This window comes from Streptomyces sp. NPDC018947 (assembly GCF_044390505.1).
Classification (GTDB): Bacteria; Actinomycetota; Actinomycetes; order Streptomycetales; family Streptomycetaceae; genus Streptomyces.
Genome location: NZ_JBIRZD010000001.1, coordinates 930,677 through 987,907 on the forward strand (window position 1 = coordinate 930,677; position 57,231 = coordinate 987,907).

Here is a 57,231-nt window from a genome sequence, read left to right on the forward strand (position 1 = left end):
CCCCCCCACGGCGGAGCCCTAGCGCGGGGAGGCGGCCCGGCCGCGCCGGTACAGCAGGACACCGCTCGTCATCAGCAGCGCGGCGACGCCCGACGCCGTGATCAACTCTTCCCCCGCGCCCGTCTGGGCCAGGGACGGCGGCTGCTCCACCGTCGTCCTGGTCGGCGGGTTCGACGCGGGAGGCGTCGCGGGCGGCTCGGACGGCTTCTCGGGCGTGGTCGTGGGGGGCGTCACCGGCGTCGTCGGTGTGTCGCCGTAGCCTCCGCACGTGTCGACGTCGTCACCGTAGCCGCCTCCCTCCTCGCACGGGGCGGTGTGTCCGCCGAAGCGGCCGTCGGTGAAGTGCCGGATCACTTCCTCGCTCACACGGTTGCCGAACTCCCGGACGCCGCCCTGGTCCAGGTGCTCGTCGACGCTCCGTACGACGTCACGGCCGTCCAGGTACGTGGGGAGACCGCGCACGACGTTCTCGCCCGGCCGTCCGTCGGCCGCGGGACGGGACGCCTCCCCACCCTGCCGGGACGCCTCCTCGGCGGAGCCGCCGTCATCGCCGTAACCGGCCGAGGCGGCCCGGTCGCGGGATGCGGCGCGTTCGCCCTGCCGGACGTCGTCGCCCTGGGCCGAGCCGTGGGACTCGGCGCCGTCCGCCGAAAGGTCGTGGGCGCTGTGGGACAGGGCGCCGAGCATGCCTCGGGCGGTCTCCTGGGCGTCCGAGGCCGCGAACGCCGGGGTGGCGTACAGCGACAGGATGCTCGTCGCGGCGCCGGCCACGACCATTCCCTTGCTCAGATTCCGTCGCATCTAGTCGTCTTTCTGATCGAAGAAGGGTGGGAAAATTCGGCCGGAAGTCCGGACCGGCCGGATCCCCCCGAACCTGTCCGAACCGCTTCCTTCATGCTGGGACATCGCTCCGACCTGGAGCGCAGGGAATCGAATGGGCCGGCTCATCACTTCTTCCGACGCTTCCCACCGTTGCGTCGAGAGGCGACTTCACGTCTGCCGTAATTCCTTTTCCACTTGATTCGCCGGCTCGTCCAGTAATGGGATCCGGTGAAATGCCAGTAACAACAATCCGGGCATCGATAGATCCGGTCCGGGATCTTCTCCAGCATCGGCTGTTTGACCAGCCAGACCCTTGCCTCGGATTCGGTGCGAAAGGATGCCTTGCCCGTTTGGGGACACCGTGGAAAGTTGATCGCACTGTGCATGTTCCGCCCCGAGATCCGATGCGACTCACATCTTCAGCAGAAGGATGGAATAGATGCTGCACCACCGGGGAAGTCATCATCAAGCGGGTGACACTCATTCGGGGGCGGCCGTCCCGAACTTCCCCCGAACGGCCCCACCATTTAATGCCTATATGAATTCAGAAAATCTGATCTACCGTGGAGTGAAATGAGCCCGAAAAAGCAGTCAGCGGCCATCGGGGCGATGACCGCTGACCATGTTCGCTTCCCTGCGGCACGAGGGGGCCTGCCGGCCCCCGAGGCACGAAGGGCGCACCTTCCGCTAGTTGCTCGGCGCGGCCTGGGTGCAGAAGTTGCCGATGTTGGTGACACTGTCCCCGAGGACCGAGATCGGCGCGTTGACGGTGATCAGGGAGGCTTCGAACTCCTGCTCGCAGTTCAGGAACTGCGCGTTGTCGACGGAGGCACGGGGCGGGGGCGGCGGGTCACCCGCACAGTCCTTGGCGTGTGCGGACCCGGCGGCCGCGAGACCGACACCGCTGAGAACACTGGTCACCAGCATGACCTTCTTGAACCTGCGCACGCACATCTCCAATTGACTCTTGGCCTTAAAGGCATTGCGGTATTCACTAGCACGGAACGGGGAACGTCGCGATTCCGACGCGCCCCGTTCGGCGAGCTGCCGATTGTCTCCCCCTGCGACCCGAGCACCGAATACCCGATCAGGCGCCGACGCAGAAGAACTGGGGGCGGGTCCCGCACCGGGCGCACGGGACCCAGCCACACCCGAATCAGTCCTCGACGGCAACCTGCGAGCAGAAGTTGCCGATGTTCTGCGTGTTGTCGCCGCCGATCGGGCCCACGGTGACCGGGGCGAAGGCAGTGCCGGCATCGAAGGACTGCTCGCACGACGCGACCTGGATGTTGTCGATGAAGAACGGGTTGTCGTTGGCGGTGGCAACCCCGCTGCCGACAATGCCGACTCCGCCGACCATGACAGCCACGGCCGCGATCTTCTTGAGCTTCTGCATCGGGTCTCCGATCTTCGCGGACACGGCCATCCTTACAGTCCGTGTCTGACTCGTCACAGACGCTAGCATGCGCCCACCTTGTCACGCCATTTCCGACACACCCGATTGAGTGGTGCTAATCAATTCATGTCACGACATTGTTCGATACCCGCATAAAGTGGTTCCGCCCATAAACAAAGGGCCCCGCACCCAAGATGCGAGACCCTCTGCTGATGACGTACGGCAAATCAGTCCTGCAGGCTGGCCTGCGTGCAGAAGTTGCCGATGTTCTGGGTGTTGTCGCCGGTGACCGCGCCGGTCACGGGAGCGAAGGCGGCGCCACCGTCGAACTCCTGCTCGCACTGAAGCACCTGCAGGTTGTCGATGGAGATGCCCGGGAACGGCTCCCCGAAGGAGTGACCGCCGTTGGCGCTGGCCGCTCCGGCGCCGGCGAGGCCGATACCGCCGACCATGACGGCCACGGCCGCAACCTTCTTGAACTTGTGCATCGTGTCTCCGATTTCGTTCACGCACACGATCCTCCTTACGGACCGTGCCCGACTCGTCACAGAACATAACACACGACTCCCTAAACCCTGCATTTCCGACACACCCGATTGAACCCATCTAATCGGGTAATTCATACATTTGCGCCGCCCGGGATACCGAATGCACCACAGCGTTTGACGCGACCGGGAACACAGCAAAGAGCCGGCGAGCGGACCGGGGTCCGACTCGCCGGCGGGTGGTCGCGCCGAGGCTCCGTCAGGGGGTGCAGAGGGTGGTCGTCTCCCCGCCGCTCTGCAGCGTCGCGCAAGCCTGCTCGACCCGGGGGCTGGCGACCGTGATCGTCTGCTGGACACCGGCCTGAACGGCCTGCTGGAAGTTCGCGATCTCCGCGCCGTCCGCGGTGATGCGCACATCGACGACCCGGCTCGCGCCGCACAGGAGGAAGACGCTGATCGCGGTGCTCTCGGGGCTGCTGATCTTCTGCACTCCGGTGGCGCAGGGGAAGCTCTGCCCGGGGGCGGCCTGCGCGGGAGCGGCGGCGAAGAGCGGTACGGAAGCCAGCAGCGCGACGGCCGCCGAACTGAGCGTGCGGTGGAGCATTGATCCTCCCAGGTGTCACCCGGGCAGGCGGCCGCAGACTGCCTGCCTCGACGATGGCGCCCGAGACCGTTCGGGCACCTTTCGTGACGAGGTGATCACGGAGAGTTCCCTCCCGCAATACACGCCGCCCGGATGGCCGCCCCGCGCCCTGCCTAGGACACCACGTCCTTGCGGGCGAATCCCCGGAAGGCCAGGGCGAACAGCACGACGGCGTAGGTGACGGAGACGGCGGTGCCCTGGATCATGCCGGACCACTCGGGGCTCGGCTGGACGGCGTCCGCCCAGGCGAACTGCCAGTGCGCGGGCAGGAAGTCGCGCCAGTGGCCGAGGGCGGTCACCGCGTCCAGGACGTTGCCGACGATGGTGAGGCCGACGGCGCCGCCGACCGCGCCGAGCGGTGCGTCGGTCCTGGTCGACAGCCAGAACGCGAGCCCGGCGGTGACCAGTTGGGACACGAAGATGTACGCCACGGCCACCACCAGCCGCTGGGCCGCCGTGCCCGGCGCGAGCGAGCCGCCCGTCGGGATCGCCAGCGGTCCCCAGCCGTAGGCCACCGTGCCCACGGCGAGGGCGACCAGCGGCAGCAGGATCATCGCGGCGAGGCTGAGCCCCAGCCCGACGGTGAGCTTGGATGCGAGCAGCCGGGCGCGCGGCACGGGGGCGGCGAGCAGGTAGCGCAGGGAGGACCAGCTCGCCTCGGAGGCCACCGTGTCCCCGCAGAACAGGGCGACGGGGACGACCAGCAGGAAGCCCGCCGAGACGAAGAGGTTGACCGCGGCGAAGTTGGCGCCGGACGCGGTGGCCGTGTCCATCAGGGTGATGCGGTCGCCCCGGCCGTCGGGTTCGCCGCCGATGGCGAAGGCGGCGACCAGGACGAACGGCAGCGCGGCGAGGATCGCGCCCATGACCAGCGTGCGGCGCCTGCCGAGCTGACGTGCCAGCTCCACGTGCAGGGGCAGCGTGCGGCCCGGCCGGTAACCGTACGCGGTCTCCGCGGGCCGCGGGGTCTGCGCGGGCGCACTCATGCGGAACCTCCGATCAGGGTGAGGAAGGCGTCCTCCAGACGGCGGTGCGGGCCGACGGAGGCCACGGGCACTTCCAGCCGGACCAGTTCGGCGACCAGGCGGGGCGCGGTGCCGTCGGGGTCCAGTCGGATCAGGAGCCCGTCGTCGGTGTGCACGACCGAGGCCACGCCCGGCAGGGCGGCGACCTTCTCCACGACCGGTTCCTCCACGGGGACGCCGGTACCGACCAGGAGGGTGTCCCCGGAGCCGATGATCTCGGCGACCGGGCCCGCCTGGACCAGGCGTCCGCGGTCCATGACCACCAGGTGGGTGCAGGACTGCTCGACCTCGGCCAGCAGATGGCTGGAGACGATCACGGTGCGGCCGGCCGCCGCGTAACGGATCATCACCTGGCGCATCTCGCGGATCTGTGGCGGGTCGAGGCCGTTCGTCGGCTCGTCCAGGATGAGCAGGTCGGGCAGGCCGAGCATGGCCTGGGCAATGGCGAGGCGCTGGCGCATGCCCTGCGAGTAGGTGCGCACCGCGCGGGCCAGGGCGTCGCCGAGGCCGGCGATCTCCAGGGCCTCGTCCAGATGGGCGTCCTCGGGCGGGCGGCCGGTGGCCCGCCAGTACAGCTCCAGGTTCTCCCGGCCGGACAGGTGCGGCAGGAAGCCGGCGCCCTCGACGAACGCGCCGACCCGGGAGAGCACGGGGGCGCCGGGCCGGACGGCGTGCCCGAAGACGCGGATCTCGCCGGCGTCCGGTGTGATCAGGCCCATCAGCATCCGGAGGGTGGTCGTCTTGCCGGCGCCGTTGGGGCCGAGCAGGCCGAGGACCTGGCCCTTCTCGACGCGGAAGGACACCTCGCGCACCGCGTAGCGCTCGGCGGACCCCGCGTAGCGCTTGCTCAGGCCGGTGATCCGCAGCGGGACCTCGGCGAGCGCGGGGTCGGGGGCGGGCGCGGCGGTGCGGCGGCGGCCGGTCAGCAGCAGGGCCAGCGCGGCGGCGAGACCGGCGAGCGGCAGCCACCACACCCAGGCGGGCAGCGGTGCGGCGGCGGCGGTGACGCCGGGTGCCGTCGGCACCTTCAGGTCGCCCTTCAGGGAGACCGTGTACGTGGCGGGTGCGGCCGGGGAGGCGTAGCCGAGGTCGGTGGAGGCGAGGACGAGGCGCAGGCGGTGGCCCTTCCGGACCTCGTGGTCGATCGCCGGGAGGGTGAGGGTCACGTCCCTGCCGGCGCGGGCGTCGCCGACGCGGACGGGGGTCACGAGCTGGGAGGGCAGCACGGGTGCGGTGCCGCCGGGGCCGACGTCGTAGACCTTGGCGAAGAGGACGGCGTCGTCGGTAGTGGAGCGGACGTGGACGGTGGCCGTCGGGGAGCCGGTGATCCGCAGGTCCTCGCGCACGGGGGCGGACTCGAAGGCGGCGTGCTGCCCCGGGAAGTCGAGGGAGAGACCGACGCCGAGCGAGGAGAGCTGGGCCAGACCGCCCGCGGCGCCGCCGATGCCGGGGAGGCCGGAGACGGCGGGCGGGTTCGCGCCCGCGGGGTTGTCGACGCGCTGCTCGCGTCCGCGCAGCGGCACGGTGACCCGCCCGCTGTCCAGACCCGGGTAGCGGTCCGCGCTCGCGCCCCGCAGTTGCGCCTGTCCGTCGGTGGAGTCCACGCCGCCGGTGCGGGTGACCCGGAAGGCGGGGCCGGTGCCGGTGCCCTCGTCGTCCTTCAGGTAGCGGTCGAACCAGGAGCGCACGCGTGCGGAGACGCGGTCGCCCTCCATGTCGCCGCCGTCGTGTCCGCCGGCGATCCAGTCGACGGCCACCGGCGCGCCGTTGGCGCTGATCGCCCGCGCGGCGGCGTCGGCGTGGCCGAGCGGGAAGAGGGAGTCGGTCTGTCCCTGCGTCAGGAGGGTGGGGACCCGGATGCGGTCGCCGACGGCCTGCGGGCTGCGCTCGTCCAGGAGGGCATCGGCCCGCTGGTCGGGCGTCCCGGACTCGGCGACCCGCTGGTACATCCGGCACAGCTCCGCCTCGAAGCGGTCGCAGCCGCCGCCGGAGTTGACGAACATGCCGGCCCACAGCTTCTTGAAGACGCCGTTCGGGAAGAGCGCGTCCTTGAGGTTCCAGTAGGTGATGGCGGGGGCGACGGCGTCCACCCGGCGGTCGTGCCCGGCGGCCAGCAGGGCGACCGCGCCGCCGTAGGAGCCGCCGGCCACGCCCACGCGGGGGTCGCCGGCGCCGTCCAGCCGGACCTGCGGCTGCTGCGCCAGCCAGTCGATCAGGCGGGAGACGTCGGCGACCTCGCCGTCCGGTGCGTTGAGCCCGATCTTGCCCGTGGACTTCCCGAAGCCGCGTGCCGACCAGGTCAGCACCGCGTATCCGTCCCTGGCGAGGGACTCCGCCTGCCGGCGCGCGTCGGCCTTGCTTCCGCCGAAGCCGTGCGCGAGCAGGACGGCGGGGCGGCGGCCCTCGTCGCCGGCCGTGAAGTAGGAGGTGTCCAGGCGCACCCCGTCCCCCATGGACATGACCCGGTCGCTGCGGTGCACCGGGGGCGGGTCGTCGGAGGCGACGGCCGTCCACGTCCCCGCACCGGCGAGCACGACGACGGCGGCCGCGGCGGAGAGCGTCCGTCGCGGCCGCCGCAGCAGCCCTCGTACACGGGGCAGTCGAAGATCCATGGGTCAACGGTACGGGCCGCCCCCGGCATCGGGGGCGGCCCGAGGGGTGAACCGGGGCCCCTCCCGGGGGCGTACGGTCCCCCGCGGTGTACCGCGGACGCGGTACGTCCGGCGGGGTCAGGACCGGGCGGGTTCCTGGGCGTCCTCGGGGACGGTCACCAGCCAGCGGGTGTCGCGGCGCGGGCGCAGGTACAGGAGCCAGTACAGGGTGGCGGCCGCGGTGATGCCGCCGGTCCACAGCAGGTAGGCGGTCTCCTGCTGGGTCAGGACGTAGGCGAGGACCACGATCAGCACGACGGGCACGGCGGGCCACAGCGGCATGCGCCACGCCCGCGTGTGCCGGTGGGAACCGCGGCGGGAGAGCAGGGCGGCGACCGCGACCAGCAGGTACATGCCGGTGACCGAGACGCCCGTGACGCCGTACAGGGTGTCGAGGTTGACGAAGCAGAGCACCGCGCCGGGCACGCCGACGGCGAGCGTGGAGACCCACGGGGAGCCGAAGCGGCCGAGCTTGGCGAAGAGGTTGTTCACCGGCTCGGGCCACGCCTTGTCGCGGGCGGAGGCGAACAGGACGCGGGAGTTCTGGATGACCATCACGATGCCGGCGTTGATGATGGCGAGGGCCACGCAGAGGCTGACGAAGGTGCCGACGGCGGAGTTGGACCAGGCGGTGACCATGGAGCCGATGTCGCCGCCGGTCAGCTCGGCGATGTCCGAGGCGCCCAGGGTGATGGCGACGACCGGCACCAGGATGATCACCGTGGAGATGGCGAGGGTGGCGAGCACCGTGCGGGCGACGTTGCGGCGCGGGTTCTCCAGTTCCTCGGAGAGGTAGACGGCGGTGGAGAAGCCCTGGGTGATGAAGAGGGCGATGGCGAGGCCGGAGACGACCAGCATGGCCGTGACGGTGTCCGTGTGGCCGTCGGCGCCGGCCACCTCCATGGAGGCGAGGCTGCCGAGACCGCGCTCGCCGTGGGCGAAGCCGAGCACCGCGACGACGGCGGCGGCGATGACCTCGAGGACCAGGAAGACGCCGGTGATCCAGGCGTTGGCGCGCAGGTCGAGCAGGCCGGCCAGGGTGGCGAGCACCATGACGCCGGCTCCGGTCATCGACGGGTCGAGGTGCACGATCGGCGCGAGGTAGTCGGCGGTGCCCATCGCGATGACCGGGGGGACGATCATGACGACCAGCAGGGACAGCACGAAGACCAGCCAGCCCGCCAGCCGCCCGGCCATGGTCGACACCATGGCGTACTCGCCGCCCGCGCTGGGGATGAGGGTGCCCAGCTCCGAGTAGCAGAACGCCACGGCGATACAGAGGAGGGAGCCGATGGCGATGGTGAGGGCGGTGGCCGTGCCGAGCGAGCCGAACAGGTCCGGCACGACCACGAAGAGCGTGGAGGCGGGGGTCACGCACGAGAGCGTCAGAAGTGTGCCGCCGACGACCCCGATGGAGCGCTTGAGCGTCCGGGAATCCGGGTGGTCCGGCTGTTCCGGGGGCGCTGCGGGGTCGGTCAGGGCGGGGCGGAGCGTGTCGGTCATGGAGCGGTTCCGATCGACTCGTGCTGTGCGGTTCGGGCGGGAGCGCTATCGCCTCCGGCGGCTGGTCGTTCGTTTTTCTCGTCCGCTCCCGGCGCAAGATAGAACCCCGACGAAAACCAGCACGTCAATGGGTGTTTACCTACGGATTCCGTTGATCGGAGTCGGCGGAACGAGTGGAAAGCGCATCACGGGCCGTCGGTTGGCGGCCGTTGAGGCATACGGGAACCGTAGCGGCGGCGTCAAAAAAACGTCAGGACGTCCGGTATCCGGACGCTGTCGGAGGGGCCCGGTAGAGTCCTCGGCACAGATGCATCACCGGATCACGGCAACGGGTGGGGACTCATGAAGCTGAGGTACACGGCGGCCTGGGTGGGGCTGACGGCGGCGGCGATCGTGGCGACGTCCGCGTGCGGTTCGGAGGGCGCGAAGAGCGCCGCCGAGACGGCGGACAAGGCGGCGACCGACGCCGTGGACAAGGCCGACACGATCATGGCGGCCCTGACGCGGGCCACCGACCGCACCGAGGAACTCGGGTCCGCCGAGGTCCGGACGACGACCGACCTGGGCACGGGCGAGCCGATCGCCATGGACGGCACGTACTCCTGGGGCGACGGCTACGCGCTCGACGTCGAGATGGACGCCGAGGCCGCGCAGATGCAGGAGCTGACGGACTCCCCGACGGTGCGCACGCTGTTCGTCGACGGCGCCTACTACTACGACATCGACCCGCAGCCCGCCGGTCCGCTCCAGGGCAAGGAGTGGATGAAGATCGACGGGACGGCGGTGTTCGGCGAGGAGGGCGCCGCCGCGTTCAACGGGGCCGGCGGCGGGGGCAGCCCGGCGGACTCCATGAAGGGCCTCAAGTACGCGAGCGACGTCGACGACCTCGGCGAGGAGACCGTCAACGGCAAGCCCACGACGCACTACCGGGCCGTCCTCGACCAGGACGACATGGGCAAGTTCAAGGAGGCCCTCGGCGGCGAGGACAGCCTCCTCAACTCGGGCGTGGGCGACGGCACGATCACCATGGAGATCTGGGTCGGGCCCAAGGACCTGCCGGTGCGCCTGAAGCAGGAGTTCGGCACCATGACGGTCACCATGGACTTCGACAAGTTCGGCGCCACCAAGAAGATCGTGGCCCCGCCCGCCGACCAGACCGGCGACCTCACCGACGAGGTGAAGGCGCAGCAGCAGGGCTGAGGCCGCGCACGGGCACGACGGTGCCCCGTCCCGCACGGGCGGGACGGGGCACCGTCGTCTTCCGGGGGCTCAGTGGTTGCGCGGGAAGCCCAGGTCCACGCCCGCCGGGGCGTCGGCCGGGTCCGGCCAGCGGGTGGTGACGACCTTGCCGCGGGTGTAGAAGTGCGTGCCGTCGTTGCCGTAGATGTGGTGGTCGCCGAAGAGGGAGTCCTTCCAGCCACCGAACGAGTGGTAGCCGACGGGGACCGGGATCGGGACGTTCACGCCGACCATGCCGGCCTCGATCTCGAGCTGGAAGCGGCGGGCCGCGCCGCCGTCCCGGGTGAAGATCGCGGTGCCGTTGCCGAACGGCGAGGCGTTGATGAGCGCCACGCCCTCCTCGTACGTCTCGGCGCGCAGCACGCACAGGACCGGGCCGAAGATCTCGTCCTCGTAGGCCTTCGCCGTGGTCGGCACCCGGTCCAGCAGGGACAGGCCGATCCAGTGGCCGTCCTCGTAGCCGTCGACGGTGTAGCCGGTGCCGTCGAGGACGACCTCGCAGCCCTCGGCCGCCGCGCCCTCGACGTAGGAGGCGACCTTGTCGCGGTGCGCCTTGGTGATCAGCGGGCCCATCTCGGAGGCCGGGTCGTCGCCCGGGCCGATCTTGATCTTCTCGGCACGCTCGCGGATCTTCTCCACCAGCTCGTCGCCGATGGCGCCGACCGCGACGACTGCGGAGATCGCCATGCAGCGCTCGCCGGCCGAGCCGTAGGCGGCGGAGACGGCCGCGTCCGCCGCCGCGTCCAGGTCGGCGTCCGGCAGCACCAGCATGTGGTTCTTGGCGCCGCCGAGCGCCTGGACGCGCTTGCCGTGCGCGGAGGCGGTGGTGTGGATGTAGCGGGCGATCGGGGTCGAGCCGACGAAGGAGACGGCCTTGACGTCCGGGTGCTCCAGGAGACGGTCCACGGCCACCTTGTCGCCGTGCACGACGTTGAACACGCCGTCCGGCAGACCGGCTTCCGAGAGCAGCTCGGCGAGCTTCACGGCCGCCGACGGGTCCTTCTCGCTCGGCTTGAGCACGAAGGTGTTGCCGCACGCGATGGCGAGGGGGAACATCCACAGCGGCACCATCGCCGGGAAGTTGAACGGCGTGATGCCGGCGACCACGCCCAGCGGCTGCCGGATGGAGGCCACGTCGACGCGCGTGGCGACCTGCGTGGACAGCTCGCCCTTGAGCTGCACGGTGATGCCGCACGCCAGGTCGACGATCTCCAGACCGCGCGCGACCTCGCCGAGCGCGTCGGAGTGGACCTTGCCGTGCTCGGCGGTGATCAGCGCGGCGATCTCGTCGCGGTGCTCGTCCAGCAGGGCGCGGAACTTGAACAGGATCGAGGTGCGCTGCGCCAGCGAGGACTGGCCCCAGCTCAGGTACGCCTCCTTGGCGGCGGCGACCGCGGCGTCCACCTCGTCGGCCGTGGCGAAGGCGACCTTGGTGGTGACCTCGCCGGTCGCCGGGTTCGTCACCGGCCCGTACGTGCCCGAGACGCCTTCGGCGGACTTGCCGCCGATCCAGTGGTTGACGATGTTCGTCATGACCGAGAACTCCTTCACAGATGGCGGCGACGGGTCGTGGCGTGCCGTTCGTCCAGCTCACGGGCCGCTGCCCGCGACGCCCGGGTCACGGTTGCGGCCACGGGTCCATCTCAGCAGCCGCGCGCCCGGCGCGCGCCCGACACTGTGTATGCGGTTTGGGCGAGTGCGTAGACACGTGGGGCAGTGACGGCGGCCCGCACCCCGGCGGGCCTCGGGAAACCTCCGGCGCGGAGCCGAGGCGGACCGGGAGTCGACGCCCGCCCTTCGCTCCTGCCAGGGCGAAGCGGCCTTCCGCGCCGGAGGCGACTCGTGGGGGGACCGGCGGCGCGGGGCGCGGACCGCCGCCCGCGGCGATCAGGTCCGTACGCCATCGTGTCCCCTCCCTGCCCGTCCTTGGGTCTCCCCGGTTTCTAGCCCCGTGCGTGCGGGCTGTCAATGCTTTGTCCGGACATTCGGACGACTTACTCCCGGTGGCGGTGCGTCCGCGTGCGTACGGCCTGTCGCGCCGTCGGAGTCAACCCACCGCGCATGGTCTTCGGCGTACGGCTTTGCGGCACTTCTGTCACAAAGGCCACCTCTTTGTCACGGGCGTCACGCCGACGCCGTTCTTCCGTCACACCCGGGAAACGGGGCCTGACCACCTGTCACTTGGCGTCGTTCACCCGTGACAGGCGTGGTGATCGCCAGCGCGCGCCCGGCTCCCACCGGCGGCCGTCCCCGGCCGCCGCCGCGGTGCGCGCGGGGAGGTGCGTTCCGTGACCGATCGAAAGCTCTGGACCTACAAGGACATCGCGGCCCACATCCGGGTACAGCCGGACACCGTGCGGTCGTACCGCAAACACGGGCTGTTGCCCCCGCCCGACCATGTGGAGGGCGGCAAGCCCTACTGGTACGCCGACACGGTGCGGGCCTGGGTGGCGTCCCGGCCCCGCAACCGGGGGCGACGGGAGTGACGCCCGGGGAAAACGGGTTCGCGCCGTACGGCCGAACGGGGCACAGTGCGGCCCATGGACTTCTCCGTGAAACCCGTCCTCACCGGCGCGAGGACCGTCCTGCGTCCCTTCACGGCGCGGGACGCGGACGTGATGTGGGAGATCATCGGCGATCCCGAGGTCGTCCGCTTCACGTACCCGCCCGCCCTCGATCTGACCCGGGAACGGGTGCGCGACTGGTACGGCTCGCGCGGTGAGCAGCCCGACCGGCTCGACCTCGCCGTCACCGACCCCGCCGACGGCGGGGTCCTCGGCGAGGTCGTGCTCTACGAGTGGGACCCCGCGGCCCGCTCCTGCACCTTCCGCACCCTCATCGGTCCCCGGGGGCGCGGCCGGGGCATCGGCACGGAGGCCACCCGGCTGATCGTCGGCCACGGCTTCGAACAGCTCGGGCTGCACCGCGTCCAGTTGGAGGTGTACGGCGACAACCACCGGGCCCGGCGCGTCTACGAGAAGGCCGGCTTCGTGGTGGAGGGGGTGCGCCGGGAGGCGGAGCGGCGGGACGGGGTGTGGGTGGACGAGGTGCTCATGGCCGTCCTCGACCACGAGTGGGCCGTCCATCGGGGCCACCCGGAGACGGTGGGTGCCGGGGACGGGTGAACGCCCCCGGATGCCGTGAGGCCGGGCCCGCCGCCCGCGCGCCCGCGGGCGGGTCCTCGGGCAGTTCCGGCCGCACGGCCGGGCGCCCCCTCCGAGGCCGGGCGCCACCGCAGACGGCCTGCTCCGTCCCGCTGACGCCGGCCCGCCGGACGACCGGTCCCGGCCGGGTACCGCTCGCCGGCGGGTGGGCGTGGGGCGTGGAGGTCAGGGCTCGATGACCGTGACGCCCGCTCCCGCCGCCGTGCCCATCGCCTCCAGGGCGGCCGGTACGGCGTCCAGGCCGATGGTGGAGGTCACCAGCCGGTCGGGGCGGAGCACGCCCGTGCGGACCAGCTCCATCATGGGCGGGTAGGTGTGCGCGGCCATGCCGTGGCTCCCCAGCAGTTCCAGCTCGAGGGCGACGGCGCGGGCCATCGGGACCGGGGTGGTGCCGTCCGCCGAGGGCAGCAGGCCGACCTGGACGTGCCGGCCGCGACGGCGCAGGCCGTTCACGGAGGCCCCACAGGTGACGGGCGAGCCGAGGGCGTCGAGGGAGAGGTGGGCGCCGCCGCCGGTGAGGTCGCGGACGGCGGCCGCCGTGTCCTCGGTCCGTCCGGCGTCCAGGCACTCTGCCGCGCCGAACGCCCGCGCCAGCTCCAGGGCCCGCGGCGACACGTCGACGGCGACGACCCGCGCGCCCGAGGCGGCGGCGATCATCACGGCGGACAGGCCGACCCCGCCGCAGCCGTGCACGGCGACCCACTCCCCCGGCGCGACCCGGCCCTGCTGGACCACGGCCCGGAACGCGGTGGCGAACCGGCAGCCGAGGGAGGCGGCCGTCGCGAAGGACATGTCCTCGGGGACGGCGACGAGGTTGACGTCGGCGTGGTCCAGGGCCACGTACTCGGCGAAGGAGCCCCAATGGGTGAAGCCGGGCTGGGTCTGCCGTTCGCACACCTGCTGGTCGCCCGCCGCGCACGCCGCGCAGCTCCCGCAGGCGCAGACGAAGGGCACGGTCACCCGGTCGCCGGGCCGCCATCCGGTCACCCGGTCGCCGACCGCCTCGACGACTCCGGCGAGCTCGTGTCCCGGTACGTGCGGCAGCGCGATGTCGGGGTCGTGCCCCTGCCAGCCGTGCCAGTCGCTGCGGCACAGCCCCGTGGCCTCCACGCGGACCACCACTCCGTGCTCCGCGGGCTTCGGGTCCGCGACCTCTCGTACCTCGGCCGGTTCCCCGTACCGCTCGAACACCACCGCCCGCATGGCCGGTCCCTTCCTTGCACCTGCTGCTTTCGGGGGAACGCTATCCCCGGGTCTCTACCGTGTCACGGGCGGCCAGGTCGGGGGCTCGCTCCCCGGCCGGGGCTTCGGCGCCGGTCCCGCCCGCGCCGACGAGCAGGCCGCCGCCCGCCGCGAAGCTCCCCGCCGCGCTCGCCTCCGTGCCGCCGGCCTCGCGCGCGGGCCTCGCCTCGCTCTCGCCCTCGCTCAGTCCGAAGCGCTCGTGCAGGCGCCGGAGCGGGCCCGGCGCCCACCAGGTCGCACGGCCGGTGAGGCGCATGACCGAGGGGACCAGGAGGCTGCGGACGACCATCGCGTCCATCAGCACCGCCAGCGCGATGCCGAGGCCCAGCATCTTGGTGTTGGTGACGCGGGAGGTGCCTATGGCGACCATGACCACCCCGAGGATGACCGCCGCCGCGGTGATCAGCCCGCCCGTGCGCCGCACTCCGTGCCGAACCGCCTGCTCGTGGTCGCCGCCGCGGTCGTACTCCTCCTTCATCCGGGACAGCAGGAACACCCCGTAGTCCATGGAGAGGCCGAACGCCACGCAGAACATCAGCACCGGGAGGGTCGTCTCGATGGAGCCGGTGCTGGTGAAACCGAGCAGGCCGGCGAGGTGGCCGTCCTGGAAGCCCCAGACGATCGCGCCGAACATCGCGGTCAGGCTGAGGGCGTTGAGCACCACCGCCTGAAGCGGCACCAGCACGCTGCCGGTGAGCAGGAACACCAGGATCAGGGTGACGATCACGATGAAGGCGGCCGCCGCGGGGAGGCGCTCGCCGATGGCCGCCTTGGAGTCGACCAGCACGGCCGCCGCGCCCGTCACCCGGGTGTCGAAGGGGGCGTCCACCGCGCGCAGGCCGTCCACCAGGCGCTGAGCGGGTTCGTCGACCGCCTCGCCCCGGGGCAGCACCGTGAAGTAGGCCAGGTCGCCCTTGACCAGCGGCCCGTCGACCCGCACCACCTCGGGCAGGCCCGCGACGCGCTCCTTGTAGGCGGCGTACTGCTCCCGGGTCGCGGGTCCCTCGGCGAGGATTTCGAGGCCGCCGCCGGGGCTGCCCGGGAAGGCGTCGCGGATGTGCTGCTGGACCACGCGCGACTCGGCGGTGGAGGGCAGCTCGCGGTCGTCCCCCGTGCCGAGCTTCACGCCCAGGAAGGGGAGTCCGAGCAGCACCAGGACGGCCGTGGTGCCCAGGGCGAAGAACGGGGCGCGACGCATCACGAAGGTCGCCAGGCGCCCCCAGGCGGCGCCCTCCTCGCCGGCGGGCCGCGCGGGCCGTCCGCGGCGCAGCGGGCGCCGCAGGTCGAGGGAGTCGACCCGGTGGCCGAGGAGCACCAGGGCGGCGGGGAGCAGGATCAGCGCGGCGGCCGCGGCCAGGACGACCACGGCGATCCCCGCGTAGGCGAAGGACCGCAGGAAGTACTGGGGGAAGAGCAGCATCGCCGCCAGGGAGACCGCGACCGTGAGAGCGGAGAACAGCACGGTCCGCCCGGCCGTGCGCAGGGTGGTGCCGACGGCCGTGCGGGGATCGGCGCCGCTGGACAGCTCCTCGCGGAAGCGGCGGACGATGAAGAGCGCGTAGTCGATCGCCAGGCCGAGGCCGAGGGCGGTGGTGAGGTTCATCGCGAAGACCGAGACGTCGGTGATCTCGGTGAGTCCGCGCAGGACGGCGTTGGTGCCGAGGATCGCGACGATGCCGATGCCGAGCGGCAGCAGGGCCGCGACGGCGCTGCCGAAGACCATCACCAGCAGGACGAGGGTGATCGGCAGGGCGATCAGCTCGGCCCGCAGCAGGTCCTCCTGGATGATCGTCTCCATCTCGTGCCGTACGGCGACCGGGCCGCCGACCCGGACCTCCACCGGTCCGTGCTCGCCGCGGAACGAGGGCGCGAGGCGCTCCAGGGTCTTGTACATGGCCGTCTCGTCGCCCGTGACGCGGGCGGCGATCAGCGCCTCGTGCCCGTCCTCGGCGCGCAGGGCCGGCGAGCCGGACTGCCAGTAGGAGCCGACGCCGGTGACACCCCGCTCGGCGGCCAGGCGTTCAGCGAGCCGGCCGGCCTCGGCGGCGACGGCCGGGTCGTCGACCGAGGCGTCCCCGGCGTCCACCAGCAGCAGGAGGTTGGGCTGGGAGGCGGGGAACTCGCGCTCCAGCGCCGTCGTCGCGTACGAGGACTCGGCGTCCGGGTCCTGCCAGCCGCCGCTGCCCATGCGGTCGGCGACCCCGCTGCCGGCCAGCACGGCGAGCACGGTGACCACGAGGGCCGCCAGCAGGGCGAGCCGGGGCCGGGCGGTGACGAACCGGGTCCAGCCCCCCTGGCGGGCTGGAGTGTTGACTTCGGCCATCCTGCGCTGTCCCCTTCACCGTGGACCATGCCCCGAGCCCGGTTGTCCCGGAGGTCCGTGCGGCCGTGCGGCCGGTGGCGGGCGCCGGGCGGGCAGGAGGCATGGCTGTGCCGTTGCCATAGACTGGCAAACACGAGCGACCGCTCGCGTTTCCTCAGAATGCGAGCGACCACTCGTGTTTGTCAATCGCGTACCGAGACCTGGGGATGACGCGTGCCCGAGAAGACCGAGAAGGCCGGGGGGCCCGAGAAGCCGGGGAGGGCGAAGACGCCCGGGAAGCCGGAGGCGCCCGTCCGCAGGCAGGCGCGCGGCGAGCGCCGCATCGCGCAGTTGCTCAAGGCCGCCGCGTCCGTCTTCTGCTCGACCGGCTACACGGCCGCCAGCACCAACGCCATCGCCCGCGAGGCGGGCGTCTCGCCGGGCACGCTGTACCAGTTCTTCCCCAACAAGGAAGCCATCGCCGTCGAGCTCGGCAGCCGGCTGATGCACGAGATGCGGGACGCCTACGGCGAGGCCCTCGCCCCGGTCGACCCCACCACCCCCCTGGAGGACGCCGTCGCGGCCGCCGTCGACCGGTTCATCGACTTCAACTGCCGCCACCCGGTCTTCTTCGCCCTGATGCACGGCCCGGACATCCCCGGCCACATCGCCGAGGAGCACGACGCGCTGCACGCCACCCTGACGGCCCGGATCGAGGCACTGCTCACCCCGTTCCTGGCGCACACGCCGGCCGCCGAGGTGCACCGCGTCGCCCAGGTCTGCCTCGGGATCTACAAGGCCGGCCTGGAACTGGTCCTCGCCCACGAGGGCGCCGAGCGCGAGGCCTACGTCGGGGAGCTGAAGAACGCCCTCGTGCGCTACCTCGACCCCCTGGTCGTGGATTAATACCCCCTAGGGGTATAAACTGGGAAGATGGCCCCCAAGGGCCCCACCCGCACACCTCGACGAGGAGCAGCGCCATGACTTCCCCGACCGACACCCAGGGTTCCGTCACCACGGTCTACAAGGTGAGCGGCATGAGCTGCGGCCACTGCGAGGGCGCCGTCTCCGGCGAGATCTCCGGGCTTCCCGGCGTAGGCTCGGTGCGGGCCGACGCCGCGACCGGCGAGGTCACCGTCGTCTCCGAGGCCCCGCTCGACGACAAGGCCGTGCGCGCCGCCGTGGACGAGGCCGGCTTCGAGCTCGTCGGCAAGGCCTGAGCAGCACCACCCCGGCACCACCCACCGCCCCGCCGACCGGGACGCGCCCACCGGCTCGCGGGCCGGCCCCGTCCGGCCCGGTCGGCCCCCTGGAGCACGACATGACCAGCACCCCCGCCAGGACCCCCGCGGCCGCCGAGCAGGACCTCGCCGAGGTCGAACTGCTCATCGGCGGGATGACCTGCGCCTCCTGCGCCGCCCGCGTCGAGAAGAAGCTCAACCGCATGGACGGCGTGAGCGCCACGGTGAACTACGCGACAGAGAAGGCCCGGATCACCTTCCCCGCGGCCACGCCGGTCGCCGACCTGATCGCCACCGTCGTCAGGACCGGTTACACCGCCGAGGAACCCGCGCCGCCCGCGGAGCCCGACGACGCGCCGGCAGCCGGCGAGGAGGGCGACCCGGAGCTGTCCGCGCTGCGCCAGCGCCTCGTCGTCTCGGCCCTCCTCGCCGTCCCCGTCGTCCTGGCGGCCATGGTTCCGGCGCTCCAGTTCGACAACTGGCAGTGGCTCTCGCTGACCCTGGCCGCGCCCGTCGTGGTCTGGGGCGGGCTGCCCTTCCACCGCGCCGCCTGGACCAACCTCCGGCACGGCGCGGCCACCATGGACACCCTGGTCTCCCTCGGCACGCTCGCGGCGTTCGGCTGGTCGCTGTGGGCGCTGTTCTTCGGGGACGCCGGGATGCCGGGCATGCGGCACGGCTTCGACCTCACCGTCTCCCGCACCGACGGCGCCTCCGCCATCTACCTGGAGGCCGCCGCGGGCGTCACCGCCTTCCTGCTCCTCGGCCGCTGGCTGGAGGCCCGCTCCAAGCGCCGCGCCGGTGCCGCGCTGCGGGCGCTGATGGAGCTGGGCGCCAAGGACGTGGCCGTGCTGCGCGACGGGCGGGAGGTGCGCGTCCCCGTGTCCCGGCTGGCCGTCGGCGACCGGTTCGTCGTCCGCCCCGGCGAGAAGATCGCCACCGACGGCACGGTGGTCGAGGGCGCCGGCGCCGTGGACACCTCGCTGCTGACCGGCGAGTCGGTGCCGGTGGACGTGACCGTCGGAGACGCCGTCACCGGTGCCACGGTCAACGCCGGGGGCCGGCTGGTCGTCGCGGCGACCCGCGTCGGCGCCGACACCCGGCTGGCCCGGATGGCGAAGCTGGTGGAGGACGCGCAGAGCGGCAAGGCGGAGGTGCAGCGGCTCGCCGACCGGATCTCCGGCGTCTTCGTGCCCGTCGTGCTGCTGATCGCGGCCGGCACCTTCGGCGGCTGGCTGGGCGCCACCGGGGACACGGTCGCCGCGTTCACCGCGGCCGTCGCCGTCCTGATCATCGCCTGCCCCTGCGCGCTCGGCCTCGCCACGCCGACCGCGCTGCTGGTCGGCACGGGCCGGGGCGCCCAGCTCGGCATCCTCATCAAGGGCCCGGAGGTGCTGGAGTCCACGCGGCGCGTCGACACGGTCGTCCTGGACAAGACCGGCACGGTCACCACCGGCCGCATGAGCCTCCACGAGGTGTACGTGGCCGAGGGCACCGACGAGAAGGAGCTGCTGCGGCTCGCGGGCGCCGTCGAGCACGCCTCCGAGCACCCGGTGGCCCGGGCGATCGCGGCGGGCGCCGAGGCGCGGGCCGGTGCGCTGCCGGGCGTGGAGGACTTCGTGAACGTCCCCGGGCGCGGCGTCCGCGGGCGCGTGGAGGGCCACGAGGTGAGCGTGGGGCGCCTCGGCGACGGCCTGCCGCCCGAGCTGGCCCGCGCCAAGGAGGAGGCAGAGCGGGACGGCCGTACGGCGGTCGTCGTCGGCTGGGACGGCGAGGCGCGCGGGGTCGTCGCCGTCGCGGACACCGTGAAGGAGACCAGCGCCGAGGCGGTGGCCGAGCTGCGCCGACTGGGCCTGTCGCCGGTGCTGCTGACCGGCGACAACCGGCGGGTCGCGGAATCGGTGGCCCGGACCGTCGGCATCGACGAGGTGATCGCGGAGGTCCTGCCCGAGGGCAAGGTCGACGCGGTCCGAAGGCTCCGGGACGAGGGCCGTACGGTCGCCATGGTCGGGGACGGGGTCAACGACGCCGCCGCGCTCGCCACCGCCGATCTGGGGCTGGCGATGGGCACGGGGACCGACGCGGCGATCGAGGCGGGCGACCTGACGCTGGTGCGCGGGGACCTCAGGGTGGCGGCGGACGCGATCCGGCTGTCCCGGCGCACCCTGGCCACGATCAAGGGCAATCTCGTGTGGGCCTTCGGCTACAACGTGGCCGCGCTGCCGCTGGCCGCGGCGGGGCTGCTGAACCCGATGATCGCCGGTGCGGCCATGGCCTTCTCGTCGGTGTTCGTGGTCACCAACAGTCTCCGGCTGCGCACGTTTCGCTGAGACCGCGGGGTGAAGTGTGGCGAAGTGCCTCTGGAGTCCGGCACGTACCTCACATAAGCTCTTCACAAGGCTCGCGCATCTTCCTTACGTCGGTGCCTCGTTCAGAGCATCGGGACACTTATGTACGTAACGGACATTTGCAAGAGACGCAGATCACAGTGATGCGAACGTAACCATCGAAGGGGTTCGACGGTCTAAGTTGGCGATGTCAGGCAGCGTCTTGGGGGGCGCCACCTGACATCTGGGGATGTCTTGGGGGACTTCTCCAGAGATGCGTTGCCGGGACACGTACACCGGGAAGCTTTGAGCGGCCCTCCCGGGCGTGCGCTGTCCCGGCAGACCGCAGACGAAGCCGGCACGTGAGCAGCACACGGTACGAGCGGTACACGGAGCACGGCGGGTTCGGCCCGCGGTGCTCGACACAGCGATTCAGGCGCTGTCCTCACAGACGCCCGGCCGGATCCCGTGGGGGGAATCCGCACCGGGACATGGGAAGGCGCCCTGGTCGTCGGCCCGTGGGGGGACCGGCGCCGGGGCGCCTTCTGCTGTGCGGCGGCGCGACGACGGGCCCCGCACCCGACGACGACGCGTCGGGCACGAGGCCCGTGAGCCCGGGGAAGAGTGCTCAGCGCTCCTCGACCGGGACGAAGTCGCGCTCGACGACGCCCGTGTAGATCTGGCGCGGGCGGCCGATGCGGGAACCCGGCTCCTTGATCATCTCGTGCCACTGGGCGATCCAGCCCGGCAGCCGGCCGAGGGCGAACAGGACCGTGAACATCTCGGTCGGGAAGCCCATGGCCCGGTAGATCAGACCGGTGTAGAAGTCGACGTTCGGGTAGAGGCTGCGCGAGACGAAGTAGTCGTCGGAGAGCGCGTGCTCCTCCAGCTTCAGGGCGATGTCCAGCAGCTCGTCGGACTTGCCGAGGGCGGAGAGCACGTCGTGCGCGGCGGCCTTGATGATCTTGGCGCGCGGGTCGAAGTTCTTGTAGACCCGGTGGCCGAAGCCCATCAGGCGAACGCCGTCCTCCTTGTTCTTCACCTTGCGGATGAAGGAGTCGACGTCGCCGCCGGAGTCGCGGATGCCCTCCAGCATCTCCAGCACCGACTGGTTGGCGCCGCCGTGCAGCGGGCCCCACAGCGCGTTGATGCCGGCGGAGATCGAGGCGAACATGTTCGCCTGCGAGGAGCCGACCAGGCGGACCGTGGACGTCGAGCAGTTCTGCTCGTGGTCCGCGTGCAGGATCAGCAGCTTGTCGAGGGCCGCGACGACCGTCGGGTCCAGGTCGTACTCCTGGGCGGGGACCGAGAAGGTCATGCGCAGGAAGTTCTCGACGTAGCCCAGGTCGTTGCGCGGGTAGACGAACGGGTGGCCGATCGACTTCTTGTACGCGTACGCCGCGATCGTCGGGAGCTTGGCGAGCAGCCGGATCGTGGAGAGGTTGCGCTGACGCTCGTCGAACGGGTTGTGGCTGTCCTGGTAGAACGTCGACAGCGCCGAGACGACCGACGACAGCATGGCCATCGGGTGGGCGTCGCGCGGGAAGCCCTTGTAGAAGTTCTTGACGTCCTCGTGCAGCAGGGTGTGCTGCGTGATGTCGCCCTTGAAGCCGGCGAGCTGGTCGACGGTCGGCAGCTCACCGTTGATCAGCAGGTAGGCGACCTCCAGGAAGGTGGAGCGCTCGGCAAGCTGCTCGATCGGGTATCCCCGGTACCGGAGGATGCCCGCCTCGCCGTCCAGGTACGTAATGGCGGATTTGTAGGCGGCGGTGTTGCCGTAACCGCTGTCCAGCGTGACCAGCCCGGTCTGGGCGCGGAGCTTCCCGATGTCGAAGCCCTTGTCACCGACGGTGCTGTCGATCACCGGGTAGGTGTACTCGTCGTCGCCGTACCGCAGTACTACAGAGTTGTCGCTCACGTCTTCCCTCACCGACGTAGTGCCTCATCTTCGAGGTGCCCTGACTGTCTCTACCATCCCCCACTTGGCTCAGGAGAGTGCACTCGGGGTCGACCATCGGGCCTATTCGCGGCACTCAGTGCCGCCAACTTGCCCATCCTGCCCGCTCTCCCGTGGTTCCGGAAGAGCACTGTGACCTTTGCGACTCATTTGATCGATCATTTTTTTACTGATGGCGGGGCACGGAAGCGCGGAGCTTGCGGTTCACGAGCCCGCGAGCCGGAAGTCGAGCGCCGTGCAGCGCCGCCCGGCGGAGACCGTGCGCACCGCCTGCCCGATCGCCCTGCGCGAGCCGACGAGGACGACCAGCTTCTTGGCCCGGGTGACCGCCGTGTACAGCAGGTTCCGCTGGAGCATCATCCAGGCGCCGGTGGTCACGGGGATCACCACCGCCGGGTACTCGCTGCCCTGGGAGCGGTGGATGGTCACCGCGTAGGCGTGGGCCAGTTCGTCCAGTTCGTCGAATTCGTACGGGACCTCCTCGTCCTCGTCCGTCAGTACGGTGAGGCGCTGGTCCACCGGGTCGAGCGAGGTGACCACGCCCACAGTGCCGTTGAACACACCGTTCTCCCCCTTGTCGTAGTTGTTACGGATCTGGGTGACCTTGTCCCCCACGCGGAAAACCCGGCCGCCGAACCGTTTTTCGGGCAGGTCGGGGCGGCCCGGGGTGACGGCCTGCTGGAGGAGGCCGTTCAGCGTGCCGGCGCCGGCGGGGCCGCGGTGCATGGGGGCGAGGACCTGCACGTCCCGGCGCGGGTCGAGGCCGAACTTGGCCGGAATCCGCCGGGCCGCCACGTCCACCGTGAGCCGCCCGGCCTCCTCGGTGTCGTCCTCGACGAAGAGGAAGAAGTCCTTCATGCCGTCGGTGACGGGGTGCTGCCCGGCGTTGATGCGGTGGGCGTTGGTCACCACGCCGGACTGCTGTGCCTGGCGGAAGACGCGGGTGAGGCGGACGGCCGGGACGGGGCTGCCCTCGGCCAGCAGATCGCGCAGCACCTCTCCGGCGCCGACGCTGGGGAGCTGGTCGACGTCCCCGACGAAGAGCAGGTGGGCACCCGGGGGCACCGCCTTGACCAGCTTGTTGGCGAGCAGCAGGTCCAGCATGGACGCCTCGTCGACCACGACCAGGTCGGCGTCGAGCGGGCGGTCCCGGTCGTAGGCCGCGTCGCCGCCGGGCCTGAGTTCCAGCAGGCGGTGGACCGTGGACGCCTCGGCGCCGGTCAGCTCGGCCAGGCGCTTGGCGGCGCGGCCGGTCGGGGCGGCGAGGACCACCTTGGCCTTCTTGGCGCGGGCCAGCTCCACGACGGACCTGACCGTGAAGGACTTGCCGCATCCCGGTCCGCCGGTGAGGACGGCGACCTTCTCGGTCAGCGCGAGCCTGACGGCGGCCTCCTGCTCGGGGGCCAGCTCGGTACCCGTACGGCCCTTCAGCCAGCCCAGCGCCTTGTCCCACGCCACGCCCCGGAAGGCGGGCAGCCGGTCCTCGTCGGTGCGCAGGAGGCGTCGCACCTGGGAGGCGAGGGACAGCTCGGCGCGGTGGAACGGCACGAGGTACACGGCGGTGACGGGGTCGCCGCCCTCCGGGCCGGGGACCTTCTCCCGTACGACGCCGGGGTCCTCGCCGTCCTCCTCCGGCTCGGCGGCCAGTGCGGCGAGGCACTCGATGACCAGGCCGGTGTCGACCTGGAGCAGCTTGACCGCGTCGGCGATCAGCTTCTCCTCGGGGAGGTAACAGTGGCCCTGGTCGGTGGCCTGCGACAACGCGTACTGCAGTCCGGCCTTCACCCGGTCCGGGCTGTCGTGGGGGATGCCGACGGACTGGGCGATCTTGTCGGCGGTGAGGAAGCCGATGCCCCAGACGTCGGCGGCGAGGCGGTAGGGCTGGTTCTTCACGACGGAGATCGAGGCGTCCCCGTACTTCTTGTAGATGCGGACCGCGATCGACGTGGACACCTCGACCGTCTGGAGGAAGAGCATGACCTCCTTGATCGCCTTCTGCTCCTCCCAGGCGTCGGCGATCTTCTTCGTCCGCTTGGGGCCGAGACCGGGGACCTCGATGAGCCGCTTGGGCTCCTCCTCGATGACGGTCAGGGTGTCGAGGCCGAAGTGCTGGGTGATGCGATCGGCGAAGACGGGGCCGATGCCCTTGACCAGTCCGGAGCCGAGGTAACGCCGGATGCCCTGGACGGTGGCCGGGAGCAGCGTCGTGTAGTTCTCGACGTGGAACTGCTTGCCGTACTGGGGGTGGGACCCCCAGCGGCCCTCCATCCGCAGCGACTCCCCCACCTGCGCGCCGAGCAGCGCCCCGACGACGGTGAGCAGATCGCCGGCACCCCTGCCGGTGTCCACGCGGGCGACGGTGTACCCGTTCTCCTCGTTGGCGTAGGTGATGCGCTCGAGAACCCCCTCCACGACGGCGAGCCGACGCTCCCCGGGGGTGCCTGCGGACTGGTTGGCCATGATCCGACGGTACCGGTGGGGTGAGACAGGGGGTGGGGTGCCGTCGGGCGGGGCCTTTCGCCACCGCCGCGGACCGAGAGCACCGGCCGTTTTTCCCGACGCCGTCCCGTCTCGGCGACGACTGGCGACGCGGCCGTTCCCCGTGGCGGGAGTGGCTGTCCGGCGCCGCCGGTGCCCTCTGCGCGCCCTCGCCCGCGCCACCGCGGCAGGCCGGACGTCTGCTCACCACCGCCGCGTCGGCGGCCTCGGCGGCCGGCCTGGCCGCACTGCCCGCCCGGGCCGCGGACCGCGCAGGGCCGGGCACCGGTGGCGTGGTGGACGCCCTGCGGGCGCTGCCGGGCCTGCGGGTCATCGAGGAACGGCCGATCGGGCGCTGCTCGAGGTGTCCGAGGACACGGCCGGCCTGCCCCTGTACGCCGACTCCACGGCCCGGCACTACATCCCCTACTGGTACCAACTCAGCACGCAGCTCGGTTACTTGAACGTCCCCACGGCCCACCTCGACGGGCTGCTGCGGTATCCGGGTGCCATCGAGCCCCGCAGCTTCGTGCCCCGCGCCGTCCCCATGCGCTTCGACGCCGGGGCCATGCGCGACATCGACCAGTGGGTGCGCGAGCGCGGCGACCGGGTGCTCTTCGTCAACGGCGGCCAGGACCCGTCCGTCGCCGAGTCCTTCCGGCCCGGTGGCCGTGACAGTCGGGCGCTGTGGGTGCCGGGCGGCAACCACCACGTCACCGTCGCGGACCTCCCCGGCGCCGACCGGGCGGTGGCCCTCGCCGTGATCCGGCGGTGGGCCCAGGGCTCCGGTGCGGCGCCGTCCGGCGGCGGGCGGACCACGGACCGGAATGCGCTTGCCGCGCCCGGGGTAGGTCGTCCAGGCTCGGCGAGCGTGAACGGCGGGAGGGGCGGTACGTGAGCGACAGTGAGCTGGACCGGCGGCTCGTGGCGGCGGTGGGTGCGATGGACGCCGAAGCGGTGCGGGCGCTGCTCGGTGAGGGGGCCGATCCGGACGCGCGGGGCGGTGACGGGCTGCCGGTGCTGTGCGCCGCCGTCGCGGCGTACGACTCCGCCGTCGCCGACGCGCTGGTCGAGGCCGGGGCCGATCCCGACCGGGTGCTGCCGGACGGGACCACCCCCCTGTGGCGTGCCGTCGACGGCGGTTCTCCGGCCGTCGTCACGGCCGTCCTCGGCGACGAGCCCCGGCTGCGGCTGCCGCACGAGACGCGGGAGCGGCTCCTCGGTCTGGCCCGGAGCTGGTACGAGACGGGCGCCGCCGAGGAGTTGCGGCGCCGGACGGGTGCGCCGGGGCCGGCCGGGACGGTGCGGGTGTCCGACGACGTGGACGCGTACCACTGGGTCGAGCAGGTCTCGCTCGGCGGCCTCGTCGTACGGGCCGGGCACGGCGGTGTCCTGACCGTGCTGGAGTGGGCCTTCCGTGTGCTGACCCCCGTGGACGAGCTGATAGCCCGCGCCGCCGGCCTGCCCGACGAGGACCACGCCACGTGGTGGGAGGTGGTCTGGGTGCTGCTCCAGCGCCGCAGCCCCGAGACCTGGTCGGCGGTGGTGGCCCACCGCCACCACCCCGATCCGGCGCACCGCCGCTTCGTGGCGGAGTACCTGCGCACCCGTGGAATCGTCGTGCACGACTCCCCGTACGCGGAGCGGGAAGGTGCCTTCCTGGCCGACTGGGCGGCGCGGGAGTCGGACCCCGGGATGCTCGCGAGGGTGCTCGACGCCTACGCCGAGTACGAGCACGACGGCCGGGAGAGCGCCGGACTGCGCCACGCCGGACACCCCGACCCCCGGGTACGGCGGGAGGTTCCCGACCTCTTCTTCCCGGCCGAGGGTGCCTCCCTCACGCCGGGGGCGCGGACCGCGCTGCTCGGCCTCCTGCGGGACCGGGACGCGGTGGTGCGGGCCGGTGCCTGCCGGCCGGCCGTGTCCGACGCCGGCCTTCTCGCCCCGGCCGTGCGGGCGCTGATCGGCCTGGCCGGCGGCCCGGACGCCCGGCTGCGGGGCGAGGCAGCGGCGCTCCTGGCCTCCTGCCGGGACCGTACGCCCGCGGTCGCCGACGCCCTGTTCGCGCTGCTGGACGACGACGACCGGATCACGCGCCTGGAGGCCGCGTACGGTCTCGCCCTGCGCGACGACCCGCGCACCGCCGGGGCCATCGACCGGGTCGGGCCGCTCGGCAGCGCGTTCGTGGACGACCACAGGGAATCGGCGCTCTGGCGGTGGGCGCGGGAGAAGGCCCGGCCGGAACCCGCGTGACGGCCCGTGCCGGCGTCAGAGCGCGGCGAACAGGCCCGCGAGCGGGGCGGGGACGCCGGCCGGGTCGAGGGCCTCGGTGAGGACACGGCCGTAGTGGATCTTGCGGCCCTTCTTGGTGCCGAGGAAGCGGCGCAGTTGCTGCCGTGCGGTGCGGTCCCGCTGCGCGGGCTGCCGGAGGAAGGTCCGCAGTGCGCGCTGGTCGCCCTCCGCCTCGACCAGGTCCGTCACCCGCTCCACGCCCAGCGCGCGGACGAGTTCGTCCTCCAGGTCGGCCGCGCAGACGAACAGGCCGTCCGGTGCCTGGCTCGCCCGGTCCAGGGCGCGGACGTAGTAGCCCCGCTCCCGCTCGTCGCACAGTCCCGTGAGGCGCAGGCCCAGGCCGGACGGCCCGAGCAGGCCCGCGAAACGGCCGACGTTCATCGCGCCGCCCATCGGCAGGACGCAGATCCCCTCCGCCGCCAGGTCCCGGCCCCGGCGCGCGGCCAGCGCGTCCACCGCCGCCGCGTCGCTCAGCCCCTCCAGCAGGACGGCCGTACGGACGGACAGGCGCCCCGCCAGCTCCCGCGCGGGCCCGCCGGGGCCCCCCGCCGCCCACGCCGTGACCGCGTCCCGGAACGCCCCCATGTCAGCCATGCGACGAGTCTGCGTCCTCGGCGGGCACGGCGACAGCGGTTTTCTCGGGTGCGGGTGGTGGCAACTTCGGATGGCGTCCGGGCCGTTCGGCCGTGGCCGGCCATGCCCCGCGGCCCAGCAGGTCGAGGACGAGCGCGGCGATGTTCCACGCGTCGTCCTCGCCGCGGTGGTGGCGTCCCTCGAGCGGCAGTCCGGCGATCCGCAGGGCCTGGTCCATGCCGGGCTTCCTGCCAAGCCCGTGGGCCGCGGCGAACACCGCCTTGGCGTCGGTGTGGCTGCGTTCCGCCGGGAAGCCGAACGGGTAGGCCACCCCGTCGGCCCGGCACTGCCGGGCGAACTGCCGGCGGTCGTACTCGCCCCAGCTCGCCCAGGGGCGCTCCCCGGCCCCGTGCTCCTCGACGAGGATCCGGCAGGCCTCGGCGAAGGTGACGCCTCGTTGCACCTCGGCCCGCGTCAGGCCGGTCAGTGCGGTGCAGAAGTCGCTCACGGCCGACCGGACGGGGCGGACCAGGAGGCGGTGCCGGGACACGCGGCGGGCTGCCGGCACGTCCACGACGGTCAGACCGATCTCGATGATCTCGCTCACGGAGCCGGGGGGCGGCTGACCGTCCCAGCAGGTGGCTTCCACGTCGATGACGTTCAGCAGGCAGGCTCCGCGGCGCATGGGGCCGAGGGTAGGCAGGCACGCCCGGTGCCGGCACCTCGATTTCCGCGCCGCCGCTCCAACCGGCGCGCCCGGCCGCAGGGGTGACGTCCCCTCAGCGGTGCAGCACCCTCTCCCGTCGCATCCCCGTCAGCTTCTCCGGGTTCCGCACGGCGTACAGCCCGGAGATGCGGCCGTCGTCGAAGCGCACGGCCATCACCGTGTCCAGCTCGCCGTCCAGCCGCATGAGCAGGGCCGGGCGGCCGTTCACCTCGGCCGCCGCCATCGTCACCTCGGCGGCCTGCTTCACCAGCCCGCCGATCAGGAGCCGGGCCACCTTGTCGGCGCCCGTGACGGGCCGCAGGATGGCCTGCTTGACGCCGCCGCCGTCGCCCACCAGCACGACGTCCGGCGCGAGGATGTCGAGCAGGCCCTGGAGGTCGCCCGTCTCGACCGCCCGCTGGAACGCGTCGAGCGCGTGCCGGGTCTGGGCCGGTGAGACGGCGCCGCGCGGACGGCGTGCCGCCACGTGCGCGCGGGCCCGGTGCGCGGTCTGGCGGACGGCCGCCGGGCTCTTGTCGACGGCCTCGGCGATCTCGTCGTAGTCCAGGTCGAAGACCTCGCGGAGCACGAACACCGCCCGCTCGGTCGGCGTGAGCGTCTCCATGACCAGCATCATCGCCATCGAGACGCTGTCGGCCAGTTCCACGTCCTCGGCCACGTCCGGCGCGGTCAGCAGCGGCTCCGGCAGCCAGGGACCGACGTAGGACTCCTTGCGGCGGCCCAGCGTGCGCAGCCGGCTCAGCGCCTGCCGGGTGGTGATGCGCACCAGGTACGCGCGCCGGTCGCGCACCGCGGCGAGGTCGACGCCCGCCCACCGCAGCCAGGTCTCCTGGAGGACGTCCTCGGCGTCCGCGGCCGAGCCCAACAGCTCGTAGGCGACGGTGAAGAGCAGATTGCGATGGGTGACGAAGGCCTCCGTGGCCGGGTCCGCCCGCCCGGTGCCGGACCGCTCCGCCTCGCCCTGTTCCCGCCCGCCGTGCTCGGTCGTCACCGGCAGCTCCCCCTCGTACGCCTTCAACGGTGTCATGCGCACAGGACGCCGGCCGGCGCCGTTCTGTGACACCCGCGCCCCATGGTCCACGTCACACCGCCGTCCTGTCACACCGGGCGGGGCGTCGGCATCTCGTGTTCGTTCCGTACGAGCACGAAGTGAGGACGAGACCATGGACACCCGTTTCAACCTTTTCGAGAACGAGCTCGCCGGCCGGTTCGCCAAGCGCTTCGCGGGCCTCGCGCAGATCCTCCACCAGTCGCCGCTGCCGCGGTCCACGCAGGAACTGGTGTCCCTGCGCGCCAGCCAGATCAACGGCTGCGGCCACTGCATCGACATGCACGTCAAGGAGGCCGCGGCCGCGGGCGAGTCGGCCGTCCGGCTCCACCTGGTCGCCGCCTGGCGCGAGTCGACGGTGTTCACCGAGGCCGAGCGGGCCGCGCTGGCGCTCGCCGAGGAGGGCACCCGGCTCGCCGACGCCCACGAGGGCGTGTCCGACGAGACCTGGGCCCTGGCGCGCAAGCACTACGACGACGACCAGCTCGCCGCCCTGATCTGCCTGGTCTCCGTGATCAACGCGGCCAACCGGCTCGCCGTGATCACGCACCAGAAGGGCGGTTCCTACGAGGCCGGCATGTTCGCCGCCGCGATGAGCTGACCCGCCCGGCGCGTCCGGCGCGGCCCGGACCGGGATCGTGACGATCCGGGTCCGGGCCGCCGCGCGTGCGGCCCCGTCCCCGTCCACCGGCGGCCCTTTTCGGTCACGATTGGGTTTCAGCCACCCCGCCCCCTCTTGCCACCCTCCCGTGTAATCGATTCCAATCCTCGGTGTAATCGATTCCACGAGGAGGTGGAAACGACGATGGCGAGCATCAAGGACGTCGCGGCCGAAGCGGGCGTCTCCGTCGCGACGGTCTCGCGCGTCCTCAACGGCCACCCGTCCGTCAGCGCGGAGGCACGCACCCGCGTGCTCGCCGCCGTCGAGACGCTGGGCTACCGCCCGAACGCCGTCGCCCGGTCCCTGCGCACCGCCCAGACCCGCACCCTCGGCCTGGTCATCAGCGACGTGCTGAACCCGTACTTCACCGAACTGGCCCGCTCCGTCGAGGAAGAGGCCCGCGCGCTCGGCTACAGCGTGATCATCGGCAACGCCGACGAGCGGCCCGACCTCCAGGACCACCACGTCACCACGCTGCTGGACCGCCGTATCGACGGGCTCCTCGTCTCCCCCACCGACGGCGGCTCCCCGCGCATGCTCGACGCGGCCCGCGCCGGGACGCCCATGGTCTTCGTCGACCGCTGGATCCCCGGCGTCGACGTGCCCGTCGTCCGCTCGGACGGGCGGGCGGCGGTGCGGGACCTGGTCGCCCACCTGCACGGGCTCGGGCACCGGCGGCTCGCCATCATCGCCGGGCCGGCCGCCACCACGACCGGCCGCGAACGCGTGGACGCCTTCCGCGAGGCGCTCGGCGCGTACGGGCTCGACCTCCCGGACGCCTACATCGGCCAGGGCGACTTCCAGGCCGGCAGCGGGCGCCGGGTCACCGAGGGCTTCCTCGACCTGCCCGAGCCGCCCGAGGTCGTCTTCGCCGCCGACAACCTGATGGCGCTCGGCGCCCTGGACGCCGTACGCGCGCGCGGGCTGCGTGTCCCCGACGACATCGCCCTCGCCGCGTTCGACGACATCCGCTGGTTCGTGCACACCGACCCGCCGGTCACCGCGATCGCCCAGCCCACGGGCGACCTCGGGCGGGCCGCGGTGCGCGCGCTGATCGACCGCATCGAAGGGCGGCCGGGCGAGTCCGTCACCCTGCCCGCCCGGCTCGTCGTGCGCCGCTCGTGCGGCGAAGCGGCCGGCCGGCGCCCTCTGTCCCCCTCCCCCGTACGAAGGAGTACGCCGTGAGCAGCCGTGATCCGGACGAGTTGCTGCGCATCGAGGGCATCCGCAAGACCTTCCCCGGTGTCGTCGCGCTCGACAGTGTCGACTTCGACCTGCGCCGGGGCGAGGTGCACGTGCTCCTCGGCGAGAACGGCGCGGGCAAGAGCACGCTGATCAAGATGCTCTCCGGCGCCTACACACCCGACGCCGGGCGGATCCTGGCCGACGGCGAGGAGGTGCGCATCAACGGCGCGCAGGACTCCGAGCGGCTCGGCATCGCCACGATCTACCAGGAGTTCAACCTCGTCCCCGATCTGACGGTCGCCGAGAACATCTTCCTGGGGCGCCAGCCGCGCCGGCTCGGGATGATCGACCGGAAGAAGATGGAGGCGGACGCCGCGGTGCTCCTGGAGCGGGTCGGCGTGAACGTGTCGCCGCGCGCGCGGGTGCGCGAACTCGGTATCGCGCGGCTCCAGATGGTCGAGATCGCCAAGGCGCTCAGCCTGGACGCCCGCGTACTGATCATGGACGAGCCGACCGCCGTGCTGACCTCCGAGGAGGTCGACAAGCTCTTCGCCATCGTGCGGCGGCTGCGCGAGGACGGGGTCGGCATCGTCTTCATCACCCACCACCTGGAGGAGATCGCCGCCCTCGGCGACCGCGTCACCGTCATCCGCGACGGCCGCAGTGTCGGCCAGGTGCCCGCCTCCACGCCCGAGGACGAGCTGGTGCGCCTCATGGTCGGGCGCTCCATCGAGCAGCAGTACCCGCGTGAACGCGGCGACGCCGGCGAGGCGCTGCTCGCGGTCGAGGGGCTGACGCGCGACGGCGTCTTCCACGACGTCAGCTTCGAGGTGCGGGCCGGTGAGGTCGTCGGCATCGCGGGCCTCGTCGGCGCCGGGCGCACCGAGGTCGTACGCGCCGTGTTCGGCGCCGACCCCTACGACGCCGGTGTCGTGCGCGTGGCGGGCACACCGCTGCGGCGGCACGACGTGAACGCCGCGATGGCCGCCGGGATCGGGCTCGTCCCCGAGGACCGCAAGGGTCAGGGACTGCTGCTGGACGCCTCCGTCGAGGAGAACCTCGGCCTGGTGACCCTGAGGTCCACCTCCCGCGCGGGACTGGTGGACCTCAGGGGCCGGCACGAGGCGGCACGGCGGATCGCCGGGCAGCTCGGCGTGCGGATGGCCGGTCTCGGGCAGCACGTGCGGACCCTGTCCGGCGGCAACCAGCAGAAGGTCGTCATCGGCAAGTGGCTGCTGGCCGACACCAGGGTGCTGATCCTCGACGAGCCGACGCGCGGCATCGACGTCGGTGCCAAGGTCGAGATCTACCAGCTCGTCAACGAACTGACGGCCGCCGGTGCCGCCGTCCTGATGATCTCCAGCGACCTGCCGGAGGTGCTCGGTATGAGCGACCGCGTGGTCGTCATGGCGCAGGGCCGCGTCGCGGGCGAACTCCCCGCCGAACAGGCCACCCAGGACGCCGTGATGGCGCTCGCCGTCAGTACCCCCCACAGCAACGGAACGGAGGCCTCCCGTGGCCACTGACTCGCTCAAGAGCAAGCCGGGCGCGCAGGGCGCCTCGGGCGGACTGCGCCGCCTGCTGCTCGACAACGGCGCGCTGACCGCGCTGATCGTCCTCGTCGTCGCCATGTCGGCGCTGTCCGGGGACTTCCTGACCGCCGACAACCTCCTCAACGTCGGCGTCCAGGCCGCCGTCACCGCGATCCTCGCCTTCGGCGTCACCTTCGTCATCGTCTCGGCGGGCATCGACCTGTCGGTGGGCTCGGTCGCCGCGCTGTCGGCCACCGTGCTGGCGTGGAGCGCCACCGAGGCCGGGATGCCGGTCTTCCTGGCCGTGGTCCTCGCGGTGGCGACCGGTATCGCGTGCGGTCTGGTGAACGGCTTCCTCATCTCGTACGGGAAGCTGCCGCCGTTCATCGCGACGCTCGCCATGCTGTCGGTGGGCCGCGGTCTGTCTCTCGTCATCTCGCAGGGCTCGCCCATAGCCTTCCCGGACTCGGTCTCCCACCTGGGTGACACGCTCGGCGGCTGGCTGCCCGTGCCGGTGCTCGTGATGATCGTGATGGGTCTGATCACGGCGTTCGTCCTCGGCCGGACCTACATCGGCCGTTCCATGTACGCCATCGGCGGCAACGAGGAGGCCGCGCGGCTGTCCGGCCTGCGCGTGAAGCGGCAGAAGCTCGCCATCTACGCCTTCTCCGGGCTGTTCGCCGCGGCCGCGGGCATCGTGCTCGCCTCCCGGCTGTCCTCCGCGCAGCCGCAGGCCGCGCAGGGCTACGAGCTGGACGCCATCGCCGCCGTCGTCATCGGCGGTGCCTCGCTGGCCGGCGGCACCGGCAAGGCGTCGGGCACGCTGATCGGCGCGCTGATCCTCGCGGTGCTGCGCAACGGCCTCAACCTGCTGTCCGTCTCCGCGTTCTGGCAGCAGGTCGTCATCGGTGTCGTCATCGCACTCGCGGTGCTGCTGGACACGCTGCGGCGCAAGGCGGGCGCGACCACTCCCGCGGCCGGGGCGTCCGGTGACGGGGGCCGGGCCAGGCAGGCCCTCACCTATGTGATCGCAGCGGTCGTGGCCGTGGCGGTCGTCGGCGCCACCTCGCTGCTGCACAACGGCTCGTCGGCCGGGAAGTCGCAGAAGATCGGCCTGTCGCTGTCGACGCTCAACAACCCCTTCTTCGTGCAGATCCGGGCCGGTGCCCAGGAGGAGGCGAAGAAGCTCGGCGTGGACCTGACGGTCACCGACGCGCAGAACGACGCCTCGCAGCAGGCCAACCAGCTCCAGAACTTCACCAGCGGCTCGCTCTCCTCGATCATCGTCAACCCGGTGGACTCCGACGCCGCCGGTCCCGCGGTGCGCGGCGCGAACAAGGCCGACATCCCGGTCGTCGCCGTGGACCGCGGCGTCAACAAGGCGGACACGTCCGCGCTGGTGGCCTCCGACAACGTCGAGGGCGGCGCGCTGGGCGCCAAGGCGCTGGCCGAGAAGCTGGGCGGCAAGGGCACGATCGTCATCCTCCAGGGCCAGGCCGGCACCTCCGCCAGCCGGGAGCGCGGGGCGGGCTTCGCGGCCGGTCTGAAGGCCTACCCGGGCATCAAGGTCGTCGCCAAGCAGCCCGCGGACTTCGACCGCACCAAGGGCCTGGACGTGATGACGAACCTGCTGCAGGCCCACCCCGGCATCAACGGTGTCTTCGCCGAGAACGACGAGATGGCGCTCGGCGCGATCAAGGCGCTCGGTTCCAAGGCAGGCAAGTCGGTCCAGGTCGTCGGCTTCGACGGCACGCCGGACGGGCTGAAGGCGGTCGAGGCGGGCACGCTGTACGCGTCCGTCGCGCAGCAGCCGAAGGAACTGGGCCGGATCGCCGTGCGGAACGCGCTGCGGGCCGCCGAGGACAAGAAGGTGGAGAAGATGGTGAAGGTGCCGGTGAAGGTGGTCACCAAGGAGAACGTGGCCGGCTTCGAGGGCTGACACGGGCGCACGGACGTGCGCACGGGCGGGCGGTCACCACGACCGCCCGCCCTCCTGACTCGTATGCACTCGTCATTCACTCGTCCTTCACTCGGATCTACTCGGACTCACCCGGAACGGGGAGCGATTCATGTACGACTACGACCTTCTGGTCGTCGGATCGGCCAACGCCGACCTGGTGATCGGTGTCGAGCGGCGGCCCGGCGCGGGCGAGACGGTGCTCGGCTCCGACCTGGCCGTCCACCCGGGCGGCAAGGGCGCGAACCAGGCGGTGGCCGCCGCCCGGCTGGGCGCCCGTACGGCCCTGCTGGCCCGGGTCGGCGACGACTCCCACGGCCGGCTGCTGCTGGACTCGCAGCGGGAGGCGGGCGTCGACACCGTCGGTGTGCTGGTGGGCGGTGCGCCGACCGGCGTCGCGCTGATCACCGTCGACCCGTCCGGGGACAACAGCATCGTGGTCTCGCCGGGCGCGAACGGCCGGCTGGCGCCGGAGGACGTGCGCGCCGCCGCGAGTCTGTTCCAGGCCTCGCGGGTCGTGTCGGCGCAGTTGGAGATCCCGCTGGAATCGGTCGTGGAGGTCACCCGGAGCCTGGCGCCGGGCAGCCGCTTCGTGCTGAACCCCTCGCCGCCGCGCCCGCTGCCGCGGGAGGTGCTGGCGGCCTGCGACCCGCTGATCGTCAACGAGCACGAGGCGAAGGTGATCCTCGGCGACGCGTGTGTGAGCGGGCGTCCCGAGGACTGGGCCCGTCTCCTGCTGGCCAAGGGGCCGCGTTCGGTGGTCGTGACCCTGGGCGCGGAGGGCGCGCTGGTCGCCTCGGCCGCCGAGGGCGTCACCCGTGTGCCGTCCGTGAAGGTGGACGCGGTGGACACGACGGGCGCCGGGGACGCGTTCACGGCGGCGCTGGCCTGGCGGCTGGGCACGGGCGAGTCGCTCGCCGCGGCCGCGGCGTACGCGGCGCGGGTCGGGGCGGCCGCCGTCACGAAGGCGGGGGCGCAGGTGTCGTACCCGACGGCGGCGGAGGTCGACGCGCTGTGAGCGGGGCGGTCACGCGGGGGGAGGCACGGTGAAGAAGGCCGGGATACTCAACCGCCACCTGGCCGGGGCGCTCGCCGGACTCGGCCACGGCGACGGCGTGCTGGTGTGCGACGCCGGGATGCCCGTCCCCGACGGCCCCCGCGTCGTCGATCTGGCCTTCCGCGCCGGGGTGCCGTCCTTCGCCGAGGTGCTGGACGGCCTGCTGGACGAGCTGGTGATCGAGGGTGCGACGGCGGCGGCGGAGGTACGGCAGGCCAACGCGGAAGCCGCCGCACTGCTCGACGAGCGCTGCCCGGACCTGCGGCTGGTCCCGCACGAACGCCTGAAGGAACTCTCGGCCGGCGCCCGCCTGGTGGTCCGCACCGGCGAGGCCCGCCCGTACGCGAACGTGCTGCTGCGCTGCGGGGTGTTCTTCTAGCCGGACGCGACGCGGGCGTGTCCTCCCGGGACGACGACCGGGAGGACACGAGGCGCGCGGCGGGTGGGGCCGGACGTCAGGGACGGCGGCCCTGCGCGTCCGTTCCCGGTGTCCGGATGCCGTCGACGATGCGGGTCCAGTTGTCCTTCCCGTGACCGTCGGCGATCGCGCGGTGGTAGTGCGCCTGGACGGCGCGCGGGAGCGCGAGGTCGATGCCGAGGGCGGCGCTGGTGGCGACGATGTGGTCCGTCGTCGCGCCCATCATGGCCACCGTGCTCAGATGGCCCGGGTGCTCGCCGGCGTCGATCTGCGCGCCGACGTTCTCACCGGCCCGGAGCATCGCCGGGATGTCCGTCAGGGTCGACATCAGCTCCGAGACCGCCTCCGTCGCGGTGATCCCGGCCGAGCCCAGCAGCGCGGTGGCGTGCATGAGCGCCGACAGGCTCGTCAGGAACACGTCGAGGTGCGCCTGGTACATCAACTGCGCCAGGCCGGGGTCCTCGCCGAGGTGGCGCGGGGCTCCGATCCGGGTCAGTACCGCGCGGTGCTCCTCGAAGGCCTCCGCCGGGCCGCTGTAGTACACGTAGGCGGCCTCGGTTCCCACCATCGGCGCGGGCACCATCACGCCGCCGGTCACGAAGCGCGCCCCGTGCCCGGCCGCCCAGGCGGCGGCCTCGCGGGCCCGGTCGGGGGTGTCCGAGCTGAGGTTGACGACGGTGCGGCCGGCCAGCTCCGCGGCCGCGGGCCCCAGGACGTCGTACATCGCGTCGTAGTCGGTGAGGCTGAGGATCACCAGCTCACTCGCGGCGACCGCGTCGGCGGGCGAGGCGGCCCGGACGGCGCCTTCGGCCACGACGGCGTCGGCCCGGGCGGCGGTGCGGTTCCACACGGTGACCGGGTGGCCGGCGGCGAGCAGCGTACGGACCATGGCCTGGCCCATCGGGCCGAGTCCGAGGAGCGTGACGGGGGTGGCGTTCATGCGGCGTCCTCCTCGGCGGAGCCGGCGGCGCGCAGGCCCTCGTAGATCCTCGCGAAGCCCTCCGCGCCGTGACCGGCCTCCTTCTGGCGGCTGATCAGCGCCTGGACGGCGGCGATCGGGGAGGGATCGACGCCCTCCTCCTCGCTGGCGCGCACCAGGTCCGACAGGTCGGAGAAGTCCAGGCTCTGCTGGCCCGGGACGGTGTAGTCGCCGCCGTCGACGACCTTCGCGTAGCCGGCGAACTCCTGGGTCATGGCGGACAGGAACGGGGTCTGCCGGGCGGCGAACTCGGACGCGCTCATCCCCGCGGAGGCGGCCATCGCCGCGCCGTGGAGGAAGCCCGCGAACATCTGGTACATCCCGGACAGCATGGCCAGGTCCACGAGCGACGCCCGGCCGGCGTCCTCGCCGTGGAACTCGCTCGCGGCCCAGACGCCGAAGGCCGGCCGGAGGGTGTCGTACGCCGTCCGCGAGCCGCTGTAGAAGATCTGGCCCTCCCCGGACCCGATCATGGCGGGTACGGCCATGATGGCGCCGTCGAGGTACTCGACGCCGTGTCCGGCCGCCCAGGCGGCGAGTGCGCGGGACTCGTTCGGCGTGGTGGTCGTGAGGTTGACGAGGGTGCGGCCGCGCAGCTCCTCGGCGGCCGGGTCGAGGGTCTCGCGGACCGAGGGGTACTTGAGCAGGCAGGCGACGACCACCGGGCTCGCCGCCACGGCCTCGCCGACCGAGCCCGCGGCACGGGCGCCGCGGGCCACCAGCTCGGCGGCGCGGTCGGGGGTTCGGTTCCAGACGGTGACGGAGCGGCCGGCGTCGAGCAACGCGGTCGCCAGCGCGCGGCCCATCGCGCCGAGGCCGAGCATGCTGACGTCGGTCGGCTGGGCGGGGTTTCTCGTTGATTCGGGCACGACGACCATGCTGCGGAACGCTGTATCGTCGCGGAAGTACCCACTATTTACTGCGGTACTTACCTTTTGGTAAGTGAGGAGGATCCATGGCGAAGGCGTCCCGCAACGGTCCCTACATCTGTGGCATCGACGCCGCGCTCGACGTCGTCAGCGGTAAGTGGAAGGGCCTCGTCCTGTGGGAGCTGGAGGCCCACGGCATCCGGCGTTTCGCCGAGCTGCGGCGGGCGCTGCCGGGCGTGAGCGAGAAGATGCTGACGCAGCACCTGCGCCAGATGGAAGAGGACGGCCTCATCCACCGCCGGGTCTACGCGGAAGTGCCGCCGAGGGTGGAGTACTCCCTGACCGAGTCGGGCGCGGCACTCAACGAGGCACTGCGCCCCCTCGGCGAGTGGGGCCGCGAGCGGATCCACCGCGACGGCCTCCACGTCGTCGCGGCCCCCGAGACCGCGGTGCCCGCACCCTCCTGACCCGAGGGCCCCCGGACAGCCGGGAGGGCCCGGTCACCGACCGGACCCTCCCGAATTCCTCCCCCTCGGACCCCCGCGATCCCCCCGGATCTCCCCCGCAGGCGTCCTGACGCCCCGTACGACCCGCGGGGGGCGGGGAGGGTTGCACGGGGCGGCGAAAATTCTCGCCGGGAGGCCGGTGAGGGCTTCCGCAGCCGCTGAACAGGAGTCCCGCCCAACGCATGAAAGGAACGCCGTGCCGGAGGAAGAACCCGTTGTCGACGCCGACTCCTGGAAATCGGCCCTGCTCGATCTGTTCGGTGGCGGCTGGACCTTCGCTCAGGTGGGTCCCAGGCGTCATGACGACTGGCGCCGTGACATGACCGCGCTCATGGCTCTCAAGGCTGTCGATCCACGACACTGGGCCTCGCTCAATTACGCGCCCGACAACGAGAACCGCGGTGGGACGAACTCACCGTTCTTCCCCTGGAGTCCCGAGGAGACCGGGGCGTCGCTGCACGAGGTCGGAGTGGAATCGGCCGGTCGGCTCCTGGTGGCCCTGCAAGGCGACTTGTACCAGGCTTCCAGCATCCCTGATTTCGAGCAGCGAAAGGAAGGACTCTTCCGGAGCGCACGCACGATTCTGTCGCGGTTCGGCGCCAACAGTCGATTCTTCACGAATGCCGCCGAGGCCCGCAGAGACCCCAACGCCGACCTCCTGAACCCCGACACGGAGTGGGACTGCCTTTCCGTCTACATCACTGACTGTGGGCTCGTCGCTGTGTCCGACACGGAGATCGGCGTCTTCTGGGCGTTCTGGGACGACTGAGCCGCCCCTCGGCTCACCTCCGCCAGAACAAGTGGTGCGTCACGCCGCTCGGGCTGGGGACGGTTTCCAGGTGGAAGCGGTCGAGGAGGTCCTCGGGGGACTCCCACAGGCGCAGGCCCGTGCCGAGCTTCACCGGGGAGACCGCCACGTGGAGGGTGTCGACCAGGTCGGCGTCGAGGAACTCGCGGATGGTGGTGACGCCGCCGCCGAGCCGGACGTCCTTGCCCCGGGCCGCCTCCCGTGCCTGTTCCAGGACCGTGGCCGGGCTGCCGTCCACGAAGTGGAACGTGGTGTCGGAGAGGGTGATCGAAGGGCGCGGGTGGTGGGTCAGGACGAACACCGGGGTGTGGAACGGGGGCTCGTCCCCCCACCAGCCCTGCCAGTCGTGGTCCCGCCAGGGCCCGCGCTGGGGGCCGAACTTGTTGCGGCCCATGATCTCGGCGCCGATGTTGCGTGCGAAGTCCCGCGTGAAGTAGTCGTCGATCCCTCGGCTCCCCCCGGGGTCGGTGCGCATCGGCCAGCTCGCCGTGGCGCCGGCCCAGGAGAACAGCCTCTCCGGACTCGGGAGGCCGAACGGGCACTCCAGGCTCTGGTTCTCGCCGGCGCCGATCCCGTCGCTCGACACGTTGAAGTTCATGACTCTCAGCAGTTGGTCCATCGTGTGCGTCCCGTCTCTCCTCGTGGGGCGAGGTGCCCCACATCGGTACGTCGAACGGGACACGACCGGATCGACAGCAGAGCCCGCCGAGTTCCGTATCCTTCTTCGCTCACCGGCGATGACTTCGCCCCGGAGCCGGAGTCTCCTTCGGGAGCGCCCCCTGCCGGACGTCCGTCGACCGGGCCGGGGGCGGCCCGATCACCGTCCCCGACAGGAGTCCAGCCCTCATGACTGATCCGGCACTGACAGCGGACCGCAACCGCGAGACCGGGATCTGGCCCTCGATCCACGCCGAGCGAGCCGCGCTGGCCGCCGACCTCGCGGAGCTGACGGACGAGCAGTGGGCGACGCCCTCGCTCTGCGCCGGACTGACGGTGCGGGAGGTACTGGCGCACCTGACCGCGGGCGCGAGCCTCACCCCCGTGAGCTGGCTGGCGGGAGTGATCCGCTGCCGGTTCGACTTCGACAAGCAGGTGGCCGTGCGGCTGGCCGAGCAGCTCGGAGAGGGCCCGGACGAGACCCTCGAACGCTTCCGGCGCATCGTCCCGAGCAGGACCAAGCCGCCCCTGCCCGCCATCGCCATGCTGGGCGAGACGATCGTGCACGGAGAGGACATCCGGCGCCCGCTCGGCATCCGCCGCGACCACCCGATCGAGGTCGTCACGCAGGTGGCCGAGTACTACCGGGGCTCGGACATGGTGGTCGTCGCCAAGGGGCGCGTCGCCGGCCTGGGACTCGTGGCGGACGACGGCCCCTTCGCGGCCGGTTCCGGACCCCTCGTGTCCGGCCCCACCGTCTCCCTGGTGATGGCCATGACCGGTCGCGCGGCCTGCTGCGACGATCTCGAGGGCGACGGCGTGGAGCTCCTCCGCGGCCGTTGCGGGACGGCGTGACACGTCACCGGCCGGCTCGGACGGTGACTTACGCCGCGTGTTCCACGAAGCGGCGGGCCGTCTCCGCCAGTACCTCACGGCCGTCCCGGGACCACAGGGCCTCGTTGAAGAGCTCGACCTCGATCGGGCCCGTGTAGCCCGCCGACTCCACGCGGGTCTTCCACTCGCGCATGTCGATCGCGCCGTCGCCGATCTGGCCCCGGCCGTTGAGGACGCCCTCGGGCAGGGGGGTCGTCCAGTCGGCGAGCTGGAAGCTGTGGATGCGGCCGGCCGCACCGGCGCGGGCGATCTCGGCGGGGGCCCGGTCGTCCCACCAGACGTGGTACGTGTCGACCGTGACGCCCACCTGGTGGGCCGGGAAGCGTTCGGCGAGGTCCAGGGCCTGGGTGAGGGTGGAGACCACGCAGCGGTCGGAGGCGAACATCGGGTGCAGCGGCTCGATGGCGAGGCGGACGCCGTGCCGTTCGGCGTACGGGGCGAGTTCGGACAGGGCGTCGGCGATGCGTTCGCGGGCCGCGCTCAGGTCCTTTGACCCGGGCGGGAGACCGCCCGAGACCAGGACCAGGGTGTCGGTGCCGAGGGTGGCGGCCTCGTCGACGGCCCTGCGGTTGTCGGCGAGGGCCCTGGCGCGTTCGGCGGGGTCGGTCGCCGTCAGGAAGCCGCCCCGGCACAGGGTGGTGACGCGCAGGCCCGCGTCGCGGACCAGCGCGGCCGCCGCCTCGACGCCGTATGACTGGACGGGCTCGCGCCACAGGCCGACGTTGCCGATGCCCAGGTCGCGGCAGGCCGCGGTCAGCTCGGGCAGGGAGAGCTGCTTGACCGTCATCTGGTTGACGCTGAAGCGTCCGAGGCCGGTCACCGGTCCACTCCGTGCAGCGCGAGAAGGGTCCGCATCCGTTCCTCCGCCAGTTTCGGGTCCGGGAACAGGCCGAGGCCGTCGGCGAGTTCGTAGGCGCGGGCGAGGTGCGGCAGGGAACGGGCCGACTGGAGGCCGCCCACCATCGTGAAGTGGCTCTGGTGACCCGCGAGCCAGGCCAGGAGGACCACACCCGTCTTGTAGTAGCGGGTGGGGGCCTGGAAGAGGTGGCGGGACAGGGGCACCGTGGGGTCGAGGAGGGCGCGGAAGCCCTCCGTGTCGCCCGTGTCCAGGACGCGCACCGCCTCGGCGGCCAGCGGGCCCAGCGGGTCGAAGATGCCGAGGAGGGCGTGGCTGAAGCCCTCCGCGTCGCCCGCGATCAGCTCGGGGTAGTGGAAGTCGTCGCCCGTGTAGCAGCGCACCCCGCGCGGCAGGCGGCGGCGCAGGCCGATCTCGCGCCCGGCGTCCAGCAATGAGACCTTGATGCCGTCGACCTTGCCGGGGTGGGCGGCGATGACCTCCAGGAAGGTCTCCGTGGCCGCGTCGAGGTCGCACGAGCCCCAGTAGCCCTCCAGCGCCGGGTCGAACATCGGGCCCAGCCAGTGCAGGATCACCGGCTCGGCGGACTGGCGCAGCAGGTGGCCGTACACCTCCATGTAGTCCTCGGGGCCCCGGGCCGCGGCGGCGAGGGCGCGGGAGGCCATCAGGACGGCCTGCGCGCCCGACTCCTCCACCACCGCGAGCTGTTCCTCGTAGGCCGCCCGGACCTCGGCGAGGGTGCCGGTGGTGAGCTGGTCCGTGCCCACTCCGCAGGCGACGCGGCCGCCGCACGCCTTCGCCTCGGCGGCGGACCGGCGGATCAGTTCGGCGGCGCCCTCCCAGTCGAGGCCCATGCCGCGCTGGGCGGTGTCCATCGCCTCGGCGACGCCGAGCCCGTGGGACCACAGGTGGCGGCGGAAGGCGAGCGTGGCGTCCCAGTCGACGGCGGCGGGGCCGTCCGGTGTGGTGTCCGCGTACGGGTCGGCGACGACGTGCGCCGCCGAGAAGACCGTACGGGAGGTGAAAGCGCTTGCCGAAGAAAGGGTCAGGGGGTCGGTGCGCGGCTCGTAGGCGCGCAGGGTGCCGTTCGCGTCGGGGAGGTGCAGGGTCACAGGGAGATCTCCGGTACGTCGAGGCGGCGGCCCTCGGCCGAGGACCTCAGGCCCAGTTCGGCGAGCTGGACGCCGCGGGCGCCGGCCAGCAGGTCCCAGTGGTACGGGGCGCCGGCGTAGACGTGGCGCAGGAACAGCTCCCACTGGGCCTTGAAGCCGTTGTCGAACTCGCCGTTGTCCGGGACCTCCTGCCACTGGTCGCGGAAGACCTCGGTGGCCGGGACGTCCGGGTCCCAGACCGGCTTGGGGGTGGCGGAGCGGTGCTGGACGCGGCAGCCGCGCAGGCCCGCGACCGCGGAGCCCTCGGTGCCGTCGACCTGGAACTCGACCAGCTCGTCACGGTTGACGCGCACCGCCCAGGACGAGTTGATCTGGGCGATCGCGCCGCCCTCCAGCTCGAAGACGCCGTACGCGGCGTCGTCGGCGGTGGCCTCGTAGGGCTTGCCGTTCTCGTCCCAGCGCCGCGGGACGTGGGTGGCGGTCAGGGCCTGCACGGACCGCACCCGGCCGAACAGCTCGTGCAGCACGTACTCCCAGTGCGGGAACATGTCGACGACGATGCCGCCGCCGTCCTCGGCGCGGTAGTTCCAGGACGGGCGCTGGGCCTCCTGCCAGTCGCCCTCGAAGACCCAGTAGCCGAACTCTCCGCGGACGGACAGGATCCGGCCGAAGAAGCCGCCGTCGACCAGGCGCTTGAGCTTGAGCAGGCCGGGGAGGAACAGCTTGTCCTGGACGACGCCGTGCCTGATGCCCGCGTCGTTCGCCAGGCGGGCGAGCTCCAGGGCGCCGTCCAGGCCGGTGGCCGTGGGCTTCTCGGTGTAGACGTGCTTGCCCGCGGCGATCGCCTTCCTGATCGCCTCCTCGCGGGCCGAGGTCACCTGGGCGTCGAAGTAGATCTCGACGCTCTCGTCGGCGAGCACCGCGTCCAGGTCCGTCGAGACGTGCTCCAGCCCGTGCCGCCCCGCCAGCTCCCGCAGCGCGTGCTCGCGGCGGCCGACCAGGACCGGCTCCGGCCACAGCACGGTGCCGCCGCCCAGGTCGAGGCCGCCCTGCTCGCGGATGGCCAGGATGGAGCGGACGAGGTGCTGGCGGTAGCCCATGCGGCCGGTCACACCGTTCATGGCGATACGCACCGTCTTGCGTGTCACGTCGTTCCCTTCGTACGCGGTCCGCGCGCCGTCCGGTCGGACGGACAAGCGGTTCAGCAAGCGCTTTCTATACGGGCCGAAGCTAACCTGTGGACGGAGGTCCGGACAAGGGTCCGTTCCGGACGGGTCGCCCGAGGGGGCGGACGGCGGCGGGCGCGGGCCTTAGGGTCGGCACGGCACCGGGCCCGGGGTCCCCGGCTCCGAGGACCGGGGCGTACGACGAGACGCGCGACCGGAGGACGAGGACATGACGGTGACACTGGCGGACGTGGCGGCCCGCGCCAAGGTCTCCCCCGCGACGGTGTCGCGCGTGCTGAACGGGAACTATCCCGTCGCCGCCTCCACCCGCGAGCGGGTGCTCAAGGCCGTGGACGACCTGGACTACGTGCTCAACGGCCCCGCCAGCGCCCTGGCGGCGGCGACCTCCGACCTGGTGGGCATCCTGGTCAACGACATCGCCGACCCCTTCTTCGGCGTGATGGCCGGTGCGATCCAGTCCGAGATCGGCGGGCCCGGCGGCAGGGCGGGCGGCGAGAGACTCGCCGTGGTCTGCAACACCGGCGGCGCCCCGGAACGCGAGCTGACCTACCTCACGCTGCTCCAGCGGCAGCGGGCGGCGGCCGTGGTGCTGACCGGCGGGGCGAGGGAGGACGCGGCACACCAGGCGGCCGTGGCGGCGAAGCTGCGGAAGCTGGCGGACGCCGGGACGCGGGTGGTGCTGTGCGGGCGGCCTCCGGTGCCGGGGACCGGGGCGATCGCGCTGACCTTCGACAACCGCGGGGGCGGCCGGACGCTGACCGAGCACCTGGTCGGCCTCGGCCACCGGCGGCTCGGCTACATCGCGGGCCCCGAGGAGCGGACCACCACCCGGCACCGGCTGGAGGGGCACCGCGCCGCGCTCGCCGCGCACGGCATCGCGGAGGACCCCCGCTGGACGGTCCACGGCCGCTACGACCGGCAGTCCGGCTACGAGGCCACGCTCGAACTCCTGCGCAGGGATCCGTCCCTCACCGCGGTCGTCGCCGCGAACGACACCGTGGCGCTCGGGGCCTGCGCGGCGCTGCGGGACTCCGGGCTGCGGATCCCGCGGGACGTGTCGGTGGCCGGCTTCGACGACCTGCCGTTCAGCATCGACGCCGTCCCCGCGCTGACGACGGTGCGGCTGCCGCTGGCGGAGGCGGGGGCGCGGGCGGGGCGGATCGCGATGGGCCGTGAGGAGGCTCCGCCCGGCGGGATCGCCACGGTGCGGGGGGAGTTGATGGTACGGGGGTCCTCCGCGGTGCCCCGGGCGTAGGCGGGGGCGGCGCCGTGCCCCGGGGCGGCGCCGGTGAGGGCGCCGTCGCCGTGACGGCGCCCGGTGTCCGCGCCGGTGGTGGCGGGGCCGCCGCCGCCCGTCCCCGCTTCGGACCCCACCTCCTCCCCGAACGCCGGACGACTGCGGGATCGCCGGTCGCCCCCGACGGGTTACTCGCGCGGGGGGTTGCGGCGGGAGACGCCGGAGGCAGCCGCCTCCCGGCCCCGCTTCCGCCGCGACCGGACCGGCTTCCCCGTTCCCCCGGGGAGGGCGAGACCGCGGCACGACGGCCGCCCACGGGACGCATGTCTGCCGCGACACCCCCTCTCCGAAGGAATCCGCAGGCCGTCCGCGGGTAGGGTCCCCGGGCATGAAGCTGGCGTTCTCCACCCTTGGACTGCCCGGACAGCCACTGAGCGAGGTGCTGCGGCTCGCGACCGCTCACGGATACCACGGCGTCGAACTGCGCGCCCATCCCGAGGAGCCGGTGCGTCCGGACCTCACCCCCGAGGAACGGGCCGACGTGGCCGCCGCGTTCGGGGCGGCCGGTGTCGAGGTGCTCGGTGTGGCGGGATACGCGCGGGTCGCCGCGCCCGGCGACGACGACGCCGTCGTCGCCGAGATCCGCGCCCTCCTCGACCTGGCCCGCGACCTGGGCGCCCCGTACGTCCGCGTCTTCCCCGGCGGTGACCCCGGCCAGAGCCCCGAGGAGGCCGACGCGACGGCCGCCCGGCGCCTGGGCACCGCCGCCGAGTACGCCACGGACGCGGGTGTGCGGATCCTGCTGGAGACCCACGACTCCCACCGCACCGGCGCCGACGCGATGCGCGTCCTCGGACTGGTCGGCCACCGGCAGGTCGGCGCCCTGTGGGACATCATGCACACCTGGCTCGGCGGCGAGCAGCCCACGGACACCTACGCGGCCCTGTCCCCGCACCTCGGCTACGTGCAGGTGAAGGACATCGCCTCCCCCGACGACACCACGCCGCTGCCGCTCGGCGCGGGCGTGCTGCCGCTGGCGGAGTGCGTGGAGGTGCTCTCCCGCGAGGGCTGGGACGGCTGGCTGTGCTGGGAGTACGAGAAGCGGTGGTACGAGGCCGCCGCCCCGCTGCCCGGCCTGCTGGACGAGGGCCGCCGTCACCTCGCCCGGCTGCTCAACGAGTCCGCCTGAGAACCGGCGCTCCGGGGCTGGGGGACGGGGCCGGGCGGCTTCCGCGGCTGGTTGCGCAGCGGACGGTTGTCGCTGATCACGTACGTCTTGGGCGGGGGCTGCGTACGGGGCCCGGGCGTCGGCGGCCGCTGCCCGCGCCCGTCGGCCCGCCGGGGGCCCTCCGCAGGCGCGCCGTCCTTGCGCGCGCCCGGGTCGCCGGGGCCCTGACCCGGTGCCGGGTCGGCCGCCCGCGCCGCCTCGGCCCCCTCGGGGGACCGCAGCCGGTGCCTGGGGGTGGCCCGCCGGGGCGGCCGGGTGAGCGTGATCTGGCGTACGAGCTGCTGGAAGCAGGTCAGCGACGCCAGCCCCGGCAGGGCGGCGGCCGCGACGTCCATGAGGGTGCGGGGAGCCTCGGCGCAGACGCACAGGACCATCGCGATGAGCGAGAAGGCCAGGACCACGCACCAGGAGTGCACGGCGCGGCGCCGGTGCAGGGCCGCGCGCAGGACCGACAGCGACGCCGCGAGCCAGGGCCCGTAGACGAGCAGGGGCCACCAGGACACGGCACCGGACTGCAGGCGGGTCAGGGCGACGACGCGCAGGGGGTCGTAGGCGACCACGCCGCCGAAGAAGCTGACCGCCGAGGCGATGACGGTGATGACGGCGGCGATGGCGTAGCTGACCGCGTGCATCCCCCGCGGGCGGCGTCGTTCCCGGGTCCTGCGGTGGCGGCGGGCCACCCGCAGGGGGGGCAGTTCGGCGGTGATCGCCTGGAGGTTCTCCAGGGGAGTGCCCGTCGCCTCGGGTGCGGGCGGCGGTGCCTCGTACCCGGGCGGGGGCGCGTCGTACCCGGGCGGGGGCGCGTGGGGGGCCTGCTGCTCCTCCAGGGCGTCCTGGAGCATGAAGGCCAGCTCCTCGGCCGGGTCCCAGGACATGTCCAGGTCCGGGTCGAGGGGGAGGGAGTGGTCGACGTCGGGGGCGCGGTGACGGCCGGGACCCGGCTCGGCGCGGTGACCGTACCCCGGCTCGGGGGTGGGGTACGGGGTGGCGTCGGGGCCGAGGTGGAAGGACGCGTCCGGGCCGGGATACGAGCCCGGATCGGGGCCGGGGTAGTAGGCCGGTCCCGGTCCGGGGTAGGGGTGTGGCGCGGAGGAATCCGGTCCGTAATACCGTTCTTCTTCGTACACGGCCCGGTCACACGGCCCGTGAGAAGGCGGGCCGTTCCTTCGTCGCCAGGCCCCCCGCCGTGTCTGCGCGATCAGAAGCCCAAGGGAGACACTTTCCCCCAGTTACCTTGGTCATATTCCCACTAACGTCGGCCCGCCTCAGCCGGATGCGCGGCAAACGAGTGAACGGTTATGCAGACAAGTAGTCCGCGTTTTCATAGGGATTACGCACGGTGGTACTCGGGACGGGCGGCCTCCGCGAGGGGCTCCACCGGGCGTTCGGACCGCTCGCCGCCCTCGGCCGGGCGCCCGCCGCGTCGCGGGAGGGTCAGCGACGTCATGGCCACGCCGCCCACCAGCAGCGCCGCCGCGCACCACCGCAGCGGGGTGACCGGCTCGCCGAGGAACAGGGCCGCCGACGTCATGCCGAAGACGGGCACCAGCAGGGAGAACGGCGCGACCGTCGAGGCGGGGTGGCGGCGCAGCAGCCACCCCCAGGCGCCGAAGCCGAAGACCGTCGAGACCCAGGCGACGAAGAGGATCGTGCCCGCGCCCTGCCAGTCCAGGCCGCGCAGGGCTTCGAGGTCCCGGGAGGGGCCCTCGGTGAGCAGGGAGAGGGCGAGGAGCGGCAGGACCGGGACGGTGGACACCCACACCATGAAGTTCAGCGCGTCCGGCGGGGCCGCCCTGCGGGTCAGGACGTTGGACACGCCCCAGGCCGCCGCCGCGGCGACCACCAGGGCGAAGGCGCCCAGCGGGCCGGAGGTGCCCTCGTCGACGGCCGCCACGCCGATGCCCGCGCAGGCCACCACCATGCCCAGCACCCGGACGCCGGCGGGGCGTTCGCCCAGCACCGCCGCCGCGATCACGGCCGTGAAGACGGCCTGGATCTGCAGCACCAGGGAGGACAGGCCGGCCGGCATCCCCGCGTCCATGCCGACGAAGAGCAGGCCGAACTTCGCCACCCCGAGCGCCAGGCCCACCGCCACGATCCACTTCCAGGCCACCTTGGGGCGCCCCACGAAGAACACGGCGGGCAGGGCCGCGGCCAGGAAGCGCAGGGCGGAGAAGAGGAGGGGCGGGAAGTGGTCGAGGCCGATCTCGATGACGGTGAAGTTGACGCCCCAGACGGCGGCGACGAGCACGCCGAGGGCGAGGTGGGAGGGTCGCATACAGGGAGCATCGCCCGGCCTGATCGTGTAGCACCAGCGATGATTGCTGCATGGTTGGATGAAGGAACGCTTCATCACCGCTGTCCGCTGTTCCGCCGTGCCCCGGGAGCCGCCATGCTCGATCTCCAGCGCCTGCGCGCGCTGCACGCCGTCTCCGTCCACGGCACCGTCGGGGCGGCCGCCGCCGCGCTCGGCTTCACCCCCTCCGCCGTCTCCCAGCAGATCGCCAAGCTGGAGCGGGAGACCCGGACGGTGCTCCTCGAACGGGAGGGGCGCGGGGTGCGATTGACCGACGAGGCGTGGGAACTGGCCGCGACAGCCCGTGAGTTGATGGCGATCGTGGAGCGCGCGGAGACCGGGCTCGAAGAGCGGCGCGGGGTGCCGGCGGGGCGGCTGGACATCGCCGCGTTCGCGTCGGCGGCGCGCGGGCTGATGCCGTCCGTACTGGCCGATCTGGCGGCGCGTCACCCGGCGCTCGACGCCCGGCTCACCGAGGTCGATCCGCACCTGTCCGTGGATCTGGTGGCGAAGGGCGCGGTGGATCTCGTCGTCGCCCACGACTGGGACATCGCGCCGCTGCCCGCCCCGGCCGGGGTGGAGCAGGCGCCGATCGGCGACGACCTGTGCGACCTCCTCGTCCCCGAGGGGCACCCCTTCGCGGGGCGCGGGGCGGTGCGGCGCTCGGAGCTGGGCGGGCAGCGCTGGATCTGCCAGCCGCCCGGCCGGGTCTGCCACGACTGGCTGGTACGGACCCTGCGCGCGGCCGGGCACGAGCCGGACATCGTCCACCGGGCCGAGGAGAACCCGACCCTGGTCGCCCTGGTGGCCGCCGGGCTCGGCATCGCGCTGATCCCCCGGCTGGGGCGGGGACCGCTGCCCCCGGGGGTGGTGCGGGTGCCGCTCGACCCGATGCCCGTACGGCGGCTGTACGCGCTGTGGCGCACGGGGGCGGCCCGGCGCCCGGCGATCGCCGAGACGGTGCGCGCGCTGCGCGACCACTGGCCCCGCGTGTGCGCGCAGGCGGGCCCGGCCGCGGACCACGCGCCACGCTGAGCCGCCGCCCCGCACGCCGTGCCCCGGCCGCGGCGGCGCCGGAACCCGCTCGCCGTACCGTGCGTCCGAGGGGCGGTTGCCGGGAGGGTCTCCGCGGCGCGGTGTCGGCCCCGCCGTCCGCGAGCGCCGGCCACTCTCCCTCCGTGCCGCGGCCGGCCGCCCGCCTCGCCGGCGCCCCTCCCCGACCGGCGGCGGCGCCTCCCTGCCTCACCCCTTCGGACGACTCCTGTGCGCTCCCTTGACTGGCAGAAACTTCCCGGATATTGAAGACACCTTGGAAGTTTCCTTCAGCAGCTCTCCAGCGATCCCCAGCGGATCACTCCGGAAGGAGCGCACGTGCACGACAGCAGCACGGCCGGCCCGGGCAGCACCGCACGACCCTCCAGACGCACCGTCCTCGCCGCCACCGCCGGCGTCACCGCGGTGCTCGCGACCGGCACCGCCGCCTACGCGGGACCGCGCCGGCCCGACGACGACAAGCTCCGCGCCCTCATCTCCCGCATGTCGCTGGAGGAGAAGGTCGGCCAGCTCTTCGTGATGCGGGTCTACGGCCACTCGGCCACCGCCCCCGACCAGGCCGACATCGACGCCAACCTCAAGGAGATCGGCGTCCGCACGGCCGCCGAGCTGGTCGCCAAGTACCGGGTCGGCGGCGTCATCTACTTCGCCTGGGCCCACAACACCCGCGAACCGCACCAGATCGCCGACCTGTCCAACGGCATCCAGAAGGCGTCCCTGTCGCTGCCGCGCGGGCTGCCGGTGCTCATCTCCACCGACCAGGAGCACGGCATCGTGGCCCGCGTCGGCGAGCCGGCGACCCTCTTCCCCGGCGCCATGGCCGTCGGCGCGAACGGCTCGCGGTCCGACGCCCGCACCCTGGGGCAGGTCTCGGGCGCCGAGCTGCGCGCGCTGGGCATCCGGCAGGACTACTCCCCCGTGGCCGACGTGAACGTCAACCCGGCCAACCCCGTGATCGGCGTGCGTTCCTTCGGCGCCGACCCCCAGGCGGTGGCCCGCATGGTGGCGGCCGAGGTGACGGGCTATCAGCGCTCCGGCGTCGCGGCGTGCGCCAAGCACTTCCCCGGGCACGGGGACACCGCCACCGACAGCCACACCGGCCTGCCGGTCATCACGCACAGCCGCGCCCAGTGGGAGACGCTGGACGCGCCGCCGTTCCGCGCGGCGATCGAGGCCGGCATCGACTCGATCATGACCGCGCACCTCGTCGTCCCGGCCCTCGACGACTCCGGGGACCCGGCCACCCTCTCCCGTCCGATCCTCACCGGCATCCTGCGCGAGGAGCTCGGCTACGACGGTGTCGTGGTCACCGACTCCCTCGGCATGGAGGGCGTGCGGACCAAGTACGGCGACGAACGGGTGCCGGTGCTCGCGCTCAAGGCCGGCGTCGACCAGCTCCTCAACCCGCCCGACCTGGACCTCGCGTGGAACGCGGTGCTGACGGCCGTACGCGACGGTGAGCTGACCGAGGCGCGGCTCGACGAATCGATCCTGCGCGTGCTGCGGCTGAAGGCCAAGCTGGGACTGTTCGAGGACGCCTACACGAGCGGCGCGGACGTCGACCGCACCGTCGGCACCCCCGGGCACCTGGCCGCCGCCGACCGGATCGCCGAGCGCGGCACCACCCTGCTGGTCAACGAGGGGAACCTGCTGCCGCTGTCCCGGCGCAGGACGCCGCGGCTGCTCGTCGTCGGCGCCGACCCCGCCTCCCCGTCCGGCACGACGGGTCCGCCGACGGCCACGCTCGCGGGCGCGCTGGGCGAACTGGGCTTCACCGCCACCGCACTGTCCACGGGCACCGCACCGTCCGCCGCCGTCATCGACCGGGCGGTCGCCGCCGCCGGGGACGTGGACGCGGTGGTGGTCGCCACGTACAACGTCACCGGGAGCAGCGGTCAGCGCACGCTGGTCACCCGGCTGCTGGCCACCGGGAAGCCGGTGGTGGCGGTGGCGGTCCGCAACCCGTACGACGTGGCCCAGCTCCCCGGCGTCCCCGCGTACCTGGCCACCTACTCCTGGACGGACGTCGAGGTGCGGGCGGCGGCCCGGGTGATCGCCGGACGGGTGCGGCCGCGCGGGAAGCTGCCCGTGCCGGTGGTGCGCGCGGACGATCCCGCGACCGTGCTCTACCCGCTCGGACACGGGCTGTCGTACCGGGCGTAGCTCTGCGTACGGCACGCGCCCGCCACCGTACGCAGAGCACATCGCCCCGCGTCCGTGTGGCCCGCCGCGGCGGGTCACACGGACGCGGGGATCCGGGGACTGCGATGCGTGGAAGACGGCGGGCGGGTGCGCCGTCGCTGTCCGCCGCGCCGCCGGCGGGCTGCCGGAGCCCGTCGGCGGGCGGGGCGGACGGGGACGGCCGCCCGGTGGGCCGCGCCCGGCCGCCGTGAGCGTGTGCGTCGCCAACGGCCGGGCGTGCCCCGGGTGTTGTCAGGCAGCCGCGCGGCGTCACGGACGCAGCGTCGACTCCTTGCGCACGTCCCGCTTGTCCAGCTTGGCGTCGAACGCCGCCAGCGGACGGGCCGCGGACGGGTTCTCCTGGACGGTGGCGGACGCGACGCCCGCCCACTCGAGGATCCGCGCGGTGGCCAGAGCCTTCTGCTCGGGCACCAGGCCGGCGACGTTGGCGCCGTGGTTCATGCCGGGGGCGGTGAACACGTAGGAGTCACGCGCTCCGTGGCCGAGGCGGAACGGCTCGGCGCCCCACGGGTCGTTCTCGCCGTACACGAACAGCATCTGGTTCGCGTGGTGCCGCACCCACGTGTCCACGTCGCGCATCGCCGACGGCTGGAACGTCATCGGGATGTCGCGGGGCACGAAGTTGCGCGGCGGCTGGTAGCCGTAGCGGATGTACTTCTTCTCGATGTGCGGGAAGTGGATCGTCGGCGCACCGAGCTGCGTGCCCGCCTGGTAGTAGTACGGCGTGTACGTCGTCAGGCCCTGGTCGGTGTAGGCCGAGAAGCCGGAGATCGTGTCGACCGACTCCCAGATCGCGTCGTCCGTGGCGTTCTTGGCGTCCGCGGGGATGTCGGCGCAGTCCTTCAGGGTGCTGTACTGCCAGAAGCCCCAGACGTAGTCGAGGACGACGGCCTCGTACGCGCGGTCCAGGCTGCCGATGGTGTCGAAGGTGTAGCCGTTCTCCGCCGCGTACGCCGCGTACCTCTTCTCCAGCGGCGCCCGGCGCACCAGCGCCTCGCGCTGCACGCCGTTCAGGCGGTCGCGGCACTCCTGGGTGCCGACGTCGGCGAAGAAGCGGTCGTAGGCCGAGTCCTCCTTGTTCACCACGTCGTTGGGGGCGACGTAGGCGACGACGCCGTCCATGTCGCGCGGGTAGAAGCGCTCGTAGTAGGTGGCGGTCATGCCGCCCTTGGAGCCGCCGGTGGAGATCCAGTTCCGGGAGTAGACCGGCTTGAGGGCCTCGAAGATGCGGTGCTGGTCGCTGGCCGCCTGCCAGATGTCCAGCTTGGACCAGTCGGCCGGCTGGGGCCGGGACGGGGTGAAGAAGCGGTACTCCATGGAGACCTGGTTGCCGTCCACGATCTGGGTCGGCTCACGGCGGCTGGGGTTGGTGGAGACGTTGTAGCCGCCGGTGTAGAAGACCGTCGGACGGGCGGTGTCCTTGTGCAGCACGGTGATCCGCTGCTGGAACGTGCCCTTCGACGGGTTCCTGTGGTCCACCGGCTGGGTGTAGTTCAGGACGAAGAAGCGGTAGCCGGTGTACGGCTTCTCCTCGATCAGGCTCATGCCCGGTATGGACAGCAGCCGGTCCTTGATGTCGACGGCCTTCGGCTCGGCGGCGGTGGCCGCCCCCGCCGTGCTGACGGTGCCTATGAGCACCACGAGCGCCAGCAGCCATCTGAGCGCCTTGCGCATGCACCCTCCCTTGGAAACATCTGTGCGCCGGAAGCTATCGGAGCAAGTCGTCCGCGCACCAGGGGAGATGGGGAAATGGCGTGGGCGGGCGCTCAGCAGAGGATCCAGCCGGAGGCGACCGCGCCCCGGTCCACCCCGCCCCGCACCCGTACGCACCGCTGCCCGGCGTGCACGGTCACCGGGCCCGCCCGGTAGGAGTAGCGCCCGGAGTCCACGACGGGCCGGCCGCCGCGCGGCTGCACGCCGACGGACATCGTGCGCGGAGTGCCGGCCTTCTTCGGGACGGTGACGGCGCAGACGTAGCCGCCGCGCTTGTGGACGTGCACGGACCCGGTGGAGAAGGTCAGCGTGCGCACCTTGCGGCCCGCGCAGCCCGCCGCGGCCGCCTGCGCGTCGTGCGGTGCCGCGACAGCGAGGAGCCCGGCGGCGGTCAGCACGGCGATCCCGGCCGCCAGCCGTCGGCGTGTCCCGCCGCCCTGCCTGCCCACTGCGGTCCCCTCCGTACGGCGGTCACTGCGTACGGAGGTACGGACGCGCGCCGGGGGCCGAAAGGTTGCGCGATTCCGCGTCGTGGTCAGCGGGCCGCGCCGACCGGCTCCTCCGGCTCGGCCGCCCCGACGAAGGTCCGCCACAGCCGCGCGTACCGCCCGCCGAGCGCCAGCAGCTCGTCGTGCGTACCGTCCTCGGCGACCCGGCCGTGGTCCATGACGACGACCCGGTCCGCGCGGGCGGCCGTGGTCAGCCGGTGGGCCACCACCAGGGTCGTGCGGCGGCCCGCGAGACGGTCGGTGGCCTGGTTGACCTGCGCCTCCGTGGCCAGGTCCAGGGCGGCCGTCGCCTCGTCGAGGAGCAGCACGTCGGGGTCGACGAGTTCGGCGCGGGCCAGCGCGATGAGCTGCCGCTGCCCGGCGGACAGGTTGCGGCCCCGCTCGGCGACCTCGTGGAGGTAGCCGCCCTCCAGCGTGGCGATCATCTCGTGGGCGCCGACCGCACGCGCCGCCGCCTCCACCTCGGCGTCGGTGGCGTCCGGCCGCCCGTAGGCGATGGCGTCGCGGATCGTGCCGGGGAAGAGGTAGGCCTCCTGGGGGACGACGCCGAGGCGGTGCCGGTAGGCGGTGAGGTCGAGGTCGCGCAGGTCCCGCCCGTCGACGGTCACCCGTCCCGCGGTCGGGTCGTAGAACCGGGCGACCAGCTTGACCAGCGTCGACTTGCCCGCGCCCGTCTCGCCGACGAACGCGACGGTCTGCCCGGCCGGGATCGTGAGGTCGATGCCGGTGAGGGCCGCCTCCGCGTCGTCGCCGCCGTAGCGGAACTGCACGCCCTCGAAGGCGATCTCGCCGCGCAGGGACGGCACGTCGAGGGGCTCGCGGGGGGCCTGCGTGGAGGTGGGTTCGCGCAGCAGCTCCTGGATCCGGCCGAGGGAGACGGTCGCCTGCTGGTAGCCGTCGAAGACCTGGGAGAGCTGCTGCACGGGCGCGAAGAACAGGTCGATGTAGAGCAGGTAGGCCACCAGGGCACCGGTCGTCAGCGTCGCGTCGTCGATGCGCCCGCCGCCGACGATCAGCACGGCGGCGGCCGCCCCGGAGGACAGGAGCTGCACGAACGGGAAGTAGACCGAGATCAGCCACTGCCCGCGGATGCGCGCCCGGCGGTAGCTGTCGCTGCGCTCGGCGAAGCGCCGGCCGCCGTCGCGCTCGCGCCGGAACGCCTGCACGATGCGCAGCCCGGCCACCGACTCCTGGAGGTCGGCGTTGACCGTCGACACCCGCTCGCGGGCGAGTTCGTACGCCTTCACGCTGGCCCGGCGGAAGAAGAACGTGGCGACGATCAGCGGCGGCAGCGTGGCGAAGACGACCAGGGCGAGCTGCACGTCGATCACCAGCAGGGCGACCATGATGCCGAAGAAGGTGACGACCGAGACGAAGGCGGTGACCAGGCCCGTCTGGAGGAACGTCGACAGCGCGTCGACGTCCGTGGTCATCCGGGTCATGATCCGGCCGGTCAGTTCGCGCTCGTAGTAGTCGAGGCCGAGCCGCTGGAGCTGGGCGAAGATCTTCAGGCGCAGGGAGTACAGGATCCGCTCGCCGGTCCGCCCGGTCATGCGGATCTCGCCGGTCTGCGCCGTCCACTGGGCGAGCACGGCGAGCAGGCCCAGCAGCGAGGCCGCCCAGACCGCGGCGAGGGCGAGCCGGGTGACGCCGTCGTCGATGCCGTGCCGGATCAGGACCGGCAGCAGCAGGCCCATGCCGGCGTCCACGGCGACCAGGGCGAGGCTGACCAGCAGCGGGCGCCCGAAGCCCCGCAGCAGGCGCCGCAGCCCGTACGACTCCTCCGGCAGCACGGCACGCGCCTCGTCGACGTCGGGGACGTCGACGGCCGGGGGCAGGGCGTCGACCTGCGCGAGCAGCTCGGGGGTGGCGGGGGTGCCGGCGAGCGCGGTGTCCTTGGGCGCGCGGTCGCCGGTCCACAGCCGCGGGGTGACCCCGCGTTCGGCGTCGAACTCGGCGTCCAGCTCGTCGCGTACGGAGGTGTCCTCCTCCACCTCGGCCGGGCGGGCGTGGCCGGGCGAGACCGCGCCCAGCTCGTCCGGGTCGGTGAGCAGGCGGCGGTAGAGGGCGGAGCGCTCCTGGAGTTCGTCGTGGGTGCCGATGTCGGCGAGGCGGCCGCGGTCGAGGACGGCGATGCGGTCGGCGAGGCCGAGGGTGGAGCGGCGGTGGGCGATCAGCAGGGTGGTGCGGCCCCGCATGACGTGTGCCAGGGCCTCGTGGATCTCGTGCTCGACGCGGGCGTCCACGGCGGAGGTGGCGTCGTCCAGGACCAGCAGCCTGGGGTCGGTGAGGATCGCGCGGGCGAGGGCGACGCGCTGGCGCTGGCCTCCGGAGAGGGTCAGGCCGTGCTCGCCGACGGTCGTGTCGTAGCCGTCGGGCAGGTCGGTGATGAATCCGTGGGCCTGCGCGGCCCGGGCGGCGGCCTCGATCTCCTCGTCGGTGGCGTCGGGGCGGCCGTAGGCGATGTTGGCGCGGACGGTGTCGGAGAAGAGGAACGAGTCCTCGGGCACCAGCCCGATCGCGGCCCGCAGCGAGTCCAGCGTCAGCTCGCGCACGTCGTGCCCGCCGACGAGGACGGCGCCGCGCGTCACGTCGTAGAAGCGCGGCAGGAGCAGGGAGACCGTGGACTTGCCCGAGCCGGAGGAGCCGACGACGGCGAGGGTCTCACCGGGCCGGATCTCGAAGGAGAGGCCGTCCAGGACGGGCCGGTCGGGGTCGTAGCCGAACGACACGTCGTCGAACTCGACGGTGGCGGGCGCGTCGGCCGGGAGCTCCTTGGTGCCGTCGGTCAGGGACGGCTCGGTGTCGATCAGCTCCAGGACGCGTTCGGTGCCGGCGCGGGCCTGCTGGCCGACGGTGAGGACCATCGCGAGCATGCGGACCGGGCCGACGAGCTGGGCCAGGTAGGTGGAGAAGGCGACGAACGTGCCGAGGGTGATGTGCCCGCGCACGGCCAGCCAGCCGCCGAGGGCGAGCATGGCGACCTGGCCGAGGGCGGGGACGGCCTGGAGCGCCGGGGTGTAGGTGGCGTTCAGCCTGATCGTCCGCAGCCGCCCGGCGAACAGCCGGCGCCCGACCTCCCGGAGCTTGCCGGTCTCCTGCTCCTCCTGGCCGAAGCCCTTCACCACGCGTACGCCGCTGACCGCGCCGTCGACCACGCCCGCGACGGCGGCGGCCTGGGCCTGGGCGTACCAGGTGGC

Annotated in this window: 48 protein-coding genes and 1 pseudogene (1 of these 49 running past the window's edge); 21 read left to right on the forward strand and 28 right to left on the reverse strand. The window is 72.8% G+C overall.

Translation table 11 applies throughout. The features are described from left to right. Positions 1 to 18: 18 nt before the first annotated feature. The 8 genes from ACH499_RS04160 to ACH499_RS04195 all read right to left on the reverse strand — a co-directional run bounded on the left by ACH499_RS04160 (position 19) and on the right by ACH499_RS04195 (position 8,525). Positions 19 to 801, reverse strand: a complete 783-nt coding sequence (locus ACH499_RS04160) for an LPXTG cell wall anchor domain-containing protein (RefSeq protein WP_356196540.1) — start codon at positions 799 to 801, stop codon at positions 19 to 21. Between the two features lie 708 nt (positions 802 to 1,509). After that, positions 1,510 to 1,770 carry a hypothetical protein gene (locus ACH499_RS04165; protein WP_356196538.1) on the reverse strand — a complete coding sequence of 87 codons (261 nt, stop codon included), beginning with the start codon at positions 1,768 to 1,770 and terminating at the stop codon, positions 1,510 to 1,512. A 208-nt stretch (positions 1,771 to 1,978) separates the two neighbouring features. Next, positions 1,979 to 2,242: a hypothetical protein gene (locus ACH499_RS04170; protein ID WP_399013708.1), complete on the reverse strand. Its 264-nt coding sequence runs from the start codon at positions 2,240 to 2,242 to the stop codon at positions 1,979 to 1,981. Positions 2,243 to 2,445: 203 nt separating this feature from the next. After that, positions 2,446 to 2,727: a hypothetical protein gene (locus ACH499_RS04175; protein WP_356196534.1), complete on the reverse strand. Its 282-nt coding sequence runs from the start codon at positions 2,725 to 2,727 to the stop codon at positions 2,446 to 2,448. Positions 2,728 to 2,962: 235 nt separating this feature from the next. After that, on the reverse strand, positions 2,963 to 3,307 hold the full coding sequence (locus ACH499_RS04180) for a hypothetical protein (protein ID WP_399013710.1): 345 nt from the start codon (positions 3,305 to 3,307) through the stop codon (positions 2,963 to 2,965). Between the two features lie 152 nt (positions 3,308 to 3,459). Beyond that, complete coding sequence (locus ACH499_RS04185) at positions 3,460 to 4,332, reverse strand: ABC transporter permease (protein WP_399013712.1); 873 nt, start codon at positions 4,330 to 4,332, stop codon at positions 3,460 to 3,462. Continuing rightward, positions 4,329 to 6,983 carry a CocE/NonD family hydrolase gene (locus ACH499_RS04190; RefSeq protein ID WP_399013715.1) on the reverse strand — a complete coding sequence of 885 codons (2,655 nt, stop codon included), beginning with the start codon at positions 6,981 to 6,983 and terminating at the stop codon, positions 4,329 to 4,331. The genes ACH499_RS04185 and ACH499_RS04190 overlap by 4 nt, the downstream gene beginning before the upstream one ends. A gap of 117 nt (positions 6,984 to 7,100) precedes the next feature. Further along, on the reverse strand, positions 7,101 to 8,525 hold the full coding sequence (locus ACH499_RS04195; RefSeq protein ID WP_356196527.1) for an APC family permease: 1,425 nt from the start codon (positions 8,523 to 8,525) through the stop codon (positions 7,101 to 7,103). A 342-nt stretch (positions 8,526 to 8,867) separates the two neighbouring features. Between ACH499_RS04195 and ACH499_RS04200 the strand changes: the two genes are divergently transcribed. Beyond that, complete coding sequence (locus ACH499_RS04200; protein ID WP_356196525.1) at positions 8,868 to 9,725, forward strand: hypothetical protein; 858 nt, start codon at positions 8,868 to 8,870, stop codon at positions 9,723 to 9,725. Positions 9,726 to 9,794: 69 nt separating this feature from the next. On the opposite strand, the gene mmsA is transcribed toward ACH499_RS04200, so the two are convergent. After that, positions 9,795 to 11,297 carry a CoA-acylating methylmalonate-semialdehyde dehydrogenase gene (mmsA, locus tag ACH499_RS04205; protein ID WP_356196523.1) on the reverse strand — a complete coding sequence of 501 codons (1,503 nt, stop codon included), beginning with the start codon at positions 11,295 to 11,297 and terminating at the stop codon, positions 9,795 to 9,797. 217 nt (positions 11,298 to 11,514) lie between these two features. Further along, positions 11,515 to 11,607, reverse strand: a pseudogene (locus ACH499_RS04210) (5-deoxy-glucuronate isomerase); the annotation flags it as partial. A 445-nt stretch (positions 11,608 to 12,052) separates the two neighbouring features. On the opposite strand from ACH499_RS04210, the gene ACH499_RS04215 reads away from it, so the two are divergent. Together ACH499_RS04215 and ACH499_RS04220 are read left to right on the forward strand one after the other, a co-directional pair. Then, a complete protein-coding gene (locus ACH499_RS04215; RefSeq protein WP_356196522.1) occupies positions 12,053 to 12,250 on the forward strand; it encodes a MerR family transcriptional regulator in 198 nt (65 codons plus the stop codon). Positions 12,251 to 12,304: 54 nt separating this feature from the next. Continuing rightward, complete coding sequence (locus ACH499_RS04220) at positions 12,305 to 12,889, forward strand: GNAT family N-acetyltransferase (RefSeq protein WP_399013718.1); 585 nt, start codon at positions 12,305 to 12,307, stop codon at positions 12,887 to 12,889. A gap of 204 nt (positions 12,890 to 13,093) precedes the next feature. Here ACH499_RS04220 and ACH499_RS04225 read toward each other — a convergent pair whose 3' ends face one another. After that, positions 13,094 to 14,131 carry a zinc-dependent alcohol dehydrogenase family protein gene (locus ACH499_RS04225; protein ID WP_356196517.1) on the reverse strand — a complete coding sequence of 346 codons (1,038 nt, stop codon included), beginning with the start codon at positions 14,129 to 14,131 and terminating at the stop codon, positions 13,094 to 13,096. 40 nt (positions 14,132 to 14,171) lie between these two features. Continuing rightward, entirely contained in the window at positions 14,172 to 16,493 is a 2,322-nt protein-coding gene (locus ACH499_RS04230; protein ID WP_399013721.1) for an MMPL family transporter, read from the reverse strand. Positions 16,494 to 16,706: 213 nt separating this feature from the next. Here ACH499_RS04230 and ACH499_RS04235 point away from each other — a divergent pair, with 213 nt between their 5' ends. The 3 genes from ACH499_RS04235 (at position 16,707) to ACH499_RS04245 (ending at position 20,043) form a co-directional block, all read left to right on the forward strand. Next, positions 16,707 to 17,378 carry a TetR family transcriptional regulator gene (locus ACH499_RS04235; RefSeq protein WP_399013723.1) on the forward strand — a complete coding sequence of 224 codons (672 nt, stop codon included), beginning with the start codon at positions 16,707 to 16,709 and terminating at the stop codon, positions 17,376 to 17,378. Between the two features lie 74 nt (positions 17,379 to 17,452). After that, positions 17,453 to 17,692 (forward strand): heavy-metal-associated domain-containing protein, encoded by a 240-nt coding sequence (locus ACH499_RS04240; RefSeq protein WP_356196513.1) that lies wholly within the window; start codon positions 17,453 to 17,455, stop codon positions 17,690 to 17,692. A 101-nt stretch (positions 17,693 to 17,793) separates the two neighbouring features. Beyond that, positions 17,794 to 20,043 carry a heavy metal translocating P-type ATPase gene (locus ACH499_RS04245; RefSeq protein ID WP_399013725.1) on the forward strand — a complete coding sequence of 750 codons (2,250 nt, stop codon included), beginning with the start codon at positions 17,794 to 17,796 and terminating at the stop codon, positions 20,041 to 20,043. 625 nt (positions 20,044 to 20,668) lie between these two features. Here the strand turns inward: ACH499_RS04245 and ACH499_RS04250 are convergent. Both ACH499_RS04250 and ACH499_RS04255 read right to left on the reverse strand, forming a co-directional pair. After that, positions 20,669 to 21,958, reverse strand: a complete 1,290-nt coding sequence (locus ACH499_RS04250; protein WP_356196508.1) for a citrate synthase — start codon at positions 21,956 to 21,958, stop codon at positions 20,669 to 20,671. A 243-nt stretch (positions 21,959 to 22,201) separates the two neighbouring features. Then, entirely contained in the window at positions 22,202 to 24,457 is a 2,256-nt protein-coding gene (locus ACH499_RS04255) for an ATP-dependent RecD-like DNA helicase (protein ID WP_399013727.1), read from the reverse strand. A gap of 382 nt (positions 24,458 to 24,839) precedes the next feature. On the opposite strand from ACH499_RS04255, the gene ACH499_RS04260 reads away from it, so the two are divergent. Together ACH499_RS04260 and ACH499_RS04265 are read left to right on the forward strand one after the other, a co-directional pair. Next, positions 24,840 to 25,373 carry a hypothetical protein gene (locus ACH499_RS04260; RefSeq protein ID WP_399013729.1) on the forward strand — a complete coding sequence of 178 codons (534 nt, stop codon included), beginning with the start codon at positions 24,840 to 24,842 and terminating at the stop codon, positions 25,371 to 25,373. Next, on the forward strand, positions 25,370 to 26,728 hold the full coding sequence (locus tag ACH499_RS04265) for an ankyrin repeat domain-containing protein (protein ID WP_399013731.1): 1,359 nt from the start codon (positions 25,370 to 25,372) through the stop codon (positions 26,726 to 26,728). Before ACH499_RS04260 ends, ACH499_RS04265 begins: the two co-directional genes overlap by 4 nt. Before the next feature lie 15 nt (positions 26,729 to 26,743). On the opposite strand, the gene ACH499_RS04270 is transcribed toward ACH499_RS04265, so the two are convergent. From ACH499_RS04270 to ACH499_RS04280, 3 genes are all read right to left on the reverse strand, one after another. Beyond that, the gene (locus tag ACH499_RS04270) at positions 26,744 to 27,361 is read right to left on the reverse strand and encodes a TOPRIM nucleotidyl transferase/hydrolase domain-containing protein (RefSeq protein ID WP_356196497.1); all 618 of its coding nucleotides are present in this window, start codon (positions 27,359 to 27,361) and stop codon (positions 26,744 to 26,746) included. Further along, positions 27,354 to 28,025: an exonuclease domain-containing protein gene (locus ACH499_RS04275; protein ID WP_399013733.1), complete on the reverse strand. Its 672-nt coding sequence runs from the start codon at positions 28,023 to 28,025 to the stop codon at positions 27,354 to 27,356. Before ACH499_RS04275 ends, ACH499_RS04270 begins: the two co-directional genes overlap by 8 nt. Before the next feature lie 94 nt (positions 28,026 to 28,119). Further along, the gene (locus tag ACH499_RS04280) at positions 28,120 to 29,094 is read right to left on the reverse strand and encodes an RNA polymerase sigma-70 factor (RefSeq protein WP_399013735.1); all 975 of its coding nucleotides are present in this window, start codon (positions 29,092 to 29,094) and stop codon (positions 28,120 to 28,122) included. 136 nt (positions 29,095 to 29,230) lie between these two features. Between ACH499_RS04280 and ACH499_RS04285 the strand changes: the two genes are divergently transcribed. From ACH499_RS04285 to rbsD, 6 genes are all read left to right on the forward strand, one after another. Further along, positions 29,231 to 29,716, forward strand: coding sequence for a carboxymuconolactone decarboxylase family protein (locus tag ACH499_RS04285; protein WP_399013737.1), 486 nt, complete (start codon positions 29,231 to 29,233; stop codon positions 29,714 to 29,716). A 204-nt stretch (positions 29,717 to 29,920) separates the two neighbouring features. Then, entirely contained in the window at positions 29,921 to 30,961 is a 1,041-nt protein-coding gene (locus ACH499_RS04290; RefSeq protein WP_356196488.1) for a LacI family DNA-binding transcriptional regulator, read from the forward strand. Then, a complete protein-coding gene (locus ACH499_RS04295; RefSeq protein ID WP_356196486.1) occupies positions 30,958 to 32,487 on the forward strand; it encodes a sugar ABC transporter ATP-binding protein in 1,530 nt (509 codons plus the stop codon). The genes ACH499_RS04290 and ACH499_RS04295 overlap by 4 nt, the downstream gene beginning before the upstream one ends. Beyond that, positions 32,477 to 34,432, forward strand: coding sequence for a substrate-binding domain-containing protein (locus ACH499_RS04300; protein ID WP_399013740.1), 1,956 nt, complete (start codon positions 32,477 to 32,479; stop codon positions 34,430 to 34,432). Before ACH499_RS04295 ends, ACH499_RS04300 begins: the two co-directional genes overlap by 11 nt. A 130-nt stretch (positions 34,433 to 34,562) precedes the next feature. Further along, positions 34,563 to 35,468: a ribokinase gene (locus ACH499_RS04305; protein WP_399013742.1), complete on the forward strand. Its 906-nt coding sequence runs from the start codon at positions 34,563 to 34,565 to the stop codon at positions 35,466 to 35,468. 28 nt (positions 35,469 to 35,496) lie between these two features. Then, entirely contained in the window at positions 35,497 to 35,886 is a 390-nt protein-coding gene (rbsD, locus tag ACH499_RS04310) for a D-ribose pyranase (RefSeq protein ID WP_399013744.1), read from the forward strand. A gap of 76 nt (positions 35,887 to 35,962) precedes the next feature. Here rbsD and ACH499_RS04315 read toward each other — a convergent pair whose 3' ends face one another. Together ACH499_RS04315 and ACH499_RS04320 are read right to left on the reverse strand one after the other, a co-directional pair. After that, the gene (locus tag ACH499_RS04315; protein WP_356196478.1) at positions 35,963 to 36,865 is read right to left on the reverse strand and encodes an NAD(P)-binding domain-containing protein; all 903 of its coding nucleotides are present in this window, start codon (positions 36,863 to 36,865) and stop codon (positions 35,963 to 35,965) included. Then, positions 36,862 to 37,773 (reverse strand): NAD(P)-dependent oxidoreductase, encoded by a 912-nt coding sequence (locus ACH499_RS04320; RefSeq protein ID WP_399013746.1) that lies wholly within the window; start codon positions 37,771 to 37,773, stop codon positions 36,862 to 36,864. Before ACH499_RS04320 ends, ACH499_RS04315 begins: the two co-directional genes overlap by 4 nt. Positions 37,774 to 37,859: 86 nt before the next feature. Between ACH499_RS04320 and ACH499_RS04325 the strand changes: the two genes are divergently transcribed. Both ACH499_RS04325 and ACH499_RS04330 read left to right on the forward strand, forming a co-directional pair. Next, complete coding sequence (locus ACH499_RS04325; protein WP_356196474.1) at positions 37,860 to 38,240, forward strand: helix-turn-helix domain-containing protein; 381 nt, start codon at positions 37,860 to 37,862, stop codon at positions 38,238 to 38,240. A gap of 235 nt (positions 38,241 to 38,475) precedes the next feature. After that, on the forward strand, positions 38,476 to 39,048 hold the full coding sequence (locus ACH499_RS04330; protein WP_399013748.1) for a hypothetical protein: 573 nt from the start codon (positions 38,476 to 38,478) through the stop codon (positions 39,046 to 39,048). A gap of 13 nt (positions 39,049 to 39,061) precedes the next feature. Here ACH499_RS04330 and ACH499_RS04335 read toward each other — a convergent pair whose 3' ends face one another. Beyond that, positions 39,062 to 39,706 (reverse strand): dihydrofolate reductase family protein, encoded by a 645-nt coding sequence (locus ACH499_RS04335; RefSeq protein ID WP_399013750.1) that lies wholly within the window; start codon positions 39,704 to 39,706, stop codon positions 39,062 to 39,064. A gap of 227 nt (positions 39,707 to 39,933) precedes the next feature. Between ACH499_RS04335 and ACH499_RS04340 the strand changes: the two genes are divergently transcribed. Then, positions 39,934 to 40,599: a maleylpyruvate isomerase family mycothiol-dependent enzyme gene (locus tag ACH499_RS04340; protein WP_399013752.1), complete on the forward strand. Its 666-nt coding sequence runs from the start codon at positions 39,934 to 39,936 to the stop codon at positions 40,597 to 40,599. Positions 40,600 to 40,627: 28 nt separating this feature from the next. On the opposite strand, the gene ACH499_RS04345 is transcribed toward ACH499_RS04340, so the two are convergent. Genes ACH499_RS04345 through ACH499_RS04355 form a run of 3 tightly spaced genes read right to left on the reverse strand, consistent with a single transcriptional unit; the run spans position 40,628 to position 43,754 of the window. Beyond that, positions 40,628 to 41,458 (reverse strand): sugar phosphate isomerase/epimerase family protein, encoded by an 831-nt coding sequence (locus ACH499_RS04345; RefSeq protein ID WP_356196467.1) that lies wholly within the window; start codon positions 41,456 to 41,458, stop codon positions 40,628 to 40,630. Continuing rightward, entirely contained in the window at positions 41,455 to 42,606 is a 1,152-nt protein-coding gene (locus ACH499_RS04350) for a dihydrodipicolinate synthase family protein (RefSeq protein ID WP_399013754.1), read from the reverse strand. Before ACH499_RS04350 ends, ACH499_RS04345 begins: the two co-directional genes overlap by 4 nt. Then, on the reverse strand, positions 42,603 to 43,754 hold the full coding sequence (locus tag ACH499_RS04355; protein ID WP_399013756.1) for a Gfo/Idh/MocA family protein: 1,152 nt from the start codon (positions 43,752 to 43,754) through the stop codon (positions 42,603 to 42,605). The genes ACH499_RS04350 and ACH499_RS04355 overlap by 4 nt, the downstream gene beginning before the upstream one ends. A 247-nt stretch (positions 43,755 to 44,001) precedes the next feature. On the opposite strand from ACH499_RS04355, the gene ACH499_RS04360 reads away from it, so the two are divergent. Both ACH499_RS04360 and ACH499_RS04365 read left to right on the forward strand, forming a co-directional pair. Continuing rightward, entirely contained in the window at positions 44,002 to 45,048 is a 1,047-nt protein-coding gene (locus ACH499_RS04360) for a LacI family DNA-binding transcriptional regulator (RefSeq protein ID WP_356196461.1), read from the forward strand. A gap of 370 nt (positions 45,049 to 45,418) precedes the next feature. Next, entirely contained in the window at positions 45,419 to 46,219 is an 801-nt protein-coding gene (locus ACH499_RS04365) for a sugar phosphate isomerase/epimerase family protein (RefSeq protein WP_399013757.1), read from the forward strand. On the opposite strand, the gene ACH499_RS04370 is transcribed toward ACH499_RS04365, so the two are convergent. Both ACH499_RS04370 and ACH499_RS04375 read right to left on the reverse strand, forming a co-directional pair. Then, positions 46,186 to 47,385, reverse strand: coding sequence for a DUF2637 domain-containing protein (locus ACH499_RS04370; protein ID WP_399013758.1), 1,200 nt, complete (start codon positions 47,383 to 47,385; stop codon positions 46,186 to 46,188). The genes ACH499_RS04365 and ACH499_RS04370 overlap by 34 nt on opposite strands. A 203-nt stretch (positions 47,386 to 47,588) precedes the next feature. Beyond that, positions 47,589 to 48,536 (reverse strand): EamA family transporter, encoded by a 948-nt coding sequence (locus ACH499_RS04375; protein WP_399013759.1) that lies wholly within the window; start codon positions 48,534 to 48,536, stop codon positions 47,589 to 47,591. A 114-nt stretch (positions 48,537 to 48,650) separates the two neighbouring features. On the opposite strand from ACH499_RS04375, the gene ACH499_RS04380 reads away from it, so the two are divergent. Together ACH499_RS04380 and ACH499_RS04385 are read left to right on the forward strand one after the other, a co-directional pair. Further along, complete coding sequence (locus ACH499_RS04380) at positions 48,651 to 49,589, forward strand: LysR family transcriptional regulator (RefSeq protein WP_399013761.1); 939 nt, start codon at positions 48,651 to 48,653, stop codon at positions 49,587 to 49,589. Positions 49,590 to 49,925: 336 nt separating this feature from the next. Beyond that, positions 49,926 to 51,770 (forward strand): glycoside hydrolase family 3 protein, encoded by a 1,845-nt coding sequence (locus ACH499_RS04385; protein WP_399013762.1) that lies wholly within the window; start codon positions 49,926 to 49,928, stop codon positions 51,768 to 51,770. Between the two features lie 288 nt (positions 51,771 to 52,058). On the opposite strand, the gene ACH499_RS04390 is transcribed toward ACH499_RS04385, so the two are convergent. From ACH499_RS04390 to ACH499_RS04400, 3 genes are all read right to left on the reverse strand, one after another. Continuing rightward, entirely contained in the window at positions 52,059 to 53,483 is a 1,425-nt protein-coding gene (locus ACH499_RS04390; RefSeq protein WP_356196444.1) for a S28 family serine protease, read from the reverse strand. A gap of 92 nt (positions 53,484 to 53,575) precedes the next feature. Continuing rightward, positions 53,576 to 53,971 (reverse strand): hypothetical protein, encoded by a 396-nt coding sequence (locus ACH499_RS04395; protein ID WP_399013763.1) that lies wholly within the window; start codon positions 53,969 to 53,971, stop codon positions 53,576 to 53,578. Positions 53,972 to 54,057: 86 nt separating this feature from the next. Continuing rightward, a protein-coding gene (locus ACH499_RS04400; RefSeq protein ID WP_399013764.1) for an ABC transporter ATP-binding protein crosses the window boundary here: on the reverse strand, positions 54,058 to 57,231 show its 3' portion. The gene runs 552 nt beyond the window's last position; only the last 3,174 of its 3,726 coding nucleotides appear in the window; the start codon falls outside the window, past its right edge; its stop codon occupies positions 54,058 to 54,060.

Coding starts and splice junctions, on each gene's coding strand:
- ACH499_RS04160 (WP_356196540.1), bottom strand. CDS start 801: ATGCGACGGAATCTGAGCAAGGGAATGGTCGTGGCCGGCGCCGCGACG.
- ACH499_RS04180 (WP_399013710.1), bottom strand. CDS start 3,307: ATGCTCCACCGCACGCTCAGTTCGGCGGCCGTCGCGCTGCTGGCTTCC.
- ACH499_RS04185 (WP_399013712.1), bottom strand. CDS start 4,332: ATGAGTGCGCCCGCGCAGACCCCGCGGCCCGCGGAGACCGCGTACGGT.
- ACH499_RS04190 (WP_399013715.1), bottom strand. CDS start 6,983: ATGGATCTTCGACTGCCCCGTGTACGAGGGCTGCTGCGGCGGCCGCGA.
- ACH499_RS04195 (WP_356196527.1), bottom strand. CDS start 8,525: ATGACCGACACGCTCCGCCCCGCCCTGACCGACCCCGCAGCGCCCCCG.
- ACH499_RS04200 (WP_356196525.1), top strand. CDS start 8,868: ATGAAGCTGAGGTACACGGCGGCCTGGGTGGGGCTGACGGCGGCGGCG.
- mmsA (WP_356196523.1), bottom strand. CDS start 11,297: ATGACGAACATCGTCAACCACTGGATCGGCGGCAAGTCCGCCGAAGGC.
- ACH499_RS04220 (WP_399013718.1), top strand. CDS start 12,305: ATGGACTTCTCCGTGAAACCCGTCCTCACCGGCGCGAGGACCGTCCTG.
- ACH499_RS04225 (WP_356196517.1), bottom strand. CDS start 14,131: ATGCGGGCGGTGGTGTTCGAGCGGTACGGGGAACCGGCCGAGGTACGA.
- ACH499_RS04230 (WP_399013721.1), bottom strand. CDS start 16,493: ATGGCCGAAGTCAACACTCCAGCCCGCCAGGGGGGCTGGACCCGGTTC.
- ACH499_RS04240 (WP_356196513.1), top strand. CDS start 17,453: ATGACTTCCCCGACCGACACCCAGGGTTCCGTCACCACGGTCTACAAG.
- ACH499_RS04245 (WP_399013725.1), top strand. CDS start 17,794: ATGACCAGCACCCCCGCCAGGACCCCCGCGGCCGCCGAGCAGGACCTC.
- ACH499_RS04255 (WP_399013727.1), bottom strand. CDS start 24,457: ATGGCCAACCAGTCCGCAGGCACCCCCGGGGAGCGTCGGCTCGCCGTC.
- ACH499_RS04270 (WP_356196497.1), bottom strand. CDS start 27,361: ATGGCTGACATGGGGGCGTTCCGGGACGCGGTCACGGCGTGGGCGGCG.
- ACH499_RS04275 (WP_399013733.1), bottom strand. CDS start 28,025: ATGCGCCGCGGAGCCTGCCTGCTGAACGTCATCGACGTGGAAGCCACC.
- ACH499_RS04280 (WP_399013735.1), bottom strand. CDS start 29,094: ATGACACCGTTGAAGGCGTACGAGGGGGAGCTGCCGGTGACGACCGAG.
- ACH499_RS04285 (WP_399013737.1), top strand. CDS start 29,231: ATGGACACCCGTTTCAACCTTTTCGAGAACGAGCTCGCCGGCCGGTTC.
- ACH499_RS04290 (WP_356196488.1), top strand. CDS start 29,921: ATGGCGAGCATCAAGGACGTCGCGGCCGAAGCGGGCGTCTCCGTCGCG.
- ACH499_RS04305 (WP_399013742.1), top strand. CDS start 34,563: ATGTACGACTACGACCTTCTGGTCGTCGGATCGGCCAACGCCGACCTG.
- ACH499_RS04315 (WP_356196478.1), bottom strand. CDS start 36,865: ATGAACGCCACCCCCGTCACGCTCCTCGGACTCGGCCCGATGGGCCAG.
- ACH499_RS04325 (WP_356196474.1), top strand. CDS start 37,860: ATGGCGAAGGCGTCCCGCAACGGTCCCTACATCTGTGGCATCGACGCC.
- ACH499_RS04335 (WP_399013750.1), bottom strand. CDS start 39,706: ATGGACCAACTGCTGAGAGTCATGAACTTCAACGTGTCGAGCGACGGG.
- ACH499_RS04340 (WP_399013752.1), top strand. CDS start 39,934: ATGACTGATCCGGCACTGACAGCGGACCGCAACCGCGAGACCGGGATC.
- ACH499_RS04360 (WP_356196461.1), top strand. CDS start 44,002: ATGACGGTGACACTGGCGGACGTGGCGGCCCGCGCCAAGGTCTCCCCC.
- ACH499_RS04365 (WP_399013757.1), top strand. CDS start 45,419: ATGAAGCTGGCGTTCTCCACCCTTGGACTGCCCGGACAGCCACTGAGC.
- ACH499_RS04375 (WP_399013759.1), bottom strand. CDS start 48,536: ATGCGACCCTCCCACCTCGCCCTCGGCGTGCTCGTCGCCGCCGTCTGG.
- ACH499_RS04380 (WP_399013761.1), top strand. CDS start 48,651: ATGCTCGATCTCCAGCGCCTGCGCGCGCTGCACGCCGTCTCCGTCCAC.
- ACH499_RS04390 (WP_356196444.1), bottom strand. CDS start 53,483: ATGCGCAAGGCGCTCAGATGGCTGCTGGCGCTCGTGGTGCTCATAGGC.